Annotated in this window: 51 protein-coding genes, 6 tRNA genes and 5 other RNA genes (1 of these 62 only partly in view); 15 read left to right on the top strand and 47 right to left on the bottom strand. The window is 60.2% G+C overall.

Annotated features, from left to right (window positions below; genetic code table 11):
- Positions 1-129: 129 nt before the first annotated feature.
- The 5 genes from galT (at position 130) to gpmA (ending at position 4,871) form a co-directional block, all read left to right on the top strand.
- Positions 130-1,182, top strand: a complete 1,053-nt coding sequence (gene galT / locus QDT79_RS10445) for a galactose-1-phosphate uridylyltransferase (protein ID WP_107227299.1) — start codon at positions 130-132, stop codon at positions 1,180-1,182.
- Positions 1,179-2,330, top strand: a complete 1,152-nt coding sequence (gene galK / locus QDT79_RS10440; RefSeq protein WP_107227298.1) for a galactokinase — start codon at positions 1,179-1,181, stop codon at positions 2,328-2,330. Before galT ends, galK begins: the two co-directional genes overlap by 4 nt.
- Positions 2,324-3,358 (top strand): galactose-1-epimerase, encoded by a 1,035-nt coding sequence (gene galM, locus QDT79_RS10435; RefSeq protein WP_107227297.1) that lies wholly within the window; start codon positions 2,324-2,326, stop codon positions 3,356-3,358. The genes galK and galM overlap by 7 nt, the downstream gene beginning before the upstream one ends.
- A 197-nt stretch (positions 3,359-3,555) precedes the next feature.
- Positions 3,556-3,903, top strand: coding sequence for a PsiF family protein (locus QDT79_RS10430; RefSeq protein WP_107227296.1), 348 nt, complete (start codon positions 3,556-3,558; stop codon positions 3,901-3,903).
- Between the two features lie 215 nt (positions 3,904-4,118).
- The gene (gene gpmA, locus QDT79_RS10425; protein ID WP_308316463.1) at positions 4,119-4,871 is read left to right on the top strand and encodes a 2,3-diphosphoglycerate-dependent phosphoglycerate mutase; all 753 of its coding nucleotides are present in this window, start codon (positions 4,119-4,121) and stop codon (positions 4,869-4,871) included.
- 49 nt (positions 4,872-4,920) lie between these two features.
- Here the strand turns inward: gpmA and QDT79_RS10420 are convergent, their stop codons facing one another.
- The 3 genes from QDT79_RS10420 to aroG all read right to left on the bottom strand — a co-directional run bounded on the left by QDT79_RS10420 (position 4,921) and on the right by aroG (position 8,477).
- Positions 4,921-5,955, bottom strand: coding sequence for a M48 family metallopeptidase (locus QDT79_RS10420; protein WP_107227295.1), 1,035 nt, complete (start codon positions 5,953-5,955; stop codon positions 4,921-4,923).
- 7 nt (positions 5,956-5,962) lie between these two features.
- The gene (locus QDT79_RS10415; protein WP_107227315.1) at positions 5,963-7,153 is read right to left on the bottom strand and encodes a YjgN family protein; all 1,191 of its coding nucleotides are present in this window, start codon (positions 7,151-7,153) and stop codon (positions 5,963-5,965) included.
- A gap of 271 nt (positions 7,154-7,424) precedes the next feature.
- Positions 7,425-8,477 carry a 3-deoxy-7-phosphoheptulonate synthase AroG gene (gene aroG, locus QDT79_RS10410; protein WP_016928717.1) on the bottom strand — a complete coding sequence of 351 codons (1,053 nt, stop codon included), beginning with the start codon at positions 8,475-8,477 and terminating at the stop codon, positions 7,425-7,427.
- Positions 8,478-8,689: 212 nt separating this feature from the next.
- On the opposite strand from aroG, the gene QDT79_RS10405 reads away from it, so the two are divergent.
- The 3 genes from QDT79_RS10405 to zitB are packed head-to-tail and all read left to right on the top strand — an operon-like array spanning position 8,690 to position 13,454.
- Positions 8,690-9,295 (top strand): response regulator, encoded by a 606-nt coding sequence (locus QDT79_RS10405; RefSeq protein WP_063991120.1) that lies wholly within the window; start codon positions 8,690-8,692, stop codon positions 9,293-9,295.
- Positions 9,292-12,492: an ATP-binding protein gene (locus QDT79_RS10400; RefSeq protein WP_308316462.1), complete on the top strand. Its 3,201-nt coding sequence runs from the start codon at positions 9,292-9,294 to the stop codon at positions 12,490-12,492. Before QDT79_RS10405 ends, QDT79_RS10400 begins: the two co-directional genes overlap by 4 nt.
- Positions 12,492-13,454, top strand: coding sequence for a CDF family zinc transporter ZitB (zitB, locus tag QDT79_RS10395; RefSeq protein ID WP_063991118.1), 963 nt, complete (start codon positions 12,492-12,494; stop codon positions 13,452-13,454). Before QDT79_RS10400 ends, zitB begins: the two co-directional genes overlap by 1 nt.
- Positions 13,455-13,489: 35 nt before the next feature.
- Here zitB and pnuC read toward each other — a convergent pair whose 3' ends face one another.
- The 24 genes from pnuC to cydA all read right to left on the bottom strand — a co-directional run bounded on the left by pnuC (position 13,490) and on the right by cydA (position 26,365).
- Entirely contained in the window at positions 13,490-14,215 is a 726-nt protein-coding gene (pnuC, locus tag QDT79_RS10390) for a nicotinamide riboside transporter PnuC (protein WP_048232945.1), read from the bottom strand.
- 20 nt (positions 14,216-14,235) lie between these two features.
- A complete protein-coding gene (gene nadA / locus QDT79_RS10385; protein ID WP_015376982.1) occupies positions 14,236-15,297 on the bottom strand; it encodes a quinolinate synthase NadA in 1,062 nt (353 codons plus the stop codon).
- Positions 15,298-15,621: 324 nt separating this feature from the next.
- Positions 15,622-15,746: non-coding RNA, RtT sRNA (locus QDT79_RS10380), on the bottom strand.
- Positions 15,747-15,820: 74 nt separating this feature from the next.
- Positions 15,821-15,945, bottom strand: a non-coding RNA gene (locus QDT79_RS10375) — RtT sRNA.
- A gap of 74 nt (positions 15,946-16,019) precedes the next feature.
- Positions 16,020-16,144, bottom strand: a non-coding RNA gene (locus tag QDT79_RS10370) — RtT sRNA.
- A gap of 74 nt (positions 16,145-16,218) precedes the next feature.
- Positions 16,219-16,294, bottom strand: a tRNA-Lys gene (locus QDT79_RS10365).
- Positions 16,295-16,300: 6 nt separating this feature from the next.
- A tRNA-Val gene (locus tag QDT79_RS10360) sits at positions 16,301-16,376 on the bottom strand.
- Between the two features lie 36 nt (positions 16,377-16,412).
- Positions 16,413-16,536: non-coding RNA, RtT sRNA (locus tag QDT79_RS10355), on the bottom strand.
- A 13-nt stretch (positions 16,537-16,549) separates the two neighbouring features.
- Positions 16,550-16,625 (bottom strand) — tRNA-Lys (locus QDT79_RS10350).
- A gap of 156 nt (positions 16,626-16,781) precedes the next feature.
- A non-coding RNA gene (locus QDT79_RS10345) (RtT sRNA) lies at positions 16,782-16,906 on the bottom strand.
- 15 nt (positions 16,907-16,921) lie between these two features.
- A tRNA-Lys gene (locus QDT79_RS10340) sits at positions 16,922-16,997 on the bottom strand.
- A 7-nt stretch (positions 16,998-17,004) separates the two neighbouring features.
- A tRNA-Val gene (locus QDT79_RS10335) sits at positions 17,005-17,080 on the bottom strand.
- A 131-nt stretch (positions 17,081-17,211) separates the two neighbouring features.
- A tRNA-Lys gene (locus QDT79_RS10330) sits at positions 17,212-17,287 on the bottom strand.
- Between the two features lie 178 nt (positions 17,288-17,465).
- On the bottom strand, positions 17,466-18,260 hold the full coding sequence (gene cpoB / locus QDT79_RS10325) for a cell division protein CpoB (RefSeq protein ID WP_033647153.1): 795 nt from the start codon (positions 18,258-18,260) through the stop codon (positions 17,466-17,468).
- Positions 18,261-18,269: 9 nt separating this feature from the next.
- Entirely contained in the window at positions 18,270-18,779 is a 510-nt protein-coding gene (gene pal, locus QDT79_RS10320; RefSeq protein WP_025160033.1) for a peptidoglycan-associated lipoprotein Pal, read from the bottom strand.
- A gap of 44 nt (positions 18,780-18,823) precedes the next feature.
- Positions 18,824-20,116 carry a Tol-Pal system beta propeller repeat protein TolB gene (tolB, locus tag QDT79_RS10315; RefSeq protein WP_033655159.1) on the bottom strand — a complete coding sequence of 431 codons (1,293 nt, stop codon included), beginning with the start codon at positions 20,114-20,116 and terminating at the stop codon, positions 18,824-18,826.
- Positions 20,117-20,248: 132 nt separating this feature from the next.
- On the bottom strand, positions 20,249-21,478 hold the full coding sequence (gene tolA / locus QDT79_RS10310) for a cell envelope integrity protein TolA (RefSeq protein ID WP_107227293.1): 1,230 nt from the start codon (positions 21,476-21,478) through the stop codon (positions 20,249-20,251).
- Between the two features lie 81 nt (positions 21,479-21,559).
- Positions 21,560-21,988 carry a colicin uptake protein TolR gene (tolR, locus tag QDT79_RS10305; RefSeq protein ID WP_004939859.1) on the bottom strand — a complete coding sequence of 143 codons (429 nt, stop codon included), beginning with the start codon at positions 21,986-21,988 and terminating at the stop codon, positions 21,560-21,562.
- A gap of 12 nt (positions 21,989-22,000) precedes the next feature.
- Positions 22,001-22,684: a Tol-Pal system protein TolQ gene (gene tolQ, locus QDT79_RS10300; protein WP_004939862.1), complete on the bottom strand. Its 684-nt coding sequence runs from the start codon at positions 22,682-22,684 to the stop codon at positions 22,001-22,003.
- Entirely contained in the window at positions 22,681-23,085 is a 405-nt protein-coding gene (gene ybgC, locus QDT79_RS10295) for a tol-pal system-associated acyl-CoA thioesterase (protein ID WP_025160034.1), read from the bottom strand. Before ybgC ends, tolQ begins: the two co-directional genes overlap by 4 nt.
- 130 nt (positions 23,086-23,215) lie before the next feature.
- On the bottom strand, positions 23,216-23,512 hold the full coding sequence (ybgE, locus tag QDT79_RS10290; RefSeq protein WP_019454032.1) for a cyd operon protein YbgE: 297 nt from the start codon (positions 23,510-23,512) through the stop codon (positions 23,216-23,218).
- Positions 23,512-23,625 (bottom strand): cytochrome bd-I oxidase subunit CydX, encoded by a 114-nt coding sequence (gene cydX / locus QDT79_RS10285; protein ID WP_004939868.1) that lies wholly within the window; start codon positions 23,623-23,625, stop codon positions 23,512-23,514. Before cydX ends, ybgE begins: the two co-directional genes overlap by 1 nt.
- A 17-nt stretch (positions 23,626-23,642) precedes the next feature.
- Positions 23,643-24,782, bottom strand: a complete 1,140-nt coding sequence (gene cydB / locus QDT79_RS10280) for a cytochrome d ubiquinol oxidase subunit II (RefSeq protein ID WP_063991116.1) — start codon at positions 24,780-24,782, stop codon at positions 23,643-23,645.
- Between the two features lie 14 nt (positions 24,783-24,796).
- Positions 24,797-26,365 (bottom strand): cytochrome ubiquinol oxidase subunit I, encoded by a 1,569-nt coding sequence (gene cydA, locus QDT79_RS10275; protein WP_019454034.1) that lies wholly within the window; start codon positions 26,363-26,365, stop codon positions 24,797-24,799.
- Positions 26,366-27,048: 683 nt separating this feature from the next.
- Between cydA and QDT79_RS10270 the strand changes: the two genes are divergently transcribed.
- Positions 27,049-28,947 carry a bifunctional metallophosphatase/5'-nucleotidase gene (locus QDT79_RS10270; RefSeq protein WP_197816981.1) on the top strand — a complete coding sequence of 633 codons (1,899 nt, stop codon included), beginning with the start codon at positions 27,049-27,051 and terminating at the stop codon, positions 28,945-28,947.
- 72 nt (positions 28,948-29,019) lie between these two features.
- On the opposite strand, the gene sucD is transcribed toward QDT79_RS10270, so the two are convergent.
- The 8 genes from sucD to sdhC all read right to left on the bottom strand — a co-directional run bounded on the left by sucD (position 29,020) and on the right by sdhC (position 38,775).
- Positions 29,020-29,892: a succinate--CoA ligase subunit alpha gene (gene sucD / locus QDT79_RS10265; protein WP_004939878.1), complete on the bottom strand. Its 873-nt coding sequence runs from the start codon at positions 29,890-29,892 to the stop codon at positions 29,020-29,022.
- Entirely contained in the window at positions 29,892-31,058 is a 1,167-nt protein-coding gene (sucC, locus tag QDT79_RS10260; protein ID WP_025301883.1) for an ADP-forming succinate--CoA ligase subunit beta, read from the bottom strand. The genes sucD and sucC overlap by 1 nt, the downstream gene beginning before the upstream one ends.
- A gap of 122 nt (positions 31,059-31,180) precedes the next feature.
- The gene (gene odhB / locus QDT79_RS10255) at positions 31,181-32,398 is read right to left on the bottom strand and encodes a 2-oxoglutarate dehydrogenase complex dihydrolipoyllysine-residue succinyltransferase (RefSeq protein ID WP_033637469.1); all 1,218 of its coding nucleotides are present in this window, start codon (positions 32,396-32,398) and stop codon (positions 31,181-31,183) included.
- 63 nt (positions 32,399-32,461) lie between these two features.
- Entirely contained in the window at positions 32,462-35,269 is a 2,808-nt protein-coding gene (gene sucA, locus QDT79_RS10250; protein WP_025301881.1) for a 2-oxoglutarate dehydrogenase E1 component, read from the bottom strand.
- Between the two features lie 275 nt (positions 35,270-35,544).
- On the bottom strand, positions 35,545-36,261 hold the full coding sequence (locus QDT79_RS10245) for a succinate dehydrogenase iron-sulfur subunit (protein ID WP_004939885.1): 717 nt from the start codon (positions 36,259-36,261) through the stop codon (positions 35,545-35,547).
- Positions 36,262-36,277: 16 nt separating this feature from the next.
- Positions 36,278-38,044 (bottom strand): succinate dehydrogenase flavoprotein subunit, encoded by a 1,767-nt coding sequence (gene sdhA, locus QDT79_RS10240; protein ID WP_063991113.1) that lies wholly within the window; start codon positions 38,042-38,044, stop codon positions 36,278-36,280.
- Entirely contained in the window at positions 38,045-38,392 is a 348-nt protein-coding gene (sdhD, locus tag QDT79_RS10235; RefSeq protein WP_004939891.1) for a succinate dehydrogenase membrane anchor subunit, read from the bottom strand.
- Entirely contained in the window at positions 38,386-38,775 is a 390-nt protein-coding gene (gene sdhC, locus QDT79_RS10230) for a succinate dehydrogenase cytochrome b556 subunit (protein WP_004939893.1), read from the bottom strand. The genes sdhD and sdhC overlap by 7 nt, the downstream gene beginning before the upstream one ends.
- 730 nt (positions 38,776-39,505) lie before the next feature.
- Here sdhC and QDT79_RS10225 point away from each other — a divergent pair.
- Positions 39,506-40,798: a citrate synthase gene (locus tag QDT79_RS10225; protein ID WP_016928730.1), complete on the top strand. Its 1,293-nt coding sequence runs from the start codon at positions 39,506-39,508 to the stop codon at positions 40,796-40,798.
- 57 nt (positions 40,799-40,855) lie between these two features.
- Here QDT79_RS10225 and nei read toward each other — a convergent pair whose 3' ends face one another.
- From nei to QDT79_RS10165, 12 genes are all read right to left on the bottom strand, one after another.
- Entirely contained in the window at positions 40,856-41,647 is a 792-nt protein-coding gene (gene nei / locus QDT79_RS10220) for an endonuclease VIII (RefSeq protein ID WP_060440508.1), read from the bottom strand.
- 53 nt (positions 41,648-41,700) lie between these two features.
- A complete protein-coding gene (pcp, locus tag QDT79_RS10215; protein WP_308316461.1) occupies positions 41,701-42,345 on the bottom strand; it encodes a pyroglutamyl-peptidase I in 645 nt (214 codons plus the stop codon).
- An 8-nt stretch (positions 42,346-42,353) separates the two neighbouring features.
- Positions 42,354-43,373, bottom strand: a complete 1,020-nt coding sequence (locus tag QDT79_RS10210; RefSeq protein WP_038877526.1) for a DUF979 domain-containing protein — start codon at positions 43,371-43,373, stop codon at positions 42,354-42,356.
- Positions 43,370-44,101 (bottom strand): DUF969 domain-containing protein, encoded by a 732-nt coding sequence (locus QDT79_RS10205; protein ID WP_048322403.1) that lies wholly within the window; start codon positions 44,099-44,101, stop codon positions 43,370-43,372. The genes QDT79_RS10210 and QDT79_RS10205 overlap by 4 nt, the downstream gene beginning before the upstream one ends.
- A 54-nt stretch (positions 44,102-44,155) precedes the next feature.
- Positions 44,156-44,896 (bottom strand): 5-oxoprolinase subunit PxpA, encoded by a 741-nt coding sequence (gene pxpA / locus QDT79_RS10200; RefSeq protein ID WP_025301876.1) that lies wholly within the window; start codon positions 44,894-44,896, stop codon positions 44,156-44,158.
- The gene (gene pxpC / locus QDT79_RS10195; RefSeq protein WP_060440510.1) at positions 44,886-45,818 is read right to left on the bottom strand and encodes a 5-oxoprolinase subunit PxpC; all 933 of its coding nucleotides are present in this window, start codon (positions 45,816-45,818) and stop codon (positions 44,886-44,888) included. Before pxpC ends, pxpA begins: the two co-directional genes overlap by 11 nt.
- Positions 45,812-46,468: a 5-oxoprolinase subunit PxpB gene (gene pxpB / locus QDT79_RS10190; protein ID WP_071845083.1), complete on the bottom strand. Its 657-nt coding sequence runs from the start codon at positions 46,466-46,468 to the stop codon at positions 45,812-45,814. Before pxpB ends, pxpC begins: the two co-directional genes overlap by 7 nt.
- A gap of 159 nt (positions 46,469-46,627) precedes the next feature.
- The gene (locus tag QDT79_RS10185; protein ID WP_308316460.1) at positions 46,628-47,371 is read right to left on the bottom strand and encodes a type 2 GTP cyclohydrolase I; all 744 of its coding nucleotides are present in this window, start codon (positions 47,369-47,371) and stop codon (positions 46,628-46,630) included.
- A gap of 18 nt (positions 47,372-47,389) precedes the next feature.
- Entirely contained in the window at positions 47,390-48,370 is a 981-nt protein-coding gene (locus QDT79_RS10180; protein ID WP_038877517.1) for an MBL fold metallo-hydrolase, read from the bottom strand.
- Positions 48,371-48,392: 22 nt separating this feature from the next.
- Complete coding sequence (gene phrB / locus QDT79_RS10175) at positions 48,393-49,823, bottom strand: deoxyribodipyrimidine photo-lyase (RefSeq protein WP_308316459.1); 1,431 nt, start codon at positions 49,821-49,823, stop codon at positions 48,393-48,395.
- Positions 49,824-49,838: 15 nt separating this feature from the next.
- Positions 49,839-50,795 (bottom strand): YbgA family protein, encoded by a 957-nt coding sequence (locus QDT79_RS10170; RefSeq protein WP_033647169.1) that lies wholly within the window; start codon positions 50,793-50,795, stop codon positions 49,839-49,841.
- Between the two features lie 141 nt (positions 50,796-50,936).
- Entirely contained in the window at positions 50,937-51,146 is a 210-nt protein-coding gene (locus QDT79_RS10165) for a YbfA family protein (RefSeq protein ID WP_004939916.1), read from the bottom strand.
- A gap of 440 nt (positions 51,147-51,586) precedes the next feature.
- Here QDT79_RS10165 and QDT79_RS10160 point away from each other — a divergent pair, with 440 nt between their 5' ends.
- From QDT79_RS10160 to kdpD, 5 genes are all read left to right on the top strand, one after another.
- Positions 51,587-51,676: a K(+)-transporting ATPase subunit F gene (locus QDT79_RS10160; RefSeq protein ID WP_016928742.1), complete on the top strand. Its 90-nt coding sequence runs from the start codon at positions 51,587-51,589 to the stop codon at positions 51,674-51,676.
- Positions 51,676-53,364 carry a potassium-transporting ATPase subunit KdpA gene (gene kdpA, locus QDT79_RS10155; protein WP_043136574.1) on the top strand — a complete coding sequence of 563 codons (1,689 nt, stop codon included), beginning with the start codon at positions 51,676-51,678 and terminating at the stop codon, positions 53,362-53,364. Before QDT79_RS10160 ends, kdpA begins: the two co-directional genes overlap by 1 nt.
- 26 nt (positions 53,365-53,390) lie before the next feature.
- Entirely contained in the window at positions 53,391-55,460 is a 2,070-nt protein-coding gene (kdpB, locus tag QDT79_RS10150; protein WP_107227282.1) for a potassium-transporting ATPase subunit KdpB, read from the top strand.
- A gap of 18 nt (positions 55,461-55,478) precedes the next feature.
- On the top strand, positions 55,479-56,048 hold the full coding sequence (kdpC, locus tag QDT79_RS10145; protein WP_063991181.1) for a potassium-transporting ATPase subunit KdpC: 570 nt from the start codon (positions 55,479-55,481) through the stop codon (positions 56,046-56,048).
- Positions 56,049-56,121: 73 nt separating this feature from the next.
- A protein-coding gene (gene kdpD / locus QDT79_RS10140) for a two-component system sensor histidine kinase KdpD (RefSeq protein WP_308316458.1) crosses the window boundary here: on the top strand, positions 56,122-57,417 show its start. The gene runs 1,401 nt beyond the window's last position; the window shows 1,296 of its 2,697 coding nt (coding positions 1-1,296); the start codon lies at positions 56,122-56,124; the stop codon falls past the right edge of the window.

Below are 57,417 nucleotides of genomic sequence, written 5' to 3'. Positions count from 1 at the left end.
TAGATCACCTTTTTACCGTCGCGAGCGTGCTATCTTTTTGCGCAATGACCTCCCCCTGTTCAGCAACGGGCGTATTAAGACGGTAACTGGAAACGATTACACCCTCGTCGACGCCAAGAAAGGAACCGTATGACGGAATTTAACCCTATCGACCATCCGCACCGCCGCTACAACCCGCTGAGCGGCCAGTGGGTGCTGGTTTCACCGCACCGCGCCAAGCGCCCCTGGCAGGGCCAACAAGAGGCCGTCCCGACGGAAACGCTGCCGGCGCACGATCCCGACTGTTTCCTGTGCCCGGGCAATGCGCGCGTCACCGGCGATCGCAATCCGGATTATCGCGGCACCTACGTCTTCACCAACGATTTCGCCGCGCTGATGAGTGATACGCCGCCGGCGCCCGACAGCCAGGATCCTTTGATGCGCAGCCAGAGCGCGCGTGGCGTCAGCCGGGTGATCTGCTTCTCTCCCGATCACAGCAAGACCCTGCCCGAATTGCCGCTGCCGGCGCTGGAGCAGGTGGTCGCCGCCTGGCAGGCGCAAACCGATGAGCTGGGCAGGCAGTACCCCTGGGTACAGCTGTTCGAAAATAAAGGCGCGGCGATGGGTTGCTCCAATCCGCACCCGCACGGGCAAGTCTGGGCCAACAGTTTTCTGCCGAACGAGGCCGAGCGCGAAGATCGCCTGCAGCACGAGTATTTTCAGGAGCATGCCTCCCCGCTGCTGTTGGACTACGCGCAGCGCGAGCTGGCCGCCGGCGAACGCATCGTGGTGAACACCGAACACTGGCTGGCGGTGGTGCCCTACTGGGCCGCCTGGCCGTTTGAAACGCTGCTGCTGCCGAAAGCCGCGGTGCAGCGCATTACCGATCTCAGCGCGGCGCAAAGCCAAGATCTGGCGCTGGCGCTGAAGAAGCTGACCAGCCGCTACGACAACCTGTTCCAGTGCTCCTTCCCCTATTCGATGGGATGGCACGGCGCGCCGTTCAACGGCGCCGACAACCGACACTGGCAGCTGCACGCCCATTTCTACCCGCCGCTGCTGCGTTCAGCCAGCGTGCGCAAATTTATGGTCGGTTACGAGATGCTGGCGGAAACCCAGCGCGATCTGACCGCCGAACAGGCCGCAGCGCGTCTGCGTGCCGTCAGCGATATTCATTACCGTGAAGCCGGAGCCCAAGCATGAGCCTGAAACCGCTTACCCATTCCCTGTTTACCGAACACTTCGGCTACGCGCCGGCGTTGACCCTCCAGGCGCCGGGGCGGGTGAACCTGATCGGCGAACATACCGATTACAACGACGGCTTCGTGCTGCCCTGCGCCATCGATTACCAAACCGTCATCGCCTGCGCCAAACGCGACGACCGCCAGATCCGCGTGCTGGCCGCCGATTATCAGAATCAGCAGGATCAATTCTCGCTCGACGATCCGATCGTCAGCCACCCCGATCAGCGCTGGTCCGACTATGTGCGCGGCGTGGTGAAACACCTTCAGCGCCGCAGCGCCGACTTTGGCGGCGCGGATCTGGTGATCGCCGGTAATGTGCCGCAAGGGGCGGGGCTCAGCTCCTCCGCCGCGCTGGAAGTGGCGGTGGGCCAGGCGCTGCAGGCGCTCTATCAGCTGCCGCTGGACGGCGTCGCGCTGGCGCTGAACGGCCAGGAGGCGGAGAACCAATTCGTCGGCTGCAACTGCGGCATCATGGATCAGCTGATCTCCGCGCTCGGCCGGCGCGACAGCGCTCTGCTGATCGACTGCCGCTCGCTGGAAACCCGTGCGGTACCAATGCCGGACAACGTCGCGGTGGTGATCGTCAACTCCAATGTGCAACGCGGGCTGGTGGACAGCGAATACAACACCCGCCGCAAACAGTGCGAAGCAGCGGCTCAGTTCTTCGGCGTCAAGGCGCTGCGCGACGTCAGCCCCGAACAGTTTGAGGCGCGCCAACACCAGCTCGATCCGTTAGTGGCCAAACGCGCGCGCCATGTGATCAGCGAGAACGCCCGCACGCTGGCAGCGGCCGACGCGCTGGCGGCCGGCGATCTGCAGCGCATGGGCCGGCTGATGGCGGAGTCGCACGCCTCTATGCGCGACGACTTTGAAATCACCGTGCCGCCGATCGATAAGCTGGTCGAGATCGTCAAAGCGGCGATCGGCCCACGCGGCGGCGTGCGCATGACCGGCGGCGGCTTTGGCGGCTGCATCGTCGCGCTGATGCCGCAGGATCTCGTGGAGACGGTGCGTGCCGCCGTGGCGTACGAGTATCCGCAGCAAACCGGCGGATTGCAGGAAACGTTCTATGTCTGCCAGGCTTCTCAAGGCGCCGGCCTATGCTGACGGCAGTCGCCCCCGATGGGCAGCCTTATCAGCTGACCCAGTTGCAAAACGCCGGTGGCATGACGGTGACGCTGATGGACTGGGGCGCCACCTGGCTGTCCGCCGTCTTGCCGCTCACATCCGGTGAAAAACGCGAGCTGCTGCTCGGCTGCCGCAGCCCGGCGGACTACCCGCGTCAGGGCGCCTATCTGGGCGCCACCGTCGGCCGCTACGCCAACCGCATCGCCAACGCCAGCCTGCCCATCGACGGAAAACCCCATGCGCTGGCTGCCAATCAGGGCGCCCACCAGTTGCACGGCGGCCCCGACGGTTTTCATGCCCGCCGCTGGCGCCGGGTCCAGCACGATGCGCAACAGGTCTGCTATGCGCTGCACTCGGCGGAGGGCGATCAGGGTTTCCCCGGCAATCTCGACGTGCAGGTTTGTTACCGCCTGACTCACGACAATCGTCTGGAAATCAGCTACCTGGCGCAGGTCGATCGCCCCTGCCCGGTCAACCTGACCAACCACGCCTATTTCAACCTGGACGGCGCCGGCACCGACGCACGCGCCCAGCGGCTGCAGTTGTTCGCCGATCGCTATCTGCCCGTCGACGCCGAGGGCATTCCCTGCGCCGATCTGACGCCGGTGGACGGCAGCGGCATGGATTTTCGTCAGCCGAAAACGCTGCTGCAGGATTTCCTGCGCGACAGGGACCAGCAACGGGTGAAAGGCTACGATCACGCATTCCTGCTGCATCGTACCTGTGGGGCGCTGGAGAGCCCGGCGGCCCATTTGTGGTCCGCCGACGGGCAAGTGCAAATGAGCGTGTTCACCGACGCGCCTGCGCTGCAACTCTACAGCGGCAATTACCTGGCCGGCACGCCGGCGCGCGATGGCGGCAGCTACGCCGACCATGCCGGCGTGGCGCTGGAGAGCGAGTTTTTGCCGGACAGCCCGCACCATCCCGAGTGGCCGCAGCCGGACTGCTGGCTGCAGCCGGGGAGCCGCTACCGCAGCGCCACGCATTATCAGTTTTATCCTATCTGACCCGCTACGCCCCTCGCCGTGCGGCCGGGGGCAATTTGTTATAAATGCTTACCTTTTAGCGCTATCCCCCCACCGGCGCCCACCTTCCCTTATTCCAAAGCGCACACTACACTCAGGCTACCGTGATAAGCACAACGCCTTGTGCAACGTCACCATTTTCGGCCGATGGCGGCCAATCAATAGCTGAAGGAACACCTATGCGTCTGATTACTGCACTTCCATTGCTGGCGGGCTTAATGCTGAGCACCAATCTGATGGCGGCCGACACGACGACGGCGACGAAAACGCCTTCTCCGGCGCAGGCGGCCCAACAGAAACGCATGACCGATTGCAACCAACAGGCATCCACCAAATCGCTGAAAGGCGCCGATCGCTCCACCTTCATGAGCACCTGTCTGAAATCCGAAGGCTCCGCCGCGACGGGCAAAACCCTGACGCCGCAGCAGCAGAAAATGAAAAGCTGCAACGCCGACGCCAAGACCAAGGATCTGAAGGGCGACGCGCGTAAAACCTTCATGAGCAACTGCCTGAAAAAATCGGCCTGATTTTCCCCGCGCCACGGCGCGCCCGGAGCGATTTCGGCGCGCCATTTCCCCCTCGCAGCGCCAGCCTGAACGATTCAGCTTTTTCCTTTCGCCAGCCCTTACTTTGCGGCAAGAAATTGGCTATGGTTAGACACTATCGATTGCCGAGCCCCGGCCCGCGGCAATATAATGATTTTCGTTATCATTGAAATGTCAGATTATTAAGGAGTTAAGCTATGGCTGTAACTAAGCTGGTTCTGGTGCGTCACGGCGAAAGCCAGTGGAACCAAGAAAACCGCTTCACCGGTTGGTATGATGTTGATCTGTCCGACAAGGGCCGCACCGAAGCGAAAGCAGCAGGCAAGCTGTTGAAAGAGGAAGGTTTCACTTTCGACTTCGCTTACACCTCCGTACTGAAGCGCGCGATCCACACCCTGTGGAACATCCTCGACGAGCTGGATCAGGCCTGGTTGCCGACCGAAAAATCCTGGAAGCTGAACGAACGTCACTACGGCGCACTGCAGGGTCTGAACAAAGCGGAAACCGCCGAAAAATACGGCGACGAGCAGGTGAAACAATGGCGTCGCGGCTTCGCGGTGACCCCACCTGAGCTGACCAAAGAAGACGAACGTTACCCTGGCCACGATCCACGCTACGCCTCGCTGACCGAGCAAGAGCTGCCGCTGACCGAAAGCCTGGCGCTGACCATCGATCGCGTTATCCCTTACTGGGACGAAGAGATCCTGCTACGCATCAAGAGCGGCGAGCGCGTGATCGTTGCAGCGCACGGCAACTCGCTGCGCGCGCTGGTGAAATACCTGGATAACCTGAGCGAAGACGAAATCCTCGAGCTGAACATCCCAACCGGCGTGCCGTTGGTGTATGAATTCGACGAGAACTTCAAGCCAATCAAACGTTACTACCTGGGTAACGCCGACGAGATCGCTGCAAAAGCGGCCGCCGTGGCAAACCAGGGTAAAGCGAAGTAATTTCGCCCGTTAACGAAAAAGCCCCCGGTGAAAACCGGGGGCTTTTTTATTACTGCTGCGCCATCGCCTCGTTCACCGCATCCAGCCGTTCCTGCATCGCCGGATGGGTGCTGAGCCAGGCCGGCAGCACCCAGCCGTCAGCCGTCTCGCGTTCAGGCGCCTGCGCCAACGCGCGGTAGATAGCCGCCATTTGCGCCAGCGAACGCCCCTGGCGCTGCATTTCCGCTATCGCGAACGCATCCGCCTCGCGCTCCATCCCGCGTGAAAACTGCATCTCATTCACGAAGGACGCAGACTGCAGCAGCGTGTCGCCGATGCCGCTGACGTCACCGGTCATCCACATCAGCGTCAACGCCACCAGTGACGAACGCACCAACATGCGCATCGGGTGACGATGAGCGTGATGCCCCATCTCATGCAACATCACCGCCGCCAGCCCATCGTCGTTTTTCGACAGGGCGACCAGACTATCGCTGAGCACCAGCGTGCCGTCCGGCAACATAAAGGCGTTCGGCGCACCGGGCACCGCCATCAGCTTCAACGACAGCGGCGTACGCTCCAGGCGCATCTCGGCCGGCATCACCTGCCGGAACAGCTGCTGCAACGCCTGCTGCCGCTCGGCCGGCAATGCGGAGGGTTCAAAACCGCTCTGGCTCAAAAACGTCTGCGTGTGTTCACCCAGCGTCTGTTCCACCGAAGTGGGGATGCGCATGGCGATTTCGTTGCTCGCCCACGGCAGCACGACGTTAACGTAGGCCACGGCGGCCAGCAGCGTCACCAACAGCGCCAGGGCGACGCCGCGTTTATGGCGCTCCAGGCGGTGCACCCAACCCGGCGAACGGCGCTGATAGAACCAGCGGCGAAAGGCCGCGTCGTCGTCCGGCACAAAGCGCGCGCCGTCCTTGAAGGTCAGCGTCAGCGGGATATTGCCCAGCGCCGCAGAGACAGTGATGTCCGCCAAGGGGATGTAACGTTGCTCATCCTGCCGCTGCAGCGTCACGCCCTCGCCGCTTTCGTTAACCAACAGGCGAGCCGCCTCACGTGCGGCCCGCCCCGGCAACTGATAGGCGCCCTCGAGGATCATCGGCGCCTCAGAAACTGCCGCCCAGATCCAGCGCCTGCACCGCTTCTTCGGCCACCGCGCTGTTGGCGGTTTCCTGATGCGCCGCGATGTCCAGCAACGCCAGATCGCCTTCGACCGCCGTGCACTCCGCCAGATAACGGGCGTGGCGCACTTCCGCCACCGGCACGGCGAAACCGAGCGAGAACAGGGTGATCAGGGTATTGGTGATCAACAGCCCCATATACGGCAGCGTTTGCATGGAAGAGCGCAATTTTACGTTGCCGTTCAGCGTCGCCTGGTTAAACAGATAGTTGCGTTGGGCGACGACCTGATAGCTGCTGGCGATCAAGGCGCCAATCAGCAGCACCACCATCATCAGCAGCAGGCTGCCAATATTTTCCAACACCAGCAAATCGGCGGTTTCATCCGTCAGCATGCCCATCAATACCATTTGGTACAGGGACAGTATGAACGACCCCATACATACCAGCGCAGCCAACATAAACGGCAGGAAAATGAGCAGGCCGATCAAGGCAAATTTGATAAAGGCCGACTTTTTCAGCTCGGCAATAAACGGCGTTCGGCCGAAGAACAGATTATTAACGTACAGATCGTGCTGCAGCGCGCTAATAATACCGTTGACGGCGGCGAATGCCGGCACGGCCAACAGCAGCGTCAACACCAGCATCAGACCGATGGCGTTGATGCTGTCAAAACCGCTGCCAATGCTGAGCAAAATGATTAAGGCGACATAAAGCCCGATAATCAGTAATAGCGGGCAGAACAGTAACGCCCAATAAGCGCGCCCGGTGCGGCAAACATAATTAAAACGCACGCCGCGATAGCTCGACATAATCGCATTGTAGCGCCAGCTGCGGATAACGATCCACGGCAGCAGGGCAAGCAACACCAGCAAAGCCAGCAGCCCCAGCAGTGGCGTTACCGCCAACAGGATATAAAATACGATGAGGCCGCCGATCACCAACAGCCGCCCTTTCAGAATTTGCAGTGGTTGCGCATGGTAGTCGAAACGATCGCCGTCCAATTCCGTGTTGCCGTAAAAATAGCGGCGGCGGCGTACCGTCGCCCAAGCGGAATAGATGCCCAGGGTCACGATGGTCAATAATGCGTTGACCAACCAAATCGCGAAGTACTCGCCACCTTTCCCATGGAATTTAATCCGGTGCAGCCCCAGCGGCTGCGAGGTATTGCTTGTCATAATTCTTTCGTCCTGAAAGTAATAGGTCATACCACTCCCCGCTTATTCGTCATGCGGGGTTTGCGGAATAAAAAAGCGTCTTATATAAGCACAATGCCGCGAGCAGTGACAATTATTCTTTTATTAAATAGGAATAATGCGAAGGTGGCCGCTTAATGATTTCATTGGCCTATTAATTGTAAGCCTTAAATTATCGGAAGGGGGAGGTAGAGAAGTGCAATGATGAAAATTAAAACAAGGGCCCGCTGCCGGGCCCTTGTCATTTTCGCGATTAGCCGCGGCGCGCTTTCACCGCCGCCGCCAGATCGCGCAGCACGGTTTCGGTGTCCTGCCAGCCGATGCAGCCGTCGGTCACGCTCTTGCCGTAAACCAGCGGTTCGCCGCTTTCGAGGTTCTGGTTACCTTCCACCAGGTGGCTCTCAATCATCACGCCGATGATCGCTTTTTCACCGCCGCTGATCTGCCCGCAAACGTCAGCGCTCACGTCCATCTGCTTTTTGAACTGTTTGCTGCTGTTGGCATGGCTGAAGTCGATCATCACCTGCGCCGGCAGCCCGGCTTTGCTCAGGCCGGCTTTGACGTCTTTCACGTGCGCCGCGCTGTAGTTAGGCTCTTTACCGCCGCGCAGGATAATGTGGCAGTCGCCGTTGCCGCTGGTGTTAACGATAGCCGAGTGGCCCCACTTGGTCACCGACAGGAAGCAGTGCGGCGCACCGGCGGCGTTGATGGCGTCGATCGCCACCTTGATGGTGCCGTCGGTGCCGTTCTTGAAGCCCACCGGGCATGAGAGGCCGGAGGCCAGCTCGCGGTGCACCTGCGATTCCGTGGTGCGCGCGCCGATGGCGCCCCAGCTCATCAGATCCGCCAGGTACTGCGGCGTGATCATGTCGAGGAATTCGCCGGCGGCCGGCAGGCCGCTGTCGTTGATCTCTACCAGCAGCTTGCGCGCCAGGCGCAGACCGTCGTTGATGTTGAAGCTGTTGTCCATCTGCGGATCGTTGATCAGGCCTTTCCAGCCCACGGTGGTGCGCGGTTTTTCGAAGTATACGCGCATGACCACTTCCAGCTCGCCGCTCAGTTCTTCACGCAGCGCCAGCAGGCGCCCCGCGTACTCTTTGGCGGCTTGGGTATCGTGAATAGAGCAAGGGCCAATCACCACCAGCAGGCGATCGTCGCTGCCGCGGAGGATATTGTGAATTGCGCTGCGGGCCTGGGACACCGTCTTTGCTGCGCGTTCAGTGGCCGGGAATTTCTCCAGCAAAGCCACCGGCGGCAGGAGTTCCTTAATATCATTAATGCGTAAATCGTCGTTTTGGTAATTCATAGCTTTTCCATTCGGTATCGAGGGGTATTTCGCAGTGCGTAACGGTGTAGATCCCAACAATCTAGCCTGTGGGAATGGCGCTGTAAATCACCTTTGCCCCCCTCCGCTGGAACCGCCAAATTAACAGCAGATTGTGCTGTTTCATCAGGGGAGCGCAGAGCCTCCTTTTTCGCTATGCTAGCGATCGGAATATAAAACGACCCGAGTTGAACATGCCCTCTCTGTTATTAGTTGATGACCACCCGGTGGTTCATGTCGCACTGGAAGCGGCGCTAATGAAATCATCCCGCCCCTACCGTCTGCAGGCGGCGCAGGACGACGTCCAGGCGCAGGCCCTGCTGGCCGAGGCCGCTTTCGGCCTGGTGATCCTGGATATCGGCCTGCCGCAGGTCGACGGGCTGCAGCTGTTGAAAAAAATTCGCCGCCGCTATCCGCAGCAGCCGATCCTGATCTATACCGCGCAGGAAGCCGAGGTCTATGCGCGCATGGCCCATGCCGCCGGCGCCAACGGTTTCGTCAATAAAGGCAGCTCGTTGGCAGAGCTGGTACAGGCGATCGAGCAGGTGCTGGACGGTGAAACCCACTTCCCCGCCGCCGCGCTGGCCGAAGAAGCGCCGACGGCGGACGGTGGGCTGCTCACTCCCAAAGAGCTCGAAGTGCTGGGCTTGCTGAGCCAGGGGCTGTCCAACCTGCAGATCGCCGATCGGCTGCACATCAGCAACAAGACCGTCAGCACGCACAAAAAGAACATCCAGCGCAAAACCGGCGCCGGCAACCTGCTGGAGCTGGTGGCGGTGTTTAAAGAGCTGGCGCCATGATGCGCCGCGCTCTGCTGCTGCTGATCCTGTGGTGCGGTCTGGCGCAGGCGGCGGAGCCGGTGCGCTATCAGCTGGTCAGCAATCTGAATACCCCCGAGAACATGCTGATCGTCGGCGAGAAAAATCCCTGGCGCGACCGAACGCTGCGCATCGGCATCATCAGTGAGAACACCAGCCCGTACAACATCATCGTGGACGACGATCTGTACGGGCTGAACGCCGACTACCTCGGCTATATCCAGCAGGTGACCGGCATTCGCTTCGCCATTTACGGCTTTGCCGATCTGACGCAGCTGGAGCAGGCGCTGCACGACGGCAAGATCGATCTGCTGTACGGCATCCCGCAGAGTGAGGCGCTGCACGGATTGGCGATCTCTCAGCCCTATTACGTCAGCAACCTGCGCGTATTGCGCGATCGCAGCAACGATCGGCCGGTGATGCTCAACTCCGCCAACGCCCGCGTCGCGATCGGCGCGCTGACCGACATGCAGTCCGGCGGCGCTCTGCAGGCGGTGGCATCGCAGATCCAGCGCTACGACAACAATCTGCAGGCGGTCTACTCGCTGCTCAACGGCAGCAGCGACTACTTTATCGCCGACGAGGCCAGCGCCAGCTTTATCATCGACCAACTGCAGCTCGGCCAGCTCTATCAGATTGAAAGCAACGAGAATCTGGGCAACCTGTCCTTCGTGTTCGCCGCCGCCGACTCGCGGCTGATAGACACGCTGGACACCGCCATCGCCGACGCGCCGATGGAGCTGATGAACGCCCTGCAGAGCCGCTGGAGCAAAAAGATCCCCAGCTACCTCGACACCGGCAATGCCGATCTGACGACGATGGAGAAGAATTGGGTGGCGAGCCACCGCGTGGTTTACTACGCCGCCATCGAGAACAACTTCCCGTTCGCCTACCGCGGCTCCGACGGCCAGCCGCGCGGCTACGCCATCGACATTCTCAACATCATCGCGCAAAACACCGGGCTGCGTTTCGCGCCGCTGTGGGCACGCAACGCCGAGCAGGCCGATCAGCTGGTGCAGTCCGGCCAGGCCAGCTTCCGCGCCGCCCTGCCGCTGGCGCGCGGCGTCAAGGCGCGCTACGGCGCCAGCATGCCGATCCACCGTTCACTGTGGGGCGTTTACGTCGGCCAGCATGCTAACGGCATTTCCACCTGGAGCGATTTGGCCGGCCAGCGCATCGGCGTGCTGCAGGGCGATTTGGCGCAGGGGCTGGTGCCGGAGCAGGAGCAGACCGTCAGCTTCGCCGACAGCAAGTCGATGTACGACGCGCTGGCCAACGGCCAGTTGGATGCGCTGGTGGATAACGTCATCTCCGCCAACTTTTTGGCGCTGTCGCGCTATTCCGGCGCCATCAAGCTGGCCTTCGCCGCCAACAACATCCCCTATCCGGTGGCCTTCGGCGTGCGCCGCGATCAGCCGCTGCTCCTGGCGATCCTCGATAAGAACCTGATGCAGATCCCGGCGGACACCCTGCAATCGCTGCGCGACGAGTGGATCGTCGATCGCAGCAACCTGATCGACGCGGTGAACGACAACCGCATGCCACCGCAGACCACCTGGCTGCTGGCGCTGCTGGCCGCCGCCACCGTGCTGCTGCTGGCGCTGACGCTGCGCCGTTTCATGCTGCAGCGCCGTGAAAAACGCGAACGCGAAGAGCTCGAGCACGCGCGCCGCCGCGCCGAAGCGGAAAATCGCATGAAGAGCAAATTCCTCGCCACCGTCAGCCACGAGCTGCGCACGCCGATGCACGCCATCCTCGGCCTGCTGGAGCTGGAGCTCAAACGCCAACCCGCGCCGGAAGGCCTGCCGGTGATATACAGTTCGGCCTCTTCGCTGCTCAACCTGCTCAATGACCTGCAGGATCACGCTCGGCTGGAAACCGGTTCGCTGACGCTGGCGCCAAAACCGGTGGCGCTACGCCCCTGGGTCGCGCGCATCGACGCCCTCTACCGACCGCTGATCGGTGAACGGCCGTTGACGCTGAGCGTGGTGGCGGATCCGGCGCTGCCGGAGGCGGTGATTATTGATGGTGAGCGTTTACTTCAGGTGGCTAACAACCTGATAAACAACGCGATAAAGTTCACGCCGCGCGGCACCATTCAGGTCGAGATCGGCTGGCGCGCGCAGGATGAGCGGCAGGGGGAATTGCGATTAGCGGTGAACGACAGCGGCTGCGGTATCGCCGCCGATGAAATAGGCAAGCTGTTCCAACCGTTTTACCGCGCGCGCGGCGCACAACGCATCTCGGTGCAGGGCACCGGTTTGGGACTGTCTATCTGTAAAGAGATCGTCGAACAGATGGGCGGCCGCATCGAGCTGCACTCGCAGCCAGGAGTCGGCACCCGCGTCGAGGTCGCGATACCGGTCGAGCTGAGCGGCGCGGCCCCGGTTACCGCCCCGGAGGAAAGCCCCTTTGCTCTGCCGTCTCCCGCCTTGCGTACCGCGCTGATTGACGATCACCCCACCAATCTGTTGCTTATGGAACGCCAGTTGCGCCACTTCGGGCTGCAACCCGCCCGCTTCGAACAAGGCTATGCGCTGTTGAAAGCCCAGCGCCGTCAACCGTTCGATCTGCTGTTTATCGACTATAACATGCCGCGCCCGGACGGCCTGACGCTGGCCAGGCTGATCCGCCGCGACGAACAGCGGCTGCAACGCCCGCCTTGCCGCATAGTGCTCTGCTCGGCAGACGTGCAGGAGTTTACCCGCATTCCTCCGGGGCTGGTGGCGATCGACCACTTCCTGACCAAACCGATTTCACTGGCGGCGATCGGCCAGGTATTGGCCCAGCAGTCGCAGGCCCAGGAAGAAAAGTCAGTCCTTACTGACCTGCGGCAAACGCTGGCCGAAATGGCAGGTGGCGATCGCGCCATGCTGCAGCGGCTGGCGCAGACGCTCGGCGATACGCTGCGCCAGGACCGGCAGCGGCTCGCGGACGCCGTCGCCGCGAGCGACTGGCCGCACCTGGAGCAGGCGGCGCACCGCATCAAGGGCAGCCTGCTGATGCTGCAGCTGCCGGAAGCCGCGCAGCTGTGCCAGCAGCTGGTGGATACCGCACGTCGGGGCGAGCTTGCCGCCGCCGCTTATACTAAATTAAAGGCGTTAGTGGCGCAGATAGAACCGGAGCTGGACGCCCTGCTCGCCGCCGCCCCCTCTTTCGCTATGCATAAGGATGAATAATGTCGGACACTCCACACGTACACCTGCCGAAAGACAGTAATAGTAAACGCCTACTGACCGCTTTTTTAGTCACCGCCGTCTTTATGGTGGCCGAGGTGGTCGGTGGCCTGTTGTCCGGCTCGCTGGCGCTGTTGGCCGACGCCGGCCATATGTTGACCGATGCCGCCGCGCTGCTGGTGGCGCTGATGGCGGTGCACTTCTCCCAGCGCAAACCCAACGCGCGCCACACCTTCGGCTATTTGCGCCTGACCACCCTGGCGGCCTTCCTCAACGCCGCGGCGCTGCTGGTGATCGTGGTATTCATCCTGTGGGAGGCGATACGGCGTTTCTTCGAACCGCAGCCGGTGATGGGTACGCCAATGCTGATCATCGCCGTAGCGGGGCTGCTGGCGAACCTGTTCGCCTTCTGGCTGCTGCATCGCGGCAGTGAAGAGAAAAATATCAACGTGCGCGCCGCCGCGCTGCATGTGTTGGGCGACCTGCTCGGTTCGGTGGGCGCCATCGTCGCCGCCATCGTCATTCTCGCCACCGGCTGGACGCCGATTGACCCGATCCTGTCGGTGCTGGTCTCCTGTCTGGTGCTGCGCAGTGCCTGGCGGCTGCTGAAGGAGAGTTTCCACGAGCTGTTGGAAGGCACACCGCAGGAGGTCGATATCGCCAAGCTGCAAAAAGACCTGTGCCTGAATATCCCGGAGGTGCGCAACATCCATCACGTGCACGTCTGGCAGATCGGCGAACAGAAGCTGATGACGCTGCATGCGCAGGTGATCCCGCCGCATGATCATGATGGGCTGTTGCAACGCATTCAGGGTTATCTGTTGGAACACTACAAGATTGGCCACGTGACCATTCAGATGGAGTACCGGCACTGCGAGACACCGGACTGCGGTATCAACCGGGCGCCGGAGCCGAGTGAACACTCACATGCCGAAGCGCACTCCCATCTGGGACATCGTCACTAAGCCAAGAGGGCGCCACCACGGCGCCCTCTGCGTTGTTACGGTGCGGAAGAGAGCGGGTTGGAACGGTTGCGCCCGGCGCTCTTGATCCACAGCCAGGAGCCGTTCAGGGCGATCAGCGTCAGAATGACGTATTCCAGCGCCATCGCGTACACCCCCTGGTAGGCGAAGATAGCCACGCTGATGACGTCGATAACCACCCACAGCAGCCAGTTTTCCACGTACTTGCGCGTCATCAGGATCATCGCCACGATGGAGAGCACCATCATCGCCGAATCCCAGAATGGGAACGCGTCCGGCTGCAGCTCAGGCATCTGCACGTTCAGCCCCAGCCCTTGCATCACCGCTACCGCGATCTGCGTCAGCCAGGCGAACACGCGGTCGATGTTAAAGGTCATCAGGCCAATGCCGATGACGCAAACCGCCGCCCAGGCCAACGCTTTCGGTAACGGCAGCCAGCGGATCTGCAGCTCAGCCTGATTATCCTGGGTTTGGCGGCTCCAGGCATACCAACCGTAAATGTTGGCGCCGAAAAAGAACAGCTGCAGCAGCAGGCTGGCGTACAGCTGGATCTGGAAGAAAATCACCGCGAACAGCGTGACGTTGATCAGGCCGAACAGGTAGTTGATGATTTTTTCCTTGCTGGCGTACCAGATGCACAGTAACCCGAACAGCGTGCCGATGGCTTCGATCCACGACAGATCGTAACCGCCCGCGCCAAGCGGAATATGCACCAGAATATTGCTGGTACTGAAGAAGCTCATGAGGTCATCCTTTTAAACGGTTAAGCGTTGCCTTTAACCTGCATCTTAAGCTGAGCGGCGAAATCCAGCATGCGGTTCAGCGGCACCAGGGCCTTCTCACGCAGCGCGGCGTCCACGTGGATCTCATGCTGCGCGCCCCCCTGCTCCAGCCCTTCAGCAATCGCCTTCAGGCCATTCATCGCCATCCACGGGCAATGCGCGCAGCTGCGACAGGTCGCCCCTTCTCCGGCGGTTGGCGCTTCGAACAGCTCCTTGTCCGGGCAGGCCTGCTGCATCTTGTAAAAGATACCGCGATCGGTGGCGACGATCAGCTGTTGATGCGGCAATGTTTTCGCCGCCTGAATCAGTTGGCTGGTCGATCCCACCGCATCCGCCAACTCAACCACCGCCTGTGGCGATTCGGGATGCACCAGGATGGCCGCCTGCGGATAAAGCGCCTTCATGCGCCGCAGCGCCTGAGTCTTGAACTCGTCATGGACAATGCAGGCGCCTTGCCAGCACAGCACGTCGGCGCCGGTCTGCTTCTGCACGTAGCTGCCGAGATGGCGATCCGGCGCCCAAATGATCTTCTCGCCCAGGCTGTCCAGGTGTTCGATCAGCTCAACGGCGATGCTGGAAGTGACCACCCAGTCGGCGCGCGCTTTGACCGCCGCCGAGGTGTTCGCATAGACCACCACGGTGCGATCGGGGTGGCTGTCGCAAAACGCATGAAACTCCTCTTCCGGGCAGCCCAGATCCAGCGAACATTCGGCAAACAGCGTCGGCATCAGCACCTGCTTTTCCGGGCTGAGGATCTTGGCGGTTTCCCCCATGAAGCGCACGCCGGCCACCAACAGCGTGGAAGCCGGATGGGCGCTGCCGAAGCGCGCCATTTCCAGCGAATCCGCCACGCAGCCGCCGGTTTCTTCCGCCAGCGCCTGGATTTCCGGATCGGTATAATAGTGGGCGACCATCACCGCATTGCGCTGCTTGAGCAGGGTTTTGATCTTCTCGCGATAAAAGGCTTTTTCGGCTACGTCCAGCGGAACCGGTTTAGGCGGGAAGGGGTACACCGCCGCATTGACATCAAACATTTCACTCATCGCTGCAATCTCATGCTAGGCTGGGCGCCTGCCGCGTGAATATCGCCTGCCGCAACGCCCTTCGTTTTATATACTAAACAAAATACCTAAAACCGCGCGAAAAGTCCGCTGATATTTTCATATTTGCGCACCTATTGTTTAATGAATTAAAAAATACAGACAGTGGCTGCACAGCTCACAGCGGATAATGGCCTGACGAGACCGTATAGCCGTTCAGAGAACAGCGTGAGGATGATCGGTGCGGTGTTGAAACGAGAAAGCAGCGGATTCAGATTGCGATGACGCAGATGCGAAAAAAGCGCCAAAAGGCGCTTTTTTCTGAATTGGTGGGTCGTGCAGGATTGATTCGGCCTGTGGCCTCACCCTGCGGGCAACGCTGCGCGTTGTCGTATCGCTGCGCGATGCTCGAACCTGAGCGCAGGATCTCACCCGCACGACTCGGTGAACTCTGTTAGCAAGAGGGTAAAGTAGAGTCTGGTGGCGCAGATGCGAAAAAAGCGCCAAAAGGCGCTTTTTTCTGAATTGGTGGGTCGTGCAGGATTGATTCGGCCTGTGGCCTCACCCTGCGGGCAACGCTGCGCGTTGTCGTATCGCTGCGCGATGCTCGAACCTGAGCGCAGGATCTCACCCGCACGACTCGGTGAACTCTGTTAGCAAGAGGGTAAAGTAGAGTCTGGTGGCGCAGATGCGAAAAAAGCGCCAAAAGGCGCTTTTTTCTGAATTGGTGGGTCGTGCAGGATTGATTCGGCCTGTGGCCTCACCCTGCGGGCAACGCTGCGCGTTGTCGTATCGCTGCGCGATGCTCGAACCTGAGCGCAGGATCTCACCCGCACGACTCGGTGAACTCTGTTAGCAAGAAGATAAAGTAGAGTCTGGTGGCGCAGATGCGAAAAAAGCGCCAAAAGGCGCTTTTTTCTGAATTGGTGGGTCGTGCAGGATTCGAACCTGCGACCAATTGATTAAAAGTCAACTGCTCTACCAACTGAGCTAACGACCCGCAGTGTGGTGGGTGATGACGGGCTCGAACCGCCGACCCCCTCCGTGTAAAGGAGATGCTCTACCAACTGAGCTAATCACCCACTGCTGTGGTACTGCTATTTTTCACTCTCAAAGAGTGGTGGGTCGTGCAGGATAACTCGGCCTTTGGCCTCGCCCTTGCGGGCCATCACCGGAGTGATGTTGTCTCGCTTTGCGAGACTCGAACCTTTACGGTTCTCATCCTGACGATTTAACACCTTGCTCTATTAAAGCGTGGTGGGTCGTGCAGGATTCGAACCTGCGACCAATTGATTAAAAGTCAACTGCTCTACCAACTGAGCTAACGACCCACTGATGTGGTTTACTGCTGATGGCGAATAGGCTATTGGAACCGACTCGCGGAAAACAAGGATGGGGATGTTCAGGACAACTCGACGGGTACTCGACTCGGACCTTTACTTTGCCACATCAAACCGATTCTGAAGCTGCCATTCTTTCTTAAAGAATGGTGGGTCGTGCAGGATAACTCGGCCTTTGGCCTCGCCCTTGCGGGCCATCACCGGAGTGATGTTGTCTCGCTTCGCGAGACTCGAACCTTTACGGTTCTCATCCTTTACGATTGTCTATCGCAGCCATTCTTAAATAATGGTGGGTCGTGCAGGATTCGAACCTGCGACCAATTGATTAAAAGTCAACTGCTCTACCAACTGAGCTAACGACCCATAACAGTGGTGGGTGATGACGGGCTCGAACCGCCGACCCCCTCCGTGTAAAGGAGATGCTCTACCAACTGAGCTAATCACCCACTGTTGTGGTTACTGCTACTTCAGAAATTGGTGGGTCGTGCAGGATGACTCGGCCTTTGGCCTCGCCCTGACGGGCCATCACTTCGTGATGTTATCCTTCCCGATTCCACTTCATTTCTTGCTTCAAAATTGGTGGGTCGTGCAGGATTCGAACCTGCGACCAATTGATTAAAAGTCAACTGCTCTACCAACTGAGCTAACGACCCAATTTCCCTGCCGCTTTAACATCTTGCAAGATGTCTTGGCAACGGCGGCATATATTACTAATTTATCTTGGCAGCGCAACCTAAATTTTTGACTGATGCGTTCAACTGCTTGTTCTTCACGCGAATGAGCCCAGAAATCGGTCAAATCGACTAACTTCTGGGCTCATTTTTCTGACTGTTAACCGCCTACGCGACTTTTCGCCTGTTTGGCCGCCGCACTGGTTGGGTATTGTTTAATCACCTGCTGGAACACGGCTTTGGCTTTATCGGCCTGCCCTTTCTCCTGCATGATGATACCCACCTTGTACATGGCGTCCGGCGCCTTCGGTGATTTAGCGTAATTCTTCACCACCACCGCAAAATAGTAGGCCGCGTCGTCTTTTTTACCCTTGTTGTAGAACAACTGGCCCAGCCAATAGTTGGCGTTAGGCTGGTAGGTAGACTTCGGGTACTGTTTTACGAAGGACTGAAAGGCGGAAATCGCCTGGTCATACTGTTTTTTTTCCAGCGCCAGAGAAACAGCGGCGTTGTAGTCGCTGTTCTCATCACCGCCGCTCGGCGTTGCAGAAGCGGCTGCAGGCGCGCTGCCGCCCGCATCGGAAGATGCGCCTGCGGCTGCCCCACCGGCAGCGCCCGCGGCCGCAGAAGCGCTCTGAGCGCCGCCCTGGCTGAGGCTATCCATCTGTTGATAGATTTGCTTCTGGCGTTCAACCACCTGATTCAACTGATACTGGCTTTCCTGGATTTGCCCACGGAGAGAATCAATGTCGCGTTGGTTATCAGAGAGTTGTTGCTGGAGTTGATTTAAAAGCTGGCCTTGAGCATTACTGATGCGCTCAAGCGAGGTGACGCGGTCTTCGACCGAGCCGGAGCCGACATTACTGATTGGCGCTTGGGCAGTAGCGGCCCAAGGGGCCGCTACGCCAACCAGTAACGACAGACTCAACAGGTGACGTCTGAAGTTACTGTTCATGCGATTCTCTTAGTAAACCAGAACGGCACGACGGTTTTTAGCATAAGCCGCTTCGTCGTGGCCCAGTACTGCTGGTTTTTCTTTACCGTAAGAAACGATAGAGATCTGGTCAGCGGAAACGCCTTTACCCTGCAGGTACATTTTAACGGCGTTAGCACGGCGCTCACCCAGAGCGATGTTGTATTCCGGCGTGCCGCGTTCGTCAGCGTGGCCTTCAACGGTCACTTTGTAAGACGGGTTGTTACGCAGGAATGCAGCGTGCGCGTCCAGCATCTGAGCGAATTCGGAGCTTACGTCATACTTGTCCAGGCCGAAGTAAACAATGTTGTTCTTCTGCAGTTCTTGCATCTGCAGACGAGCTTGTTCTTCGGAAGACAGGTTGCTGCTGCCGTTTTCCATACCAGTGCCAGCGCCCATACCAGATTGGTCGTTGTTCGCGCTTTTGTTAGAACTACAAGCTGCTACAGCCAGAACTGGCAGTGCCAGCAGAAGCCCTTTCAGCACTTTGTTCAGTTGCATTTCTTTGATCCTTTTATAGTTTGCCATACATATTTACACATGCATCACAGATACGGCGACCAGGCAGGGAATTTGACCTGTCCATCAGTTGCCGGAAGACGCGCTTTGAAACGCCCATCAGTTGACACCAACTGCAGCACGGAGCCCATACCTTGCGTGGAGCTATAGATCACCATGGTGCCGTTTGGCGCAATACTAGGCGTTTCATCCAGGAAGGTGCCGGTCAAAACCTGAACGGCGCCCGATCCAAGATCTTGTTTGGCGATGTGTTGTGCACCACTGTTGGTGCTCACCATCACCAGGAATTTACCGTCGGAGCTGACTTCAGAATCCTGATTCTGAGCGCCTTCCCACGTCAGACGCTGTGCGGCACCGCCGCTGGCGCTGATTTTATAAATCTGCGGACGCCCGCCCTGGTCGGAGGTAAACGCCAGAGACTGGCCATCCGGGAACCAGGTCGGTTCGGTGTTGTTGTTGCGGCCATCGGTCAGTTGCGTGATCTGGCCGGAGCCGAGGTTCATCACGTACAGGTTCAGGCTGCCGCTCTTGGACAGCGCGAAGGCCAGCTTGCTGCCGTCCGGCGAGAACGCTGGCGCACCGTTGTGGCGCGGGAACGAGGCGATCTGGCGGATAGCGCCGTTAGCCAGGGTCTGCACCACCAGCGCGGAACGGCCGCTCTCGAAGGTCACGTAAGCCAGTTTGCTGCCGTCCGGCGACCAGGCCGGTGACATCAGCGGCTCAGGCGAACGGTGCACCGTGAACTGGTTATAACCGTCGTAATCCGCTACGCGCAGCTCATACGGGAATTTCCCGCCGTTGGTCTGCACGACGTAGGCGATACGGGTACGGAACGCGCCCTTGATGCCGGTCAGCTTCTCGAACACTTCGTCGCTGGCAGTATGGGCAGAATAACGCAACCATTGTTTGGTCACTTTATACTGGTTCTGCGCCAAAACGGTGCCCGGCGAACCCGAGGTATCCACCAGCTGGTAGGAGATCAGGTAGCTGCCGTCAGCGCCAGGTTGAACCTGGCCGACAACCACGGCGTCGATGCCCAGCGCAGTCCAGGCCGCCGGCGTCACTTCAGACGCGGAGGTCGGTTGCTGCGGCATGCGCGCCACGTCGATCGGGTTGAATTTGCCGCTGTTGCGCAGATCCGCGCCGACAATCTTGCCGATATCCTCCGGCGGCGTGCCTGGGCCCGCCCATTTAAACGGCACCACGCCAATCGGACGAGCGGAGTCGACCCCTTGGGTGATTTCAATGCGAACTTCCGCGTGCAGCACGGACGCCCACAGAATTAAAAAACCTAGCGCTACTCGAAATGCCTGCTTCATCTCATCTCCCTTATCCAGGCGGGATGCCTGCGATAAATTAGCAGAATTTTAACAAACCAACTTACGTAAAACTACATAATCCCTGTTGGTTACCTTAGTACATCCCTGTGATATCACTCACTCAATCAACCGTTATTGCGGCTTGAATTCAAGGATAGAATTCTTAAAGTGCTGATAAACGGCATCGCTCGGCGGCTTCGGTATATGCGCCAACTTGGCGGCAGACACCGCTGCTTGGCACAGTGCAGGATCGCCCCCCGCCGCTTGTACGCTTATCAGCAGGCCGTCCGGCGCCAGCTTGATACGCAGATCGCAGGTTTTGCCGGCGAACGAACTGGCGTCATAGAACTTGCTCTGAATCGCCCCTTGAATCTGCCCCATATAACCGCTGATATCCGCCCCGCTGGCCCCAGCCGCTTTGGCATTGCCCTGCCCGGTCGGTTTACCGTCGCCCTTCGATTTGGCGCCGCCGCCTTTCGGCGCGTTCTTGCCGTCCGCCAGGCCGCCAAACAGATCGCTAACTTCATCCGATTGTTTCGCAGCCTCAGCGGCGGCCTTCTTCTTGGCATCCGCAGCGGCTTTCTTGGCTGCCGCAGCTTTCTCAGCGGCGGCCGCTTTCTTCTCTGCCTCGGCGGCAGCCTTCTTCTCGGCTTCCGCTGCGGCTTTCTTCTCGGCTTCAGCGGCCGCTTTCTTCTCTGCAGCCTCTGCGGCTTTTTGCTCTGCGGCGGCGGCGGCAGCTTTCTTCGCCTCTTCCGCCTGTTTCTTGGCGGCGGCAGCGGCGGCCGCTTCTTTCTTGGCTTCCGCTTCGGCTTTCTTCTGCGCGTCCGCCTGCGCCTTGGCGACCTTGTCCGCTTCGGCCTTCGCCTTAGCGGCGGCGGCTTCGGCGACCTTCTGTTGCTCTTTGGCCTTGGCTGCGGCGGCTTCCGCCGCTTTTTGCTGCTCGGCGGCCTGTTTCTGCTGCTCCGCTGCCTTCTGCTGTTGCTCAGCCTGCGCTTTGGCGTCCTGCGCAGCTTTCTCCTGCGCCGCCAAACGCTCTTTCTCCAGCTCTTTCAGGCGCTGTTGCTGCTCCGCCTGCTTCTGCTGAAGCTCTTCGGCCTGTTGCTCCGCCTTTTTCTGGCGCTGCTTCTCGGCACGCTGCGCATCGTTGCTCTGCTGCTGCTGGCGGTTGTATTGCTCCACCACCGCGCCAGGATCGACCATCACTGCGCCCACCACGGTGCCATCACCGCCACCGCCGGCGCCCATGTCGACCTTTTCCTGCAGCGATCCCCAAATCAGCAGGGCAATCAATATGAAGTGCAGAACGACCGAAACAATAACGGCGCGGTTCAGCTTATCGTTTTGCTCAGTTGCCTTTACCAAAATAGATTCCCAAAAACTGGTGTTGCTTATACGGGGTTCCTGGGCCGCAGCGCAGGAACCGGGTTGCCGTTCGCCTTACGGTCAGATCGGCTGGGTCATCAGCCCCACGGAAGCCACGCCCGCCTGATGGAGAATATTCAATGCCTTGATAATCTCATCGTAAGGGACTTCCTTCGCACCGCCGATCAAAAAGACCGTTTTCGGGTTAGCCGCCAAACGCGACTTGGCTTCGGCCGCGACTTGCTCAGGCGGCAGCAGCTCCATACGGTTGTGATCCACCACCAGGGTGTATTGACCTACGCCGGAAACCTCGAGGATCACCGGCGGATTGTCATCGCTGGACACCGTTTTGGAATCGGTGGCGTCCGGCAGGTCAACTTCCACGCTCTGCGTGATGATTGGCGCGGTTGCCATAAAGATCAGCAGCAGCACCAGCAACACGTCGAGCAGCGGAACGATGTTAATTTCGGACTTCAGCTCGCGCCGACTACGTCCACGTACTCTCGCCATGCTACCTCCTACTTATTTGCTGTCGCTGGAGAAGGCCTGACGATGCAGAATAGCGGTGAACTCTTCCATAAAGTTGTCGTAATTCTGCTCAAGCTTGTTGACGCGCTGGTTGAGACGGTTATAGGCCATTACCGCCGGGATGGCGGCGAACAGACCGATCGCGGTGGCGATCAGTGCTTCGGCGATACCCGGCGCCACCATCTGCAGCGTGGCTTGCTTCACCGCGCCCAGCGCAATAAAGGCGTGCATGATCCCCCACACGGTGCCGAACAGGCCGATGTACGGGCTGATCGAACCGACGGTGCCGAGGAACGGAATATGGGTTTCCAGCGTTTCCAGCTCGCGGTTCATAGAAATGCGCATCGCACGCGACGCCCCTTCGATCACCGACTCCGGCGCATGGTTGTTGGCGCGGTGCAGGCGGGCGAACTCTTTGAATCCGGAATGGAAGATCTGCTCGGAACCGGTCAGGCTATCGCGACGCGCCTGACTTTCCTGGTACAGACGGGAAAGCTCGATACCGGACCAGAATTTGTCTTCAAAGGCTTCGGCGTCACGCGTCGCCGCATTGAGGATGCGGGTACGCTGAATGATGATCGCCCAAGATGCTACCGAGAAGCATATCAAAATCAACATGATAAGCTTAACCAGCAGGCTCGCCTTCAAGAATAAATCTAGGATGTTCATGTCAGTCACTGCTTAAACTCCGCGACAATAGACTTAGGAAGCGCTCTTGGCTTCATTTGGTGTGGATCAATACAGGCAATCAGGACATCAGCCTGGCTCAGTAGGGCCCCGTCAGAATTGACAATGCGTTGAGCAAACGTGAGAGAAGCCCCGCGCAGACAGGTGATTTCGCTCTGGACCTCCAGTTGCTCGTCGAGACGAGCCGGAGCCAGATAATCCACCGTCATGCGCCGGACGACAAAAGCGACTTGTTCACTGAGCAGCTGCTGTTGATGAAAGTTGTGCTGACGCAGCATCTCTGTGCGCGCTCTTTCAAAAAAGGCGACGTAGCGGGCGTGATAGACCACACCACTGGCATCGGTATCCTCGTAGTAAACGCGAACCGGCCATCGAAACAACGTATTACTCACTCTACTTCCCAGCAATGCAATTTAACGCTGCTACTATACGCAAGACGGATCGGGTTGGGAATGGGTTACAAGATGGGAATGAAAATAATTATGGGCCGTGAGGGCCCATAACATGGGGACATCAGGGAGATTATAAAGAAACGTAAAGTAATCCTGCGCACAAGATCACAATTGCGGGAAGCGGCGCGAAAAAGGCGCGCCAGACGCTGCGCTGCGGGCGGAATCCGAAACCGTGGATCACCCCGGCGCACACCGCCCAAATCAGCAACAGCCCTTCCCAAATCTCCAGCGAGCTGGTTTTGGCGGCGAAACGCGTCGGATCCCAGAACACGCATCCCGCCAAAATCAACGCCAGCACCAGGGAAAGGGCCCGGATCGGGCCCTTGTCGGTGACAGCGTACAGCTTGTCAATCACGGACGAGCTCATCACTTACCGTCTTGCTGAGCTTTGGTCGCTTCGCTCTGCTCAAGCGCCAGCGCCGTGATGATGCCGAAGGCGCAGGCAAGAAGCGTTCCGAGAATCCAGGCAAAATACCACATGGTTTAGCTCCTTATCCTTAGTACAGCGAATGCTTGTTGTTTTCGATGTAGTTCTTGTCGAGGCGACCGAACATTTTGTAGTACGACCAGCTGGTGTACGCCAAAACGATAGGCACGAAGATCGCCGCCACGACGGTCATCACTTTCAGCGTCAACAGGCTCGACGTCGCGTCCCACATGGTCAGGCTGACGTTAGGCACGGTGCTGGACGGCATCACGAACGGGAACATGGTGACCCCGGCGGTGAGGATGACGCAGGCGATGGTCAGCGACGAGGTGACGAACGCCAGCGCGCCTTTCTCCAGACGCGAGAACAGGATGGTGAACAACGGCAGCACCACGCCCAGCGCAGGCAGCGCCCACAGCAGCGGATACTTGTTGAAGTTGATCAGCCAGGCACCGGCCTGATGCGCCACTTCTTTACGCATCGGGTTGGATTCCGCCATGGTGTCCAGCGCCGACGTCACGACGAAGCCGTCGATGCCTTTCACCAGCCATACGCCCGCCAGCAGGAAGCACACCGCCATGATCAGCGTCGCGATCTGTGCCGCAGCGCGTGAACGCAGGTGGATCTCGCCGGTGGTGCGCATTTGCAGGTAGGTCGCACCCTGGGTGACCAGCATGGTCAGGCTGACCACGCCCGCCAACAGACCGAACGGGTTCAGCAGTTGGAAGAAGTTGCCGGTGTAGAACAGGCGCATATACTCGTCCATGTGGAACGGCACGCCCTGCAGCAGGTTGCCGAACGCCACGCCGAATACCACGGCAGGCACGAAGGAGCCGATGAAGATGCCCCAGTCCCACATGTTGCGCCAGCGGCTGCTCTCCAGCTTGGAACGGTAGTCGAAACCGACCGGGCGGAAGAACAAGGCGGCCAGCACCAGGATCATGGCGACGTAGAAGCCGGAGAAGGCCGCTGCGTAGACCATCGGCCAGGCGGCGAACAGCGCACCGCCGGCGGTGATCAGCCACACCTGGTTACCGTCCCAGTGCGGGGCGATGGAGTTGATCATCACCCGGCGCTCGGTATCGGTTTTCCCGATGATGCGCACCAGAATGCCGACGCCCATGTCGAAACCGTCGGTGACGGCGAAGCCGATCAGCAGTACGCCAACCAGGACCCACCAAATAAATCGCAGTACTTCATAGTCAAACATACGTGGACTCCTGTTTAGCGCGCTTCCTGCACGGCGGCAGTCGGTTGTTCAAAGTGATAGCGGCCGGTTTTCAGGCTGCTTGGACCCAGACGCGCAAACTTGAACATCAGGTACAATTCAGCCACCAGGAACAGGGTGTACAAGCCGCAGATCAGCCCCATCGAGAACAGAATGTCGCCCGCGGTCAGCGAAGAGTTGGCGACCGCCGTCGGCAGCACCTCACCAATCGCCCACGGTTGACGGCCGTATTCCGCCACGAACCAACCGGACTCGATCGCGATCCAAGGCAGCGGCAAACCGTACAGCGCCGCGCGGTGCAGCCATTTTTTCTGGCCAATGCGGCCGCGGATCACGTTCCAGAACGACAGGCCGATGATCAACAGCATGATCACGCCACAGGCCACCATGATGCGGAAGGCGAAGTACAGCGGCGCCACGCGCGGAATGGAGTCCTTGGTCGCCAGCTGGATCTGCGCTTCCGTCGCGTCGGTGACGTTCGGGGTATAGCGCTTCAGCAGCATGCCGTAGCCCAGGTCTTGCTTGGTTTTGTTGAATTCGGCGCGCACCGCAGGATCGGTGTTGCCGCCGCGCAGCTCTTCCAGCAGCTGGTAGGCTTTCATCCCGTTGCGGATACGCACTTCATGCTGAGCCATCAGATCTTTCAGGCCGGTGACCTGAGTGTCCGTGGAGCGGGTGGCGATCAGGCCAAGCGCATACGGGATCTGAATAGAGAAGGAGTTTTCCATCTTGTCCTGATCGGGAATGCCGAACAGGGTGAAGGAGGCCGGCGCCGGCTGGGTGTCCCATTCTGCTTCGATAGCGGCCAGTTTGGTTTTCTGCACGTCGCCCATTTCGTAGCCGGATTCATCACCCAGAACGATAACGGACAGAATGGCAGCCATACCGAAGCTGGCAGCGATGGCGAAGGAGCGCTTGGCGAAGGCGATGTCGCGGCCTTTCAGCAGGTAGTAGGAGCTGATGCCCAGAACGAACATCGCGCCACAGGTGTAGCCGGAAGCCACGGTGTGAACGAATTTCACCTGCGCAACCGGGTTAAGCACCAGTTCGGAGAAGCTGACCATCTCCATGCGCATGGTTTCGAAGTTGAAATCCGAAGCGATCGGGTTCTGCATCCAGCCGTTGGCGACCAGGATCCACAGCGCTGACAGGTTGGAGCCGAGGGCCACAAACCAGGTTACCGCCATGTGCTGCACCTTGCTCAGACGATCCCAGCCGAAGAAGAACAGGCCGACCAACGTCGATTCAAGGAAGAACGCCATCAGACCTTCGATAGCCAGTGGGGCCCCGAAGATATCGCCGACGTAGTGAGAGAAATACGACCAGTTAGTCCCGAACTGGAACTCCATGGTCAAACCGGTGGCCACACCCAGAGCAAAGTTAATCGCAAATAACTTTCCCCAGAATTTGGTCATGTCTTTATAGATTTGTTTGCCAGACAGGACATATACCGTTTCCATAATTGCCAGCAAGAACGCCATACCGAGCGTTAATGGGACAAATAAGAAATGGTACATCGCCGTTAAAGCAAACTGTAAGCGCGACAGTTCGACAATATCAAACATCTTGACTCCTTGCTCCTCGCAGGAAGACTCCGACACGCGGTTATCGGCACGCCTCTTTCAAAGCCGCCAGTAACGCCCCGCAGTGAATGCCCTAAAACACAACAAATTTGATCCAGCTTCTCCGCTTTCAACCGCACACTCGGCCAATAGCCTCTCGGGCCGTCGACAAGCGCGCCACTGAAAACCGACAACGGGTAACAAATGCAACAAGATCAACCATCCATAATCACAACATGGATGATACTCGCCCAATCCCACACAATAAATAGGTTTTTACGTGACGTGGGTTAGACTTTTGGTTACAGGTCAAATCTTAGCCGAAAGAGGTACTTCGGGCTAATTTGATCTGAGACAATTTAAGCCTATCCGCATCTTATTTCCATATTCATCAGCACATTTCGCATAATTTTCTTAGGGTCATGTTGCGCAATGGTTTAATTGTTTTTTAATGATATTTTTGTGTTAAATAAATGTAATTTAAAAGAGCCGCCATTGTATTATTACGCGCTTATTATGCGACATAATTAACCTTTTATTTCCAATAAGCCGTGACAGTGATAGCAGTCACAAAACAACAAATCTCTCTCCAATATTAGTCTATTTCTCGCGATGGGATCGTAAAGGTTGCGATTTTGTAGCAGAATGACCACTTATGTTAAAATTGCATTGAGTGACAATAACTTATGAAAAAAATCATCTTTGCCTCTGTCTTGGGACTCTCGGGAAACGCCATGGCCGCCGAAACGGTAAATATCACCCTACTGGGCACCTCCGATCTGCACGGCACCTTCGTGCCCTGGGACTACGCCAGCGACACGGAGAATCTGACGGGCAGCCTGAGCCAGATAGCCACCCAGGTCAAAAAGGTGCGGGCCGAGCAGCCAAACCTGATCCTGGTGGACGCCGGCGACACCATTCAGGGCAACTTCGTCGAAACCTTCAAGCATGAGGCCGTCAGCCCGATGATGCTGGGCCTCAACGCGCTCAATTATGACGTCTGGGTGATGGGCAACCACGAGTTCGACTTCGGCCTGCCGGTGCTGGCTACGCCGCTTAAGCAGTTCAAGGGCGCGGCGCTAGCGGGCAATATCGTCTGGGACAACGGCAAGCCCTATCTGCCGGCCTACACCATCGTCGAGCGCCAAGGCGTGAAGATCGGCATTATCGGCATGGACACGCCGATGACCGCCGAATTCGCCAAGGGTACCGATCGCATCAAAGGGCTGAACTTCACCGATCCGGTGCAGGCGGTGAAACAGGTCATCAGGCAAATCGACGGCCAGGTCGACGCCATCGTGCTGGTGGCGCATATGGGCATCGACAACGAGAACCAGCGCCCCGGCACCGGCGTAGCCGACATCGCCAACGCCAACCCGGAGCTGGCGGCGATCGTCGCCGGTCATATGCATGTGAAGATCGACAAAGCGGTGGTTAACGGCGTCATCATCACCGAGCCGGATAAATACGGCCGCGCGCTGTCGCGCATCGATCTGCAATTTGAACGCCGCGACGGCAAATTCACGCTGATCGACAAAAACAGCTACACCTACCCCATCAAGGGGATGACGCCGGACAGCGCCCTGCAGGCTCTCTACCAGCCGTACCATGACATTCTGCGCGCCAACGCCAACCGGGTCGTGGCGAAGCTGAGCGGCAGCGATCTGGTGCCCGCCGACGAATTCCGCGGTATTCCTCAGGTACACGTGCAGGATACCGGTATCAGCGCGCTGTTCCAGCAGGCCGCCCGCCACTATGCGCCGCTGGCGCAGGTGATCGCCCTGCAAATCGACAACGATCGCGCCAAACTGGACGTCGGCGACATCAAGGCCAAGGATATCGCCTTTAACTACCAATACGCCGGCGGCGAGATCACCGTGTATCAGCTCAACGGCAAAGCGCTTAAACGCTACATGGAGTGGTCCGCCGACTATTTCAATCAGCTGCAGCCGGGCGACGTCACCTACAGCTTTAACCCGGCGCGGCGATCGTCCAAATATTCCACCAACGATTTCTTCGACGGTGTCACTTACACCATCGACTTGCGCCAACCCGCCGGCTCACGCATCGTCGATCTGCGCCTGGCGGATGGCACGCCGGTCACCGACGATATGCCGATCCGCCTGGGCATGAACAGTTACCGCATGGGCCACCTGACGCAAAAGGGTGGCGCGCTGGAGGGGCAATCCTTCCCGGTGCTGTTCGACAGCAAAGCGCAATACGGTGAAGAAGAAGGTACTATCCGCCACCTGACTCTGCGCTACCTGACGGAGGTGAAACACGGCCACTATCAGGGCGTGCCGCCGCGGCGCTGGAAGCTGATCGGCATGGAGGATTACGAACCGCAGCGGGCGATCGTCAAACAGCTGCTCAACGAGGGCGTCATCCAGGTGCCGACCACCGACGACGGCCGCTACACCAACGTCGCGTCGATCAACGTCAAAGACGCGCTGTTCCGCAACGCCGACGATTACCGCGCCGCCCTCACCTCGCTGGATCAACAGCGGCAAGCCGCCGCGGATCCGGTGCAACAGCGTCGCCTGCAGGATCGGATCGCGTTGATCAAGGCGCTCAACGACTTCTGATCTTCGCCCATAAAAAAGGCCACCCTATGGGTGGCCAAACATGTCGAGATATTGTTATTTCGTACTAAATTCTTAGCGCTTCAGCACCGCTTTTACCGCGTCGCCGATGTCCGCCAGGCTGCGAACGGTTTTCACGCCCGCCGCTTCCAGCGCAGCAAACTTCTCGTCCGCCGTGCCTTTGCCGCCGGCGATGATGGCGCCCGCGTGGCCCATACGCTTGCCTTTCGGCGCGGTCACGCCGGCGATGTAGCCGACAACCGGTTTGGTGACGTGTTCTTTGATGTAAGCTGCCGCTTCTTCTTCAGCGCTGCCGCCGATCTCACCGATCATCACGATCGCTTCGGTCTGCGGATCCTGCTGGAACATCTTCAGAATATCGATGAAGTTGGAGCCCGGGATCGGGTCGCCGCCGATGCCCACGCAGGTGGACTGGCCCAGACCGGCATCGGTGGTTTGTTTCACCGCTTCATAGGTCAGGGTGCCGGAGCGGGAAACGATGCCCACTTTGCCCGGCAGGTGGATGTGGCCAGGCATGATGCCGATTTTGCACTCGCCCGGGGTGATCACGCCAGGGCAGTTCGGCCCGATCATGCGCACGCCGGCTTCGTCCAGCTTCACTTTCACGGTCAGCATGTCCAGGGTCGGGATGCCTTCGGTGATGGTGATGATCAGTTTGATGCCGGCATCGATCGCTTCCAGGATGGAGTCTTTGCAGAACGGCGCTGGAACGTAGATGACCGAGGCAGTGGCGCCGGTCGCTTCAACCGCTTCGCGCACGGTGTTGAACACCGGCAGGCCCAGGTGCTGAGTGCCGCCTTTGCCCGGGGTTACGCCGCCAACCATTTTGGTGCCGTAAGCGATAGCTTGTTCGGAGTGGAAAGTCCCCTGGCTACCGGTGAAGCCCTGGCAAATTACCTTGGTGTTCTTATCGATTAAAATGGACATTATTTACCCTCCACTGCTGCAACAACTTGCTGAGCCGCATCAGTCAGGCTGGTCGCAGCAATGATATTCAGGCCGCTGTCCGCCAGTTTCTTGGCGCCCAGTTCGGCGTTATTCCCTTCCAAGCGCACCACCACCGGGACGTTAACGCCCACTTCGGCCACTGCGCCGATGATGCCGTCGGCGATCAGATCGCAACGTACGATACCACCGAAGATGTTAACCAGAACCGCTTTCACCTTGTCGTCGGACAGGATGATTTTGAACGCTTCGGTCACGCGCTCTTTGGTCGCGCCGCCGCCAACGTCCAGGAAGTTGGCCGGTTCGCCGCCGTGCAGTTTAACGATGTCCATGGTACCCATCGCCAGACCGGCGCCGTTAACCATGCAGCCGATGTTGCCGTCGAGGGCAACGTAGTTCAGCTCCCACTGAGCCGCACGGGATTCACGCTCGTCTTCCTGGGAAGGGTCACGCATTTCACGCAGTTCCGGCTGGCGGAACAGGGCGTTGCCGTCGGCGCCCAGTTTGCCGTCCAGGCACACCAGATCGCCCTGCTTGGTGATCACCAGCGGGTTGATCTCAACCATCGCCAGGTCACGCTCCAGGAACAGCGTCGCCAGGCCCATGAAGATCTTGGCGAACTGGCTGACTTGCTTACCGGTCAGGCCCAGTTTGAAGGCCAGCTCACGGCCCTGATAAGGCTGTGGACCCGCCAGCGGATCGATGGTCATTTTGTGGATCAGTTCAGGGGTTTCTTCCGCCACCTTCTCGATCTCCACGCCGCCTTCGGTAGACGCCATGAACACCACGCGACGGGTAGAACGATCCACGACCGCGCCCAGGTACAGTTCCTTATCGATGTCGGTCGCCGCTTCTACCAGGATCTGGTGAACCGGCTGGCCCAGCGCGTCAGTCTGGTAAGTCACCAGACGCTTGCCCAACCAGGCTTCCGCGAAGGCACGGATATCTTCTTTGCTGTTGACGACTTTAACGCCGCCCGCTTTACCGCGGCCGCCAGCATGAACCTGACATTTCACCACCCACGGGCCGGAGCCGATTTTGGATGCGGCTTCTTCTGCTTCACGCGGAGTGGTACAGGCGTAACCGGTTGGTGCCGGCATGCCATACCGAGCAAACAGCTGTTTTGCCTGATATTCGTGTAAATTCATGATGTTCTATCCATTCAGTTCTGAAGGTTTTTAGCCGGACCATTATTACGCGGTAAACCGCATGGTTTTCCGGCCACATAGCACAGAGTGCGGGCGCGGCATGCCGCGCCCGGCAAGGGTTACTAGACGTCCAGCAGCAGACGAGCCGGATCTTCCAGCATCTCTTTGACCGTCACCAGATAACCGACGGATTCTTTACCGTCGATCAGGCGGTGGTCATAAGACAGCGCCAGATACATCATCGGCTGGATCACCACCTGACCATTGACCGCCATTGGGCGATCTTTGATGGCGTGCATGCCCAGGATGGCGCTCTGCGGCGGGTTGATGATCGGGGTGGACATCAGGGAGCCGAATACGCCGCCGTTGGTAATGGTGAAGTTACCGCCGGTCAGCTCTTCCACGGTCAGTTTGCCGTCGCGGCCCTTAACGGCCAGCTCTTTGATTTTCTTCTCGATGTCAGCCATGCTCATGGCGTCCACATCGCGCAGTACCGGCGTCACCAGGCCGCGCGGGGTAGAAACCGCGATGCTGATGTCGAAGTAGTTGTGGTAAACCACGTCGGAACCGTCGATCGACGCGTTCACTTCCGGGAAACGCTTCAGCGCTTCAACCACCGCCTTGATGTAGAAGGACATGAAGCCCAGACGCACGCCGTGACGCTTCTCGAAGGCTTCGCCGTACTGCTTGCGCAGATCCATGATCGGCTGCATGTTGATTTCGTTGAAGGTGGTCAGCATCGCGGTGCTGTTCTTCGCTTCCAACAGACGTTCGGCGACGCGTTTGCGCAGGCGAGTCATCGGCACGCGTTTTTCGCTGCGGCCGGCCAGAGCAGGCTGCGGTGCGGCTTCAGCGGCGGCGGCCGGTTTGGCGGCGGCGCCGCCTTTGGCCAGGTGCGCTTCCACGTCTTCACGCGTGATGCGGCCACCCACGCCGGTGCCCTTGATGGCGCCGGCATCGAGATCGTGTTCGGCGATCAGGCGACGAATCGCCGGGCTGAGCGCGTCATTGCTTTCTTCTTCCAGGCTCGCGGTAGCGCGCTGCGCAGGCGTGGCTTCTTTCTCTTGGCTCTTCTCAGCGGTCGGCTTGCCGGAGCTGTCGCCCGGACGGATGCGGCCGAGCAGCTGGCGAGACAGCACGGTCGCGCCCTCTTCTTCCACGATAGCATCGAGAATGCCCGCTTCACTGGCCGGCACTTCCAACACCACTTTGTCGGTTTCGATTTCAACCAGGACTTCATCACGCTGCACGCTGTCGCCCGGTTTTTTGTGCCAGGTGGCTACGGTCGCATCGGCAACCGATTCAGGAAGGTCAGGAACCAGAATATCTACGCTACTCATTTAGCTTTCCCTTAAGTTTTTTATCATCTGCTTGCCGGCTCTCGGCCGGCAAGCGAGCGAACATTAGTCAATATTCAGCGCGTCGTTCACCAGAGCCTGCTGCTGCTTCTGGTGTACGGACATATAGCCCACCGCCGGAGAAGCGGAGGCCGGACGTCCTGCGTAACGTAAAGAAGCCCCGAACGGCACCACTTCACGGAAGTTGTGTTGGCTGCAGTACCAGGCGCCCTGGTTCAGCGGCTCTTCCTGACACCAGACGAAATCATGCACGTGCGAGTATTGCTCCAGCACGGCCTGCACGGCCTGATGCGGGAACGGATACAGCTGCTCGATACGCACGATGGCCACGTCTTTCTGCTCGTTCTTGCGACGCTGTTCCAGCAGGTCGTAGTAGACCTTGCCGGAGCACAGCACGACGCGCTTGACCGCTTTCGGATCCAAGTCGTCGATCTCGCCGATCGCCGGCAGGAAGGTGCCGTTGGCCAGTTCGTCCAGCGAAGAAATCGCCAGCGGGTGACGCAGCAGCGACTTCGGCGACATCACCACCAGCGGACGGCGCATACCGCGCAGCGCCTGACGACGCAGCATATGGTAAACCTGCGCCGGCGTGGACGGGACGCACACCTGCATGTTCTGCTCTGCGCACAGCTGCAGATAACGCTCCAGACGCGCGGAAGAGTGCTCAGGGCCCTGGCCTTCATAGCCGTGCGGCAGCAGCATCACCAGGCCGCACATACGGCCCCATTTTTGCTCGCCGGAGCTGATGAACTGGTCGATAACAACCTGCGCGCCGTTGGCGAAGTCGCCGAACTGCGCTTCCCAGATGGTCAGCGTGCGCGGTTCCGCCGTGGCGTAACCGTATTCGAACGCCAGCACCGCCTCTTCGGACAGCACGGAGTCCCAAACCTTGAATTCGCCCTGGCCGCTGTGGATATTCGCCAGCGGAACGTAGACGGAACCGTTTTTCTGGTTGTGCACCACCGCGTGACGGTGGAAGAAGGTGCCGCGGCCGGCGTCTTCACCGGAGATGCGGATCGGGATGCCTTCATCCGCCATGGTAGCGTAAGCCAGCGTTTCGGCAGCGCCCCAGTCGAACGGCTTGTTGCCCGCCGCCATCTCGGCGCGGTCAGCGTAGATTTTCGCCACGCGCGACTGCATTTCGATCGCTTCCGGCACGGTGCTGATGCGACGTGCCAGCTCCTGCAGACGCTTCATCTCAACCTTACTCGGGTACTCTTCGTCCCACTCGTGGTTCAGGTACGGAGACCAAGTGAAGGAGTGCAGATTCATCGGACGCCATTCTTCAACCACGCAATCGCCGCGGTCGAGCGCGTCGCGGTACAGGTTGACCATTTCCGTGGCATCTTCCAGGCTGGCCACTTTCTGCTCGGTCAGAACGTCAGCGTAGATTTTGCGCGGCGTAGGGTGTTTCTTGATCTTCTGATACATCACCGGCTGGGTGGCGCTCGGCTCGTCGGCCTCGTTGTGCCCATGGCGACGGTAGCAGACCAGATCGATCATCACGTCACGCTTAAAGGTGTTACGGAAATCCAACGCCAGGCGGGTGACGAAGGCCACGGCCTCCGGATCGTCCGCGTTAACGTGGAAGATCGGCGACTGAACCATTTTGGCGATGTCGGTGCAGTATTCGGTAGAGCGCGCATCCAGCGGGTTGGAGGTGGTGAAGCCAACCTGGTTGTTGATGACGATACGCACGGTGCCGCCCACTTCGTAGCCGCGAGCCTGAGACATGTTCAGGGTTTCCTGAACCACGCCCTGGCCGGTGATGGCGGCGTCGCCGTGGATGGTGATCGGCAGTACCATGTTGCTGCGCGCTTCGTCCAGACGATCGCGACGGGCGCGTACCGAGCCCATGACCACCGGGCTGACGATCTCCAGGTGCGACGGGTTGAACGCCAGCGCCAGGTGAACCATGCCGCCTTCGGTTTCCACGTCGGAAGAGAAGCCCTGGTGATATTTCACGTCACCGGTGCCGAGGTGTTCTTTATGCTTGCCGGCGAATTCGTCGAACAGGTCGGCCGGCTTTTTGCCCAGCACGTTGATCAGCACGTTCAGACGGCCACGGTGGGCCATGCCCAACACCACTTCGCGCGTGCCGTTCTTACCGGCATGGCGCACCATCTCTTTCAGCATCGGCACCAGCGCGTCGCCGCCTTCCAGCGAGAAGCGTTTGGCACCCGGGAATTTGGCGCCCAGGTAACGTTCCAGGCCTTCTGCCGCGGTCAGCTCGTTCAGGAAACGGCGTTTTTCGTCGGCGGTAAAGCTGGCGCGCCCCACCACCGACTCGATGCGCTGCTGGATCCAGCGTTTCTCTTCGGTGTTGGTGATGTGCATGTACTCAGCGCCGATCGACCCGCAATAGGTCTGCTTCAGCGCGGCGTACAGATCGCCCAGCTTCATGGTTTCTTTGCCGATGGCGAAAGAGCCCACGTTGAAGGTTTCCTGGAAATCGGCTTCGGTCAGGTTGTGGTAAGCGGGATCAAGGTCAGGAACTTGCTCGCGCTGCCACAGGCCGAGCGGATCGAGGTTGGCATGCTGATGCCCGCGGAAGCGGAAGGCGTTTATCAGCTGCAGTACCTTGACCTGTTTGGCGTCGGTTTCCGGATCGGTGATGGTGGTATTGTAGCGCGCGGAGTCTTTCGCCAGGCGGCGGAAGTAATCGCGCGTTTGAGAGTGAAGCTGATCGGGTTTGACACCCGCGGTTGGTAGCTGTTGAAAAATGGAACGCCAGCTATCTTCAACGGAACCCGGATCGGTTAAGAAGTCTTCATAGAGCTGCTCTATGTAAGACTGGTTCGCGCCCGCCAGATAGGAGGAATCCAGCCAGGCCTTCATTGCGCCGTTCTGCATCATGATCCCTTAAGCTTTGAAGCTTTAGTTTTCGCCGTGGTTAACATAATTACCGTGATGAATACGGTTTGCCGTAAAACGGTTCACTCGACGTACTTGCGGCCATGACGGCCCGATACGTTCTGTTATGGACCTTGCGGTCCCTTACAAGGAACCTCTAAAAACCGGCGGAAGAACCAGGCTGCATAGCGCCGCAGCCGCGGGTCAGTTTTTAGAGGTTCCCTCCCCTATGGGATGTGCGCCGGAAAAGAGCCCGGCGCAGCATCTCATTCCGTTTATGCGCCGCGTTGCAGCAGCATGGACTTGATATGCCCGATCGCACGCGTCGGATTCAAGCCTTTAGGACATACACTGACACAATTCATAATGCTATGGCAGCGGAAAACACTAAAAGCGTCGTCCAGATCATCTAAACGTTCTTGCGTTTCCGTGTCACGGCTGTCGATCAGGAAGCGATATGCCGCCAACAGACCGGCTGGGCCGATGAACTTGTCCGGGTTCCACCAGAACGATGGGCAAGAGGTCGAGCAGCAGGCGCACAGAATGCACTCGTACAGGCCGTCCAGCTTGGCGCGCTGCTCCGGCGACTGCAGGTGTTCGCGCGCCGGCGGGTTCTTGCCGTCGTTCAGCAGGTATGGCTTGATCTTTTCATACTGGGTGTAGAACTGGCCCATATCCACCACCAGATCGCGCACCACCGGCAGGCCCGGCAGCGGACGGATCACGATCTTGCCGTTGCCTTTGCGCAGCGACGAAATCGGGGTGATGCACGCCAGGCCGTTTTTACCGTTCATGTTCAGGCCATCGGAACCGCAGACGCCTTCGCGGCATGAGCGACGGAACGACAGGGTTGGGTCTTTTTCTTTCAGCTGGATCAACGCATCCAGCAGCATCATGTCGCGACCTTCTTCCGCTTCCAGGGTGTAGTCCTGCATGTGCGGCGCGTCATCGACATCCGGGTTGTAGCGATAAATGGAAAATTCGAGTTTCATCTGTCGATCTCCGCAATTAGTAAGAACGCACTTTCGGCGGGAATGCCGGGCGCAGCTTCGGTTGCATGTTCACTTCACGACGCGTCATGCTTTCCGATTGCGGCAGATACAGCGAATGGCACAGCCAGTTGGCGTCATCGCGTTCCGGGTAGTCGAAGCGGCTGTGTGCGCCACGGCTCTCGGTACGGAAGTTGGCCGACACGGCGGTGGAATACGCGGTCTCCATCAGGTTATCCAACTCCAGGCATTCGATGCGCTGGGTGTTGAACTCGCTGGAGGTATCGTCCAGGCGTGCGTTCTTCAGACGTTCACGGATCACTTTCAGTTCTTCCAGGCCCTTGGCCATCGCATCACCTTCGCGGAATACCGAGAAGTTGTGCTGCATGCAAGACTGCAGCGCTTTGCGAATTTCGACAGGGTCTTCGCCGGAACGGGTGTTGTTCCAACGGTTCAGACGGTCCAGCGAGGCTTCCACGTCGGAGTCGCTGGCGTCACGGCTCTCGCCCTGCTCTTCCAGCGATTCCTGCAGGTGCATGCCGGCGGAACGGCCGAACACCACCAGGTCGAGCAGCGAGTTGCCGCCCAAGCGGTTGGCGCCGTGCACCGATACGCAGGCGATTTCCCCCACGGCGAACAGCCCCGGGATCACCACGTCTTCGCCTTTCTCGTTCACGGTCAGCGCCTGGCCGGTCACTTTGGTCGGAATGCCGCCCATCATATAGTGACAGGTTGGGATAACCGGGATCGGCTCTTTCACCGGATCGACGTGCGCGAAGGTGCGGGACAGTTCCAGAATGCCCGGCAGACGGGATTCCAGCACGTCTTTACCCAGGTGATCCAGCTTCAGCTTGGCGTGCGGGCCCCAAGGACCGTCGCAGCCGCGGCCTTCGCGGATTTCGATCATGATCGAACGGGCAACCACGTCGCGGCCCGCCAGATCTTTGGCGTTCGGCGCATAACGCTCCATGAAGCGCTCGCCGTGTTTGTTCAGCAGGTAACCGCCTTCGCCGCGGCAGCCTTCGGTCACCAGCACGCCCGCGCCGGCGATGCCGGTCGGGTGGAACTGCCACATTTCCATGTCCTGCACCGGCACGCCGGCGCGCAGCGCCATGCCGACACCGTCGCCGGTGTTGATGTGGGCGTTGGTGGTGGACTGATAAATACGGCCTGCGCCGCCGGTCGCCAGCACGGTGGCCTTGGCTTTGAAGTAAACCACTTCACCGGTTTCGATGCAGATAGCCGTGGTGCCGACCACCGCGCCGTCCTGGTTTTTCACCAGATCAAGCGCATACCACTCGGAGAAGATGGTGGTGTGGTTTTTCAGGTTCTGTTGGTACAGGGTGTGCAGCAGCGCGTGGCCGGTACGGTCAGCTGCGGCTGCGGTACGCGCCGCCTGCTCGCCGCCGAAGTTCAGCGATTGGCCGCCGAACGGGCGCTGATAGATGCGGCCGTCGTCCAGACGAGAGAACGGCAGGCCCATGTGTTCCAGTTCCAGAATCGCTTCCGGGCCGGTTTTACACATATATTCGATGGCGTCCTGGTCACCGATATAGTCGGAACCTTTCACCGTGTCGTACATATGCCATTCCCAGTTGTCCTCGTGGCTGTTGCCCAGCGCGACGGTGATGCCGCCCTGTGCGGACACGGTATGGGAACGGGTCGGGAAAACTTTGGACAGCAGAGCACAGGTCGAGCCCGCTTGGGAAATTTGCAGCGCGGCACGCATGCCCGCACCGCCGGCGCCGATTACGACGGCATCAAACTCTCTGACTGGCAGTTTCATTTAAGCACCCCACACTACGATTGTTCCGTACAGTAAATAGACCAGTAACGCGACCACGACAGCCAGCTGCAACACCAGGCGAACCGCCAGCGGCTTGACGTAGTCCGTCAGCACCTGCCACAGCCCGATCCAGGCGTGCACCAGAATCGACAGCAAGGTCAGCAGAGTGAACACTTTCGTAATGGAAGTGGCGAAGAAACCGCGCCAGATGTCATAAGTGAGTTCCGGGGCCGTGACGAAAAAGCCCAGGATATACAGGACGTACAGGGTGATGATGATAGCGGAAGCGCGCAGCAGCAGCCAATCGTGCACGCCGTTGCGCCCTAATGCAGAAACGTTGTTTACCATACGAGGACTCCAGCCAGAACTGACAGCACGACGGTCAGACCGATCGCCACCTGGGCGGAACGGGTACCGGCGGCCAAACTCTCTTCGATGTAGCCAAAATCCATTAACAAGTGACGGATGCCACCGCAAATGTGATAGGCCAGCGCCGTGAGGATGCCCCAGAATATGAATTTGACGATGAAGCTATTCATGATGGCGGCCGCCTGCAGGAACCCCTCTTGGGAAGAGAGTGACAGGCCCAGCAGCCAGAGGAGGATACCCACGGCAACGAAGGTAATTACGCCAGAGACTCGGTGTAAGATAGACGCTATCGCAGTTACAGGGAACCGGATCGTTTGCAGATCCAAGTTGACAGGTCGTTGTTTTTTCACGTATTTGCCCACACAGCTCTTATTATTTTCCTTCCTCCGGGCCTGGGCGGGGATCAGACAGCGTTAAGAGCCTAAAACCCTTACACGTCACGCGCTCAAACATCAACATCCTCTGTGCTCAAACGGCGCGCATTTATAACGCTGGGTGCTCCTACTTCAGGGTAATCCGGAGACCTGGCGGCAGTATAGGAGGATCACATTCTGATTACAATTCTCATACAACCGCTTTGATAACATTTCCCCCGAACAGTGATTCAGATCACGGATTTCACAATTAGTGCAAAATTAATTATCTGATTTGACAAGAGATCAACATTTCCATTACATATAGGGGCACAAACGGTCCTATGATGCGCTATGGGTCAGCAGATACACTTCCCCCCGGGTTCGAGTTATGCAACAGTGTATTTGACGAACCTATCCCAATAGCCGTTGTTTCCCGCTCGATTTTGCCGGCGTCAAAAAGCAAATAAAGCAAATAAAAACAGATTATTGGGATAGGTTCACATCTCTTCGAACAGCTCATAGGTAAGATTAACAGACTATAACGAATTACTATGAATCGTTAACAACTGGTCACCCGTCTCGTTCGCCTGGTCAGCACTCTGTACCCTACCCGCGCACAGTTGCGCAGTCGCTCACAGAGTTAGCGTCCGCACCATTTTTTTGCGGGCAACCTGCAGAGATTTAAGGTATTTCAGTTGTTAGTGGTTTTTAAAATAAGGCGCTAAGGAGACAGTAAATGACTGATAAGAAAGCGACGCTAACCATTAACGACAGCGAAGCTCCGATCGAACTGGGCGTATTGACACCGACACTGGGCCCTGATGTCCTCGATGTCCGCGCTCTGGGTTCCAAAGGTTATTTCACATTTGATCCCGGCTTTACCTCCACCGCTTCTTGCGAATCCAAGATTACCTTCATCGACGGCGACAAAGGCGTGCTGCTGCACCGCGGCTTCCCTATCGAGCAACTGGCGAAAGAATCTTCCTATCTGGAAGTGTGCTACATCCTGCTGTACGGCGAGACCCCAACGCCGGAAGAGTTCGAGACCTTCAAGACGACCGTCACCCGCCACACCATGATCCACGACCAGATCACCCATCTGTTCCGTGGCTTCCGTCGCGACTCACACCCGATGGCGGTGCTGTGCGGCGTGACCGGCGCGCTGGCGGCGTTCTACCATGATGCGCTGGACGTCAACAACGAGCGTCACCGTGAAATCACCGCGTTCCGCCTGCTGTCCAAAATGCCGACAGTGGCCGCGATGTGCTACAAATATTCCCTGGGCCAGCCGTTCGTTTACCCGCGCAACGATCTGTCCTATGCCGGCAACTTCCTGCACATGATGTTCGCTACCCCGTGCGAAGAGTACGTGGTGAACCCGGTGCTGGAACGCGCCATGGACCGCATTCTGATCCTGCACGCCGACCATGAGCAGAACGCCTCTACCTCTACCGTGCGCACCGCCGGCTCTTCCGGCGCCAACCCGTTCGCCTGCATCGCGGCCGGTATCGCCTCCCTGTGGGGACCGGCGCACGGCGGCGCCAACGAAGCGGCGCTGAAAATGCTGGAAGAGATCAAGACTGTCGAGCACATTCCGGAATTCATCAAGCGCGCCAAGGACAAGAACGACTCCTTCCGCCTGATGGGCTTCGGCCACCGCGTGTACAAGAACTACGATCCGCGCGCTACCGTGATGCGCGAAACCTGTCACGAAGTGCTGAAAGAGCTGAACAAGAAGGACGACAACCTGCTGCAGGTCGCAATGGAGCTGGAGCACATCGCGCTGAACGACCCGTACTTCATCGAGAAGAAACTGTACCCGAACGTCGACTTCTACTCCGGCATCATCCTGAAGGCGATGGGTATTCCTTCTTCCATGTTCACCGTGATCTTCGCCATCGCGCGCACCATCGGCTGGATCGCCCACTGGAACGAAATGCACGACGAAGGCATCAAAATTGCCCGTCCGCGTCAGCTGTACACCGGCTATGCCGAACGCGATTTCAAATCCCAGCTGAAAAACAAGTAAGCCGCTTTCCCGGCTGAAACCGCACAGCGCCGCCCCTTCGGGCGGCGTTTTTTTTGGTTATTTCTGGCAGCCCGGGCACCAATAAAACGGCCGCGACGACAGCTCGGTACGCACGATCATCCCACCGCAGCGTTCGCAGGGCTCGCCGCTGCGATGAAATACCTTGAAGCGAAACAGCGCGCCGTGATGCCGGTTGTCATCCGCCTGCCCTCGCGTCTGGTAGGAAAGTCGCGGCACCGCCAGCAGTGCCTCCGCCAGGTGACGCAGCGCCTCTGGCGTCAGATCCTGCGGTTTATGCTGCGGCGCCAGTTCGGCCTGCCACAGGATTTCGGCGCGCAGATAATTGCCCAATCCGGCGAGAAACGCCTGGTCGAGCAGCATGCCCCCCAGCTGCCTGCGGCGAAAACGCGGCGTCAGCAACCGCTCCGCCACGTCGTCTACCGTCAGCGACATGTCCAACACGTCGGGGCCGATGCGTTGCAAAAACGGGTGTTGCTCTATTTCCTCGCGCGGCCCGACGGTAATGTCGGAAGCGCTGTAAAGCAATATCGCGCTGTGGGCGGTTTCCAGCCGCACCCGCAGATCGCGCTTGGTCTCCGGCGTCTCCCCTGCCGCCGCCACTTTCCACACGCCATACAGCTGGTTGTGGCTGTACATCGTCAGCCCATTGGAGAAATGGGTCAGCAGCGCCTTGCCACGCGGCTCGATGGCGACGATGCGCTCGCCGAGCAGACGCTGGCGATAGTGTTTCAGCTGGGGAAAAGCGAAATCGACGGCGGTCAGCGGCTGATCGATCACCGCCGCCGCCAGTTTGTCCGCCGCCCGGCGAATCTCCGGTCCTTCCGGCATAGACCACTCCTTGCGTAGACCCGGCGCAGCCCGATGCGCCGGGGATGACATGATTAATGCGTCGCGCCGCCCACCACTTTCAGATCGTGCTCCACCTGCAAAGCGATGGAAACGGCCAGCTCCAATGCAAACAGCACCGTCGAGGCCGCCATGCTCGGCGCACCGGGGTGCGCCGCCGCCTGTTCCGGCAGGTACGGGATATGGATAAACCCGCCCTTGACCTCGCGCTGGCCGCTCAAACGGTGCAGCAGGCCATACATGACATGGTTGCACACGTAGGTGCCGGCGGTCTGCGAAACGGAGGCCGGAATACCGGCCTCGCGCATCGAACTGACCATCGCTTTAATCGGCAAGGTGCTGAAATAGGCCGCCGGACCGCCGGCGACGATCGGCTCGTCCACCGGTTGCTGCCCCTGATTGTCGGGGATACGCGCGTCGTCGACGTTGATCGCCACCCGTTCGATCGTGATGTCGGTGCGGCCGCCGGCCTGGCCGATAGCCAGCACCATCACCGGCTGCACCTCGTCGATCGCCGCATTGAGCGCCTCCAGCGCCGCGCCGAACACGCACGGCAGCTGGCGCGCCACGATGCGCGCACCGACCAGCTCCATATCATTGAGCTGCTTCACCACTTCCCAGGAGGGGTTAAGGCGCTCGCCGCCAAACGGCTCAAAGCCGGTAATCAATACTTTTTGCATCCTTACTCCTACAGGAACATCAGGAAATACAGCAGGAACACGTTAACCAACAGCAGCAGCACGCCGGTCGGCACCTGCGCCTTGATCACCGCATTCTTGTCCGGCAGCTCCAGCAGCGCCGCCGGCACAATGTTGAAGTTCGCCGCCATTGGCGTCATCAGGGTGCCGCAATACCCCGAGAACATGCCGATCGCCGCCATCACCGCCGGGTTGCCGCCGTGCTGCAACACCAGGATCGGAATGCCGATGCCGGCGGTAACGATCGGGAAAGCGGCGAAGGCGTTGCCCATCACCATGGTCAGCACCGCCATACCGATAGCGTAGACTGCCACGGCGATAAAGCGGTTATCGACCGCCAGATACTCCTGGGTCAAATGCGAGATCGCGGTGCCGACGCCGGCGACGGTAAACAGCAGCCCCAGCGTGGCGAGGATCTGCGGCAAAATGAACGCCCAGCCGATCGAATCCAGCAGGCGCCGCGCTTCCTGCACCGGCTGCAGCGCCTTCTCGTGGGTCATTTTCACCGCGATCGCCAGGCCAATCAGGCAGCCGACGGTCATCGAGAACAGGGTGATCAGCGTCGCATGGTTGCCGCTGCCGAACACCGCGGTTTGCAACGCCGGCACGTTGTTGAACAGCAGCACGCCGATCACCGTCACCACCGGGATCGCCAGAGCGGGGATAAACAGCTTATTGCCCAGGCGCTTGGCGCTGGCCTCGCGCTCCTGCGGCGTTCGCTGGTGATAGCTGCCGAGGCGCACGCCGCCGAAGCCGGCAATCAGGGCCATCACCACCACCACCCCGCCAACGATGATGTGCAGCATGCGTTTCTCGTTGCTGCCTTCGCCCAGCACGTCGCCCAGCAGGCGGTAAGTCCAGTCGCCGACCAGGAACACCAGGCCGTACAGCCCCCAAAACAGCCCGGTGGTGATGCGGCGCGGGTTGGCGCGATCGCGGAAGGACATCACCGCAACAATCAGCAGCACCGCGCCGGCCAGCCAGTAGAGATATTGTTGCTGGAAGTTCATCGTACCTCCCCCTTCGCCTGCAGCGCCGCCTGATTCAGCTGCGCCAGCTCGGCGCTCAGCTGCTTATCCATCCGATACAGCCGGAACGCGTGGATCAGGAAAGCGAAAATCGCGGTCGGAATGCCCCACAGCGCGATATGCAACGGCTCGGTCTGAATGCCGCCGGACTCCAGCATAAAGTTGTGCATGAAGATGATCGCGCCGAAGGCGACGAAGATATCTTCGCCGAAGAACAGCCCGACGTTGTCGGTCGCGGCCGACATGGCGCGCAGACGGTGGCGCGTGCGCTCCGGCAGCTCGCCGTAGCGGTTTTCCGTCGCCCCTTCCGCCATCGGCGCCAGCAGCGGCCGCACCATCTGCGGATGCCCGCCCAGGCTGGTCAGTCCCATCGCCGCGGTAATCTCGCGCACGAACAGGTACACGATCAGCAAACGGCCGGCAGTGGCGCTTTTGATCTTGGCGATCCACGCCTGCGCCCGCTCTTTCAGCCCGTGGCGTTCCAGCAGGCCAATCACCGCCAGCGGCAGCAGCAGGATCAGCGGCAGGTTACGGGTGTTGAGAAAGCCCTCGCCGAGCTTTTCCAGAATGACGTCCAGCGGCATCAGCGCCGCCAAACCGGTGATGATGCCGGCGGCGATCACCACCAGCACCGGGTTGAAACGCAATACAAATCCGACCACGATGGCGGCGATGCCAATCAGTGGCCAGAGATTCACGGCCTGTTCCATAGTCTTCCCTCGATATTTTCTAATAGTTTTTTGCTTGTGATGTTGTGTCTTGCTTTACTGCTCCGCGCTGACGCGGATCCCCTGCTGAACAAAACTGTCCCGCAGCTTGCGCGCATACGCCAGCGCATGCTCGCCGTCCCCATGCAGGCAGACGGTTTCCGCCTGAACGGCGGCCCAGACGCCATCCACGCTGCGCACCCGGTGATGGCGCACCATCTCCAGGGTTTGCGCCAGCGCCTGTTCGTCATCTTCGATCAACGCCCCCGGCAAACCGCGCGGCACCAGCGTGCCGTCGGCCTGATACCCGCGATCGGCGAATACCTCCTGCCGGGTGGTCAGACCGAGTTTTTCCCCGGCACGGATCAGCTCGCTGCCGGCCAGCCCCACCAGCCGCAGTGCCGGATCGACCGCCTGCACCGCCCGGGCGATCGCTTCCGCCAGCGCCGGCTCAACCGCCGCCTGGTTGTACAGCATGCCGTGCGGCTTAACGTGCACCATCACCCCGCCCTCGGCGCGGGCGATGGCCGCCAGCGCCCCGAGCTGATACACCACCTGTGCGTACACCGTTTCCGGCGGCAGCTGCATGCGGGTGCGGCCGAAGTTCTCCCGATCGGGAAAACTCGGGTGGGCGCCGATCGCCACGCCGTACTGCAATGCCCAGCGCACCGACTGACGCATGGTCTGCGCATCGCCGGCGTGAAAGCCGCAGGCGATGTTGGCCGAGCTCACCAATTGCAACAGCGCCTGGTCGTTGGCGCAGCCTTCGCCGAGATCGGCGTTCAAATCAACGATCATGTAACCCCCAGGCAATCTGTCGAAGGAAGAGATCCTGCTCAGCCTTGGCGCGCTGCGCCTCCGTCAGTGAGCAGAGAACGAAGTGGATCGGTTCGCCGAGACGGATCTGCGCCAAGTGGTAGAGATCGGCCTCGATCACGCAGGCGATACGCGGGTAACCGCCGGTGGTTTGCGCATCGGCCATCAGCACGATCGGCTGGCCGTTGTGCGGCACCTGCACCACGCCGGGCAGCAGGCCGTGCGACAACATCTCGCGATCGGTGGTGCGCTCCAGCGGCGTGCCGCCGTGCAGACGGTAGCCCATGCGGTTGCTCTGCGGGCTGAGCTGCCAAGCGGTGCGCCAGAACGTGTCCTGCGCCTCTTCGCTGAATTCGGCATACTCCGGCCCCGGCAGCGCGCGGATGCGGTTGGTGAACAGCAGCTGCTTCACGCCACAGCGGTGTTGCGGCAGCGCGGTGGATTTACCCAGCGGCAGCCGATCGCCATCCTTCAGGTTACGGCCTTCGTGGCCGCCAAAGGCGGCCTTCATGTCGGTGCTGCACGAGCCCAGCATTTCCGGCACGGCGATGCCGCCCGAGATCGCCAGGTAGCTGCGCATGCCGCGTTTCGGTGTGCCCAGCGCCAACCGCTGCCCCTTTTTCACCGGGTAGCGCCAGCCGGTCCACAGCGGCTTGCCGTCCAACTGCGCGTCGCAGCCGGCGCCGGTCAGGGCGATCCAGCCAGGGCGGGTAAACTCGGCGCTGAACTGGCCGAGGGTGATCTCCAGCCCGGCGGCCTCAGGCGCATTGCCCACCAGCAGGTTGGCGATCTTCAACGCAGGTTGATCCAGCGCCCCGCCGGTGCTGATGCCCAGGCGGCGGAATCCCTCGCGGCCCAAATCCTGCACCGTGGTATAGATGCCGGCACGCAGAATAATCAACATACGCCCTCCTTCTGCGGCACGAAGCGCACGTTATCGCCCGGGCGCAGCAGCGTCGGCGGCATTTCATGCGGATTGAACAGCGCCAGCGGCGTGCGGCCGATCAGCTGCCAGCCGCCGGGCGTCACCAGCGGATAGATGCCGGTCTGGCCGCCGCCAATGCCGACGGAGCCGGCCGCCACCGCCAGACGCGGCTCAGCGCGGCGCGGCGTCGCCAGCTGTTCCGGCATGCCGCCCAAATAGGAGAAGCCCGGCTGAAAGCCGAGGAAATAGACCACGTAGGCTGCCGCCGCGTGGCATTCCACCACTTGCCGCGGCGTCATGCCGGTATGGCGCGCCACGTCATCCAGATCGGGGCCTTGCTCCCCGCCGTAGACCACCGGAATATCCACCTGGCGCGATTCCGGCGTCAGGCTCTCTTTGCTTTCCCAACCTTGCTGCAGCAATGCGAGCATCGCTTCGGCGTCGGCCTGCGGCGTATGCAGCAACAGCGTCAGGTTATTCATCCCCGGCACCACTTCCCGCACGTCGGGGTGGTGATTCAGCTTTTCCGCCAGCGCCCAGATGCGCTGCTGGCTCGGTAAGGTCACCGGCGGCGACAGTTCAAGCACTACCGCTCTTTCACCCAACAGGTAATAACGTGCTTGTTGCACCCTTATTCTCCTTATTATTATCGCGATGAAAAACACACCAGTTATGCGTGACGCGGCCCCGGCTGTCAATAGAACGCAACCATAAGGAAAATAAGGAAATAGCGCGGTAAAAGGATTCAGCCGGCGCACAGGCCGGGCTGGATCCGGGGAAGAAAAAAATCAGGCGGGATTCGGGATATCGATAAAGGTCACATCAAAGCCGTGGTGCTGCGTCAGCCAGTCGCCCAGCGCCTTCACGCCGCCGCGCTCGGTGGCGTGGTGGCCGGCGGCGAAGAAATGCACGCCCATTTCGCGCGCGCTGTGAATGGTCTGCTCAGACACTTCACCGCTGATGAACGCATCGACGCCGAAGCGCGCCGCGCTGTCGATAAAACCCTGGCCGCCACCGGTGCACCAGGCCACCCGGCGAATGTGCTCAGGCGCGTTATCGCCGCAGTGCAGCACCGCGCGCCCCAGCCGGCTCTCGATACGCTGCTGCAGCGCTTCGCCGGTCAGCGGCTGTTCAAATTCGCCGTGCGGCACCAGCGGCTCGACGTCGCCAATCACCCGAATGCCCAGCGCCTGCGCCAGCTGCGCGTTGTTGCCCAGCACCGGATGCGCGTCCAGCGGCAGGTGGTAGCCGTACAGGTTGATATCGTGGGTCAGCAGCGTTTTCAGGCGGTTGCGCTTCATGCCGCGCACCGTCGGCGCCTCGTTTTTCCAGAAATAGCCGTGGTGCACGATAATCGCGTCGGCCTGATGCGCCACCGCGGCGTCCAGCAGCGCCTGACAGGCGGTGACGCCGGTCACGATGCGCTGCACGTGCGGGCGGCCTTCTACCTGCAATCCGTTGGGGGCGTAGTCCTGAAACGCCGCGGCGTTCAGTTCCGTGTTGATCAGTTGTTCCAGATCGAGGTTACGCATTCTCTTCTCTCTTCATAGTCAAAATGTCTGCCGGTCGCCCTGCGCCATCAGGATGAATTTCACACCCAGATCGTTGCCCTGCGCCAGCTGCTGCGCAATGGCGGCGCGCGTGTCTTCGCCCTGTTTCAGGCTGGGCTTGATGTGGCTGATCACCACCGGCAAACCGTTCAGCGAGCCATCGCCGCCGCTGTACTGCGTCAGGTTCTTCAGCTCCTTCAGCAGCCAGGCCGGCGTCAAATGGCCGTACAGATGTTTATCTTCCACCCCGTTAGGGTAAGAGGTTTCAATAATCATGCCTTTGAGCTTCTTCTGCTCGACAAGCGGCCCCAGCGCGCGCCAGACGGTATCGAGATCGCGCGACTGCTCCACCTTGTCCGGCCCGGTATCGCCGAAGTAGGCGAAGAACTCGTTGCCGTTGGAAATCAGCAGCATCGACGACGGATAGCGATCGTGGCTGAGCGGGTACATCACGCCGGTCAACCCGGTCAGGCCGAGGGTAAACCGCTGCTGCGGCCGCACCGTTTGCAGCCGGTAAGTGCCCAGCCGCGAGCCGTTGCCGGCATCGGTAAAGTTCGGCCACGCCTTCCAGTTGAAGTAGTGATTACGCAGGGTCAGTACGGTGTCCGCCTGGGCGTAAACGGTTTTTTTATTGTCCTCGGGCGAGCCGACGATCAGCCCCGCCACATGGTCCAGATGACCGTGGCTGATAAAGTAGCTGCCGATCAACTGCCGGAACACATAGCCCTGCGGCGTGTAAGGCGCGGCCAGCTCGGGCGTCACCTGCGGGAAGCTGCCCTTCTCCAGCCCTTTGGCGATGCCCGGCAGCAGCGAACCGGCGTCCAGCGCCACATACCGTGGCTGATTGTCGCTGCGGATCAGGTAGGAGGTCAGGTTGCCGTCGCTGACGCCGCCGTCGACGCCGAGCGCCACCACGTCAAAGCCGGCGATCGCCAGCGCCGAATAGCCGCTCAGGCACAGGGCCAGCACCTTTTTCATCATTGCATCGCTCCTTGCAGTTGCCTCAAGACTCTCCCCGTTTTGCCGCCTCGAACGCCGCCAACGTCTCCAGGCGGGCTTGCTTATGGTCGACGATCGGCAGCGGGTAGTTCAGCGTGCATCGCTGCTTTTCCGCCCAGCGATGGGGATGATGGATGTCATTGTCAGGCACATCCGCCAGTTCCGGCAACCATTTACGGATAAAAGTGCCTTGTGGATCAAAACGTTCACCCTGAGTCGTCGGGTTGAAGATGCGGAAATACGGCGCGGCGTCGGTGCCGGTGGAGGCCGCCCACTGCCAGCCGCCGTTGTTGGCCGCCAGATCCCCATCCAGCAGTTGCGACATGAAATAGCGCTCCCCGGCGCGCCAGTCGATCAGCAGATCCTTCACCAGAAAACTGGCGCTGATCATGCGCAGCCGATTGTGCATCCAGCCGGTGGCATTCAGCTGGCGCATGGCGGCATCGACGATTGGGTAGCCGGTCTCACCCCGCTGCCAGGCCTGCAGCTTCACCACGTCATCGCACCAGCGCACTTTGTCCGTCCAGGCGATAAACGGCCGATGGCGGCACAGCTCGGGATAGGCCACCAGCAGATGGCGATAGAACTCGCGCCAAATCAGCTCGTTGAGCCAGGCGAAGGCACCGCTTTCGCGATCTTCCAGCAGCTGCGGGCATTCGGCGCGCAGGCGATTGAAGCACTGGCGCGGCGACAGCACGCCGATCGCCAGATAAGGCGACAGGCTGCTGGTGCCGGCGAGGGCCGGCAGATCGCGCTGCCGGAGGTAATCCTGCACCTGCTCGCGGCAAAAGGCGCGCAGCCGCTGCAACGCGGCCTCCTCGCCGGCGGGATAGCCATCCCCAGTCTCCGCCGTGGGGTAAACGAACGCCGCCGGCGCCTCAGGCGCAGGCAACGCGCCACCGGCGCGGATCTTCGGCGCCGGCAGGCAACTCACGTCGGACTCGGTCAGGCGCTGAAGAAAGGCGTTGCGAAACGGCGTATAGACCTTGTACATCTCGCCGCCGCCGGTGAGCACGCTGCCCGGCGGCAACAGCAGGCTGTCATCGAAACCGTGGCACCTCACCCGGCCGCTCAACCGCTGTTCCAGCCGCGCATCGCGCCGCCGTTCGTTCAGTTCGTATTGGCAATTGTAAAACAGCGCATCCACCTGCTCTCGCTCGCAATAGTCCGCCAGCCAGTCAATCGACGCGGCAAAGTCCGCACAGGAATGGCAATGCAGTGCAATGCCCTTGTGCGCCAACGCTTGCTGCACCGCCTGCAGGCTGGCGTGGATCAGCGCCGCCTGCCGCGGCGCCATCTCATGTTGCCGCCACTGCTGCGGGGTGGCGATAAACACCGCCAGCACCCGGGCTTCAGGATCGCTGCAGGCGGCGTGCAGTGCTTTGTTGTCGGTGATACGCAGATCGTTACGCAACCAGACCAGATGCGTGGTCATAAAACTCCTTGTCAATCAATGGCCGTAACGCAAACGCAGCGCCTCCGGATAAGGTTCGAAATAGCGTTGTTCTGCCAGATAGCGATCGGGGTATTCCGCCATGTAATGCTTGAGCAGCGCGATCGGTGCCAACAGCGGCTGCATGCCCTGCCGGTAGCGGTCGATCAGGTGCGCCAGCTCCTGACGCTGCGCCGTACTGAGTTGACGGCGGAAATAGCCCTGCACGTGCATCAACACGTTGGTGTGATTGCGGCGCGTCGCCTTGTGCGCCAACAGCGCCATCAGGCGGCTGCGGTATTCCACGGCGAAGGCCTCCAGCGAATCCCAGCGGTGAATATCGGCGACGAAGCGCCCCAGCTCGCGGTACGCCGGCTGCGAATGCGCCAGCAGCGACAGCTTGTAGCGGCTGTGAAACGCGATCAGCCCGCCGCGGGTCAGCCCCTGACGCCACAGCATGTTCAGTTCGTACAACGCGTACACCCGCTCGATAAAGTTTTCCCGCAATGCCGCATCCTGCAATCGTCCGTCCTCTTCCACCGGCAGCCACGGCATCTGGCGCAGCAGTTCGGCAGTAAACAACCCGACGCCGTTTTTACGCGAGTCCTTGCCGTTTTCGCTGTAGACCCGCACCCGCTCCAGGCCGCAGCTCGGTGACTTGGCGCAGACGATGTACCCGCACAGATGCTGCAAGGCCGCCACGCGCTGCGCGGAGAAGCCGCGCATCTCCTCGGTCAAATCCACGCCGGCGTCGTTGCTGTAGCGCATCGCCGGCCACGGCTGCGCCTGTTTCACCAGGCGCAGCGCCGGGCGCGGCGTAGGCAGGCCGATCGCCATTTCCGGGCAAACGGGCTCAAAGCGCACATAGGGCGCCAACTGCTCCACCGCAAAGGCCAGCCGCTTGTGGCCGCCGTCGAAACGCACCGCGTCGCCCAGTAAACAGGCGCTGATGCCGATAGGGATCTTGTCGCTCATACCGCTCTCCCGTGTTGTTGGCCGATGAGGAAAGTGTAGAAGAATGGCTTGCCGAATACGACCTTGCGCTTGATAGGGGCGGCTATAGGCATAAAAAAACCCCCGCCGCAGGGCGAGGGTTCTTCGTGAATCAGCAGTGGATCAGTAGAAATCGCAGGACGCCAGTTCCGCCTGCTGCAGCCAGACCGGCTTATCGCTGGTTTTTGACCAGACGCGGTGCAGGTAGCTGTAAAAACGCCCGCGATCGCTGCGGAACAGCATCACCGGCAGGGCCAAAATGCCCGCGATAACCACTGCGCTGCGGCGCAGGAGAATCCGATGCAATGAATAAGCGTGATAGGTAGTAGACATGCGAACCTCCTTAAAAACGCCTGCCGTTGATTTGTCAGGGAAAACGGCGTCGGCGTATCAAATGAACAATCGGTAATTTGGTAACTGGACAAAATTTTAGCGCACTTGATGAAAGTTTACTACTCATCCGACCACCAAATCGCACAAAAAATCGCTAATCGCCGCAGCGATCCGTAATTTTGTTACAGCAAAGTTAATTTTTAACTAAACATGGGTTACATTGTGGTTATTATCCGGTTCATTATTTCCCGCTTGCGCGCGTCCTCACTCCCCATCAGGGGCAATCTCGCCACCGGCCTGATGGTTGACACGCCCAATTTCCGCTGAAATTTCAGCCATTTTTATACTTTTTTTACACTCGCCTGCGCGATTTTTTCATCTTCTTTCTACCCCGCTCCCTACACTGCCTCTATCAAAAACAACACCTCTGGAGGTGTCCCGTGAGTTTCAGCGTTATTGGTGGTGCGCTGTTGGTCCTGCTGCTGTTGGCCTATCTGGTCTACGCCCTGTTTAACGCGGAGGATTTCTGATGGCGGCTTCAGCCTTTTTACTGATCGCCAGCTTCCTGCTGGTGCTTCTGCTGCTGGCCCGCCCGCTGGGCGGCTTTATGGCGCGCCTGATCGAAGGTGAGCCGCTGCCTGCGCTGCGCGGGGTGGAAGCCGGCGTCTGGCGCGCCTGCGGCATCCGCGCCACCGAGATGAACTGGTGGCAATACGCGCTGGCGATCCTGGCGTTCAACCTGCTCGGCCTGGCGCTGCTGTTCGCCCTGCTGATGACGCAGGGCTCGCTGCCGCTCAATCCGCAAGGCTTCCCGGGCCTCTCCTGGGATCTGGCGCTCAACACCGCCGTCAGCTTCGTCACCAACACCAACTGGCAGGCCTACAGCGGCGAAAGCGCCCTCAGCTATTTCAGCCAGATGGCCGGGCTGGCGGTGCAGAACTTCGTCTCCGCCTCCACCGGTATCGCCGTGGCCTTTGCGCTGATCCGCGCCTTTACCCGCCGCGCCGGCAAGACCGTCGGCAACGCCTGGGCCGATCTGTTCCGCATCACGCTGTATGTGCTGCTGCCGATCGCGCTGCTGATCGCCCTGTTCTTCGTCAGCCAAGGCACGCTGCAAAACTTCCTGCCTTACCTGCACGTCACCACGCTCGAAGGCGCGCAGCAGACGCTGCCGATGGGGCCGGTGGCCTCGCAGGAAGCGATCAAGATGCTCGGCACCAACGGCGGCGGCTTCTTCGGCGCCAACTCGGCGCACCCGTTCGAGAACCCGACCGTGCTGACCAACTTCGTACAGATGCTGGCCATCTTCCTGATCCCCTGCGCGCTGTGCTTCTCCTTCGGCCAGTTGGCCGGTGAAAACCGCCAGGGCCATGCGCTGATCTGGGCGATGGCGCTGATCTTCGTGGTGGCGGTGGTAGTGGTGATGGTCGCCGAACTGGCGGGCAACCCGCACCTGAGCGCGCTGGGCGCCGACAGCAACATCAATATGGAAGGCAAAGAGTCGCGCTTCGGCATTCTTGCCACCAGCCTGTTCTCGGTGGTGACCACCGCCGCGTCCTGCGGGGCGGTTAACGCCATGCACGACTCTTTCACCGCGTTGGGTGGCATGGTGCCGATGTGGCTGATGCAGATCGGTGAGGTGGTGTTCGGCGGCGTCGGCTCCGGCCTGTACGGCATGCTGCTGTTCGTGCTGCTGACGGTGTTTATCGCCGGTCTGATGATTGGCCGCACCCCGGAATATCTGGGCAAGAAAATCGACGTTTACGACATGAAAATGACCGCGCTGGCGATCCTGGTCACGCCGACGCTGGTGTTGCTGGGCAGCGCGCTGGCCATCGGCACCGACGCGGGCCGCGCCGGCATCCTCAACCCGGGCGCCCACGGCTTCAGCGAAGTGCTGTACGCCCTGTCCTCCGCCGCCAACAACAACGGCAGCGCCTTCGCCGGGTTGAGCGTCAATACGCCGTTCTACAACCTGCTGTTGGCCTTCGCCATGTTTGTCGGCCGCTTCGGGGTGATCTTGCCGGTGCTGGCGATCGCCGGTTCGCTGAGCGCCAAACAACGCCAACCGGCGGGCAACGGCACCCTGCCGACCTATGGGCCGCTGTTTATCGGCCTGCTGATCGGCACCGTGCTGCTGGTGGGCGCGCTGACCTTCGTGCCGGCGCTGGCGCTGGGCCCGGTGGCCGAGCATTTGCAGCTTTGGTTGGCAAACTAACCGACGTCACAGAGAGAGAATAAGAGATGACTCGCAAACAACGTGCGCTGTTTGAACCGGCCCTGGTGCGCACCGCGCTGATCGATGCGGTGAAAAAACTGGACCCTCGCGTTCAATGGCGCAACCCGGTGATGTTCGTGGTGTATATCGGCAGCATTCTGACCACCGCCATCTGGCTGGCGATCCTCACCGGCCAAACCGACGGCGCCGCCGCCTTTACCGGCAGCGTCGCCCTGTGGCTGTGGTTCACCGTGCTGTTCGCCAACTTCGCGGAAGCGCTGGCCGAAGGGCGAAGCAAGGCCCAGGCGGAAAGCCTGAAGGGCACCAAGAAAACCAGCTGGGCGAAAAAGCTGGCCGGCCCGCGCCGCGACGGCGCCACGGAGAAAGTGGCCGCCGAAAGCCTGCGCAAGGGCGATATCGTGCTGGTAGAAGCCGGCGACACCGTCCCGTGTGACGGCGAAGTGCTGGAAGGCGGCGCCTCGGTGGATGAAAGCGCCATCACCGGTGAATCCGCGCCGGTGATCCGCGAGTCCGGCGGCGACTTCTCCTCGGTCACCGGCGGTACTCGCGTGCTGTCCGACTGGTTGGTGGTGCAGTGCAGCGTCAACCCGGGGGAAACCTTCCTCGATCGCATGATCGCCATGGTGGAAGGCGCCAAACGCCGCAAAACGCCCAACGAGATCGCGCTGACTATCCTGCTGGTAGCGCTGACCATCGTGTTCGTCCTGGCCACCGCCACCCTGTTCCCGTTCTCGCAATACAGCGTGGAAGCGGCCGGCAGCGGCAGCGTGGTCACCATCACCGTGCTGGTCGCGCTGCTGGTCTGTCTGATCCCCACCACCATCGGTGGCCTGCTGTCCGCCATCGGCGTGGCCGGGATGAGCCGCATGCTCGGCGCCAACGTGATCGCCACCAGCGGCCGTGCGGTGGAAGCCGCCGGCGACGTGGACGTGCTGCTGCTGGATAAAACCGGCACCATCACGCTGGGCAACCGCCAGGCTTCGGAGTTCCTGCCGGCGCCGGGCGTGAAAGAGCAAGAGCTGGCGGATGCCGCGCAGCTGGCCTCGCTGGCGGACGAAACGCCGGAAGGCCGCAGCATCGTGGTGTTGGCCAAACAGCGATTCAACCTGCGCGAACGCGATCTGCAGGCACTGAACGCCACCTTCGTGCCCTTCTCCGCCCAGACCCGCATGAGCGGCGTCAACGTGCAGGAGCGCATGATCCGTAAAGGCGCAGTGGATGCCATTCGCCGTCACGTCGAATCCAATCAGGGGCACTTCCCGCGGGCGGTGGACGATCTGGTGGAAAGCGTGGCGCGCACCGGCGGCACGCCGCTGGTGGTGGCGGAAGGCGCCCGGGTGCTGGGCGTGGTGGCGCTGAAGGATATCGTCAAGGGCGGTATCAAGGAACGCTTCAATGAGCTGCGCAAGATGGGCATCAAAACGGTGATGATCACCGGCGATAACCCGCTGACCGCGGCGGCGATCGCCGCCGAAGCCGGGGTGGACGATTTCCTGTCGGAAGCCACGCCGGAAGCCAAGCTGGCGCTGATCCGCCAGTACCAGGCGGAAGGCCGCCTGGTGGCGATGACCGGCGACGGCACCAACGACGCCCCGGCGCTGGCACAGGCCGATGTGGCGGTGGCGATGAACTCTGGCACCCAGGCCGCCAAAGAGGCGGGCAACATGGTCGATCTGGATTCCAACCCGACCAAGCTGATCGAAGTGGTGCACATCGGCAAACAGATGCTGATGACGCGCGGCTCGCTGACCACCTTCAGCATCGCCAACGACGTGGCCAAATACTTCGCCATCATTCCGGCGGCGTTCGCGGCCACCTATCCACAGCTGAACGCGCTGAACGTGATGCATCTGCATTCCCCGGCCTCCGCCATCATGTCGGCGGTGATCTTCAACGCCCTGGTGATCGTGTTCCTGATCCCGCTGGCGCTGAAAGGGGTGAGCTACAAACCGATGAGCGCCGCGGCCCTGCTGCGCCGCAACCTGTGGCTGTACGGGGTCGGCGGCCTGCTGGTGCCGTTCGTCGGCATCAAACTGATCGACCTGATCCTGGTCGCGCTGCACGTCGCCGGTTAACCATTGAGGGAAATGAACATGACTTATTTACGACCTGCGCTGGTGATGCTGATCCTGCTGACGCTGATTACCGGCATCGCCTATCCGCTGCTGACCACCGGGCTGGCGCAGCTGCTGTTTCCGGGTGCGGCCAACGGTTCGCTGCTGTACCGGGGCGACAAGGCGGTCGGCTCCGCGCTGATCGGCCAGAACTTTACGCGTGCCGACTATTTCTGGGGCCGCCCATCGGCCACCGGCGATTCGGCCTATAATTCGCTGGCCTCTGCCGGCAGCAACCTGGCGGCCACCAACCCGGCGCTGGATAAGGCTATCGCCGAGCGCGCAGCGCACCTGCGCCAGGCCAATCCTGCGATGAGCGGCCCGATCCCGGTCGATCTGCTGACCGCCTCCGGCAGCGGGTTGGATCCGCAGATCTCGATCGCCGCCGCACAGTATCAGCTGGCACGGGTCGCGGCGGCGCGTCATCTGCCGCCGCAACAGATCGCCAAACTGATCGAAGACAACACCGATCGGGCCACGCCCAACTTCATGGGAGAATCGGTGGTGAACGTACTGAAGCTGAACCTGGCGCTGGATGCGTTGAAGTAACGCGCCGTATTCAGCATAGTGATAGGGTTCGGCATGCCGAACCCCTTTTTGCTTGGTAACACAAGGAATTGTCATGGTCGAAGAAGAGCAGCAGCGCCCCGATCCCGATAGCCTGCTGGCGATGGCCAATGAAAAACCGCGCGGCCGATTGAAAGTATTCTTCGGCGCCTGCGCCGGCGTCGGCAAAACCTACGCCATGCTGCAGGAAGCCCAGCGTTTGCGCGCTCAGGGGCTGGACGTGCTGGTCGGCGTGGTGGAAACCCACGGCCGCAGCGAGACCGCCGCCCTGCTCGACGGCCTGACGCTGCTGCCGCAAAAACGCATCCAGCATCGCGGCCGGCTGGTGCATGAATTCGATCTCGACGCCGCGCTGGCGCGCCACCCGGCGCTGGTGTTGATGGATGAACTGGCGCACAGCAACGCTCACGGTTCGCGCCACCCCAAACGCTGGCAGGATGTGGAAGAGCTGCTGGATGCCGGCATCGACGTGCTGACAACCGTCAACGTACAGCATCTGGAAAGCCTGAACGACGTAGTGGGCGGCGTGACCGGCGTGCGGGTGCGCGAAACGGTGCCTGACCACGTGTTTGACGAGGCCAGCGAAGTGGTGCTGGTCGATCTGCCGCCAGACGATCTGCGCCGGCGGCTGCATGAAGGCAAAGTGTATATTCCCGGCCAGGCCGAGCGCGCCATCGAGCACTTCTTCCGCAAAGGCAACCTGATCGCCCTGCGCGAGCTGGCGCTGCGCCGTACCGCCGATCGGGTCGATGACCAGATGCGTGAGTTTCGCGACACCCAGGGGCGCGAGAAAGTGTGGCACACCCGCGACAGCATTCTGCTGTGCGTCGGCCACAACAGCGGCAACGAAAAGCTGGTGCGCATCGCCGCCCGGCTGGCGGCGCGGCTTGGCTGCCACTGGCATGCGGTCTATGTGGAAACCCCCAAGCTGCACCGGTTGCCGGAAAACCAGCGCCGCGCCATTCTGCGCGCGCTGCGGCTGGCGCAGGAACTGGGGGCAGAAACCGCCACGCTGGCCGATCCGTCCGAGGAGCGCGCGGTGCTGCGCTACGCCCGCGAGCATAATCTCGGCAAAATCATCATCGGCCGCCGCAGCGAGCAGCGCTGGAAGCTGCGCGGCAGCTTCGCCGATCGCCTCGGCCGGCTGGGCCCGGATCTCGACCTGGTGATCGTGGCGCTGGAGAGCGACACCGCACCGCAGCCGCCGGGCAAGGAGCACGACGGCCGCAGCTTCAATGAGAAATGGCGCATGCAGCTGCGTGGTTGCGCGGTCGCGGTGGCGCAGTGCGCGCTGATCACCCTGCTCTCGCAGTGGCTGCTGCCGGGCTTCGATCAGGCCAACCTGGTGATG

Origin of the sequence: Serratia marcescens (genome assembly GCF_029846115.1) — a bacterium.
GTDB classification, from domain to species: domain Bacteria; phylum Pseudomonadota; class Gammaproteobacteria; order Enterobacterales; family Enterobacteriaceae; genus Serratia; species Serratia marcescens_L.
This window is presented reverse-complemented; position numbering and strand designations above follow the sequence as displayed.

Bases quoted from the DNA above. Each gene is read 5' to 3' on its own strand.
- galT (WP_107227299.1), top strand. From the start codon at position 130: ATGACGGAATTTAACCCTATCGACCATCCGCACCGCCGCTACAACCCG.
- galK (WP_107227298.1), top strand. From the start codon at position 1,179: ATGAGCCTGAAACCGCTTACCCATTCCCTGTTTACCGAACACTTCGGC.
- galM (WP_107227297.1), top strand. From the start codon at position 2,324: ATGCTGACGGCAGTCGCCCCCGATGGGCAGCCTTATCAGCTGACCCAG.
- QDT79_RS10430 (WP_107227296.1), top strand. From the start codon at position 3,556: ATGCGTCTGATTACTGCACTTCCATTGCTGGCGGGCTTAATGCTGAGC.
- gpmA (WP_308316463.1), top strand. From the start codon at position 4,119: ATGGCTGTAACTAAGCTGGTTCTGGTGCGTCACGGCGAAAGCCAGTGG.
- QDT79_RS10420 (WP_107227295.1), bottom strand. From the start codon at position 5,955: ATGATCCTCGAGGGCGCCTATCAGTTGCCGGGGCGGGCCGCACGTGAG.
- QDT79_RS10415 (WP_107227315.1), bottom strand. From the start codon at position 7,153: ATGACAAGCAATACCTCGCAGCCGCTGGGGCTGCACCGGATTAAATTC.
- aroG (WP_016928717.1), bottom strand. From the start codon at position 8,477: ATGAATTACCAAAACGACGATTTACGCATTAATGATATTAAGGAACTC.
- QDT79_RS10405 (WP_063991120.1), top strand. From the start codon at position 8,690: ATGCCCTCTCTGTTATTAGTTGATGACCACCCGGTGGTTCATGTCGCA.
- QDT79_RS10400 (WP_308316462.1), top strand. From the start codon at position 9,292: ATGATGCGCCGCGCTCTGCTGCTGCTGATCCTGTGGTGCGGTCTGGCG.
- zitB (WP_063991118.1), top strand. From the start codon at position 12,492: ATGTCGGACACTCCACACGTACACCTGCCGAAAGACAGTAATAGTAAA.
- pnuC (WP_048232945.1), bottom strand. From the start codon at position 14,215: ATGAGCTTCTTCAGTACCAGCAATATTCTGGTGCATATTCCGCTTGGC.
- nadA (WP_015376982.1), bottom strand. From the start codon at position 15,297: ATGAGTGAAATGTTTGATGTCAATGCGGCGGTGTACCCCTTCCCGCCT.
- cpoB (WP_033647153.1), bottom strand. From the start codon at position 18,260: ATGAACAGTAACTTCAGACGTCACCTGTTGAGTCTGTCGTTACTGGTT.
- pal (WP_025160033.1), bottom strand. From the start codon at position 18,779: ATGCAACTGAACAAAGTGCTGAAAGGGCTTCTGCTGGCACTGCCAGTT.
- tolB (WP_033655159.1), bottom strand. From the start codon at position 20,116: ATGAAGCAGGCATTTCGAGTAGCGCTAGGTTTTTTAATTCTGTGGGCG.
- tolR (WP_004939859.1), bottom strand. From the start codon at position 21,988: ATGGCGAGAGTACGTGGACGTAGTCGGCGCGAGCTGAAGTCCGAAATT.
- ybgE (WP_019454032.1), bottom strand. From the start codon at position 23,512: ATGAGCTCGTCCGTGATTGACAAGCTGTACGCTGTCACCGACAAGGGC.
- cydX (WP_004939868.1), bottom strand. From the start codon at position 23,625: ATGTGGTATTTTGCCTGGATTCTCGGAACGCTTCTTGCCTGCGCCTTC.
- cydB (WP_063991116.1), bottom strand. From the start codon at position 24,782: ATGTTTGACTATGAAGTACTGCGATTTATTTGGTGGGTCCTGGTTGGC.
- cydA (WP_019454034.1), bottom strand. From the start codon at position 26,365: ATGTTTGATATTGTCGAACTGTCGCGCTTACAGTTTGCTTTAACGGCG.
- QDT79_RS10270 (WP_197816981.1), top strand. From the start codon at position 27,049: ATGAAAAAAATCATCTTTGCCTCTGTCTTGGGACTCTCGGGAAACGCC.
- sucD (WP_004939878.1), bottom strand. From the start codon at position 29,892: ATGTCCATTTTAATCGATAAGAACACCAAGGTAATTTGCCAGGGCTTC.
- sucC (WP_025301883.1), bottom strand. From the start codon at position 31,058: ATGAATTTACACGAATATCAGGCAAAACAGCTGTTTGCTCGGTATGGC.
- odhB (WP_033637469.1), bottom strand. From the start codon at position 32,398: ATGAGTAGCGTAGATATTCTGGTTCCTGACCTTCCTGAATCGGTTGCC.
- sucA (WP_025301881.1), bottom strand. From the start codon at position 35,269: ATGCAGAACGGCGCAATGAAGGCCTGGCTGGATTCCTCCTATCTGGCG.
- QDT79_RS10245 (WP_004939885.1), bottom strand. From the start codon at position 36,261: ATGAAACTCGAATTTTCCATTTATCGCTACAACCCGGATGTCGATGAC.
- sdhA (WP_063991113.1), bottom strand. From the start codon at position 38,044: ATGAAACTGCCAGTCAGAGAGTTTGATGCCGTCGTAATCGGCGCCGGC.
- sdhD (WP_004939891.1), bottom strand. From the start codon at position 38,392: ATGGTAAACAACGTTTCTGCATTAGGGCGCAACGGCGTGCACGATTGG.
- QDT79_RS10225 (WP_016928730.1), top strand. From the start codon at position 39,506: ATGACTGATAAGAAAGCGACGCTAACCATTAACGACAGCGAAGCTCCG.
- nei (WP_060440508.1), bottom strand. From the start codon at position 41,647: ATGCCGGAAGGACCGGAGATTCGCCGGGCGGCGGACAAACTGGCGGCG.
- pcp (WP_308316461.1), bottom strand. From the start codon at position 42,345: ATGCAAAAAGTATTGATTACCGGCTTTGAGCCGTTTGGCGGCGAGCGC.
- QDT79_RS10210 (WP_038877526.1), bottom strand. From the start codon at position 43,373: ATGAACTTCCAGCAACAATATCTCTACTGGCTGGCCGGCGCGGTGCTG.
- QDT79_RS10205 (WP_048322403.1), bottom strand. From the start codon at position 44,101: ATGGAACAGGCCGTGAATCTCTGGCCACTGATTGGCATCGCCGCCATC.
- pxpA (WP_025301876.1), bottom strand. From the start codon at position 44,896: ATGATCGTTGATTTGAACGCCGATCTCGGCGAAGGCTGCGCCAACGAC.
- pxpC (WP_060440510.1), bottom strand. From the start codon at position 45,818: ATGTTGATTATTCTGCGTGCCGGCATCTATACCACGGTGCAGGATTTG.
- QDT79_RS10185 (WP_308316460.1), bottom strand. From the start codon at position 47,371: ATGCGTAACCTCGATCTGGAACAACTGATCAACACGGAACTGAACGCC.
- QDT79_RS10180 (WP_038877517.1), bottom strand. From the start codon at position 48,370: ATGATGAAAAAGGTGCTGGCCCTGTGCCTGAGCGGCTATTCGGCGCTG.
- phrB (WP_308316459.1), bottom strand. From the start codon at position 49,823: ATGACCACGCATCTGGTCTGGTTGCGTAACGATCTGCGTATCACCGAC.
- QDT79_RS10170 (WP_033647169.1), bottom strand. From the start codon at position 50,795: ATGAGCGACAAGATCCCTATCGGCATCAGCGCCTGTTTACTGGGCGAC.
- QDT79_RS10165 (WP_004939916.1), bottom strand. From the start codon at position 51,146: ATGTCTACTACCTATCACGCTTATTCATTGCATCGGATTCTCCTGCGC.
- kdpA (WP_043136574.1), top strand. From the start codon at position 51,676: ATGGCGGCTTCAGCCTTTTTACTGATCGCCAGCTTCCTGCTGGTGCTT.
- kdpB (WP_107227282.1), top strand. From the start codon at position 53,391: ATGACTCGCAAACAACGTGCGCTGTTTGAACCGGCCCTGGTGCGCACC.
- kdpC (WP_063991181.1), top strand. From the start codon at position 55,479: ATGACTTATTTACGACCTGCGCTGGTGATGCTGATCCTGCTGACGCTG.